Source organism: Aneurinibacillus sp. XH2, from assembly GCF_001439585.2.
Lineage (GTDB): Bacteria > Bacillota > Bacilli > Aneurinibacillales > Aneurinibacillaceae > Aneurinibacillus > Aneurinibacillus thermoaerophilus.
The window spans coordinates 2,541,401-2,598,355 of sequence record NZ_CP014140.1 but is presented as its reverse complement, the minus strand read 5'-3'; the positions used below and the strand labels follow the sequence as shown (position 1 = coordinate 2,598,355).

The 56,955-nt window shown below is 46.7% G+C and carries 60 protein-coding genes, 1 pseudogene, 2 riboswitches and 1 other annotated feature (2 of these 64 only partly in view); of the genes and pseudogenes, 49 read left to right on the top strand and 12 right to left on the bottom strand.

The window, feature by feature from the left end; genetic code table 11:
* From ACH33_RS12820 to lhgO, 4 genes are all read left to right on the top strand, one after another.
* Positions 1–590 carry the 3' end of an aldehyde dehydrogenase family protein gene (locus tag ACH33_RS12820; RefSeq protein ID WP_057899380.1) on the top strand. Its footprint begins 856 nt before the window's first position, so 590 of the gene's 1,446 nt are visible here — the last part of the coding sequence; its start codon lies beyond the left edge, outside the window; the stop codon is at positions 588–590.
* A gap of 93 nt (positions 591–683) precedes the next feature.
* Entirely contained in the window at positions 684–1,025 is a 342-nt protein-coding gene (locus tag ACH33_RS12815) for a DUF3870 domain-containing protein (protein WP_057899379.1), read from the top strand.
* Positions 1,026–1,410: 385 nt separating this feature from the next.
* Positions 1,411–2,352: a glutarate dioxygenase GlaH gene (glaH, locus tag ACH33_RS12810; protein ID WP_057899378.1), complete on the top strand. Its 942-nt coding sequence runs from the start codon at positions 1,411–1,413 to the stop codon at positions 2,350–2,352.
* Between the two features lie 120 nt (positions 2,353–2,472).
* Positions 2,473–3,705 (top strand): L-2-hydroxyglutarate oxidase, encoded by a 1,233-nt coding sequence (gene lhgO / locus ACH33_RS12805; protein WP_057899377.1) that lies wholly within the window; start codon positions 2,473–2,475, stop codon positions 3,703–3,705.
* A 196-nt stretch (positions 3,706–3,901) separates the two neighbouring features.
* Here lhgO and ACH33_RS12800 read toward each other — a convergent pair whose 3' ends face one another.
* Entirely contained in the window at positions 3,902–4,345 is a 444-nt protein-coding gene (locus ACH33_RS12800; RefSeq protein WP_057899376.1) for a peptidylprolyl isomerase, read from the bottom strand.
* Positions 4,346–4,492: 147 nt separating this feature from the next.
* Positions 4,493–4,639, top strand: a riboswitch (FMN riboswitch).
* Between the two features lie 467 nt (positions 4,640–5,106).
* On the opposite strand from ACH33_RS12800, the gene ribD reads away from it, so the two are divergent.
* The 18 genes from ribD (at position 5,107) to ACH33_RS12715 (ending at position 19,300) form a co-directional block, all read left to right on the top strand.
* Positions 5,107–6,201 (top strand): bifunctional diaminohydroxyphosphoribosylaminopyrimidine deaminase/5-amino-6-(5-phosphoribosylamino)uracil reductase RibD, encoded by a 1,095-nt coding sequence (gene ribD / locus ACH33_RS12795; protein ID WP_057899374.1) that lies wholly within the window; start codon positions 5,107–5,109, stop codon positions 6,199–6,201.
* Between the two features lie 4 nt (positions 6,202–6,205).
* Positions 6,206–6,862 carry a riboflavin synthase gene (gene ribE / locus ACH33_RS12790; protein WP_057899373.1) on the top strand — a complete coding sequence of 219 codons (657 nt, stop codon included), beginning with the start codon at positions 6,206–6,208 and terminating at the stop codon, positions 6,860–6,862.
* 26 nt (positions 6,863–6,888) lie between these two features.
* Entirely contained in the window at positions 6,889–8,082 is a 1,194-nt protein-coding gene (locus ACH33_RS12785; RefSeq protein WP_057899372.1) for a bifunctional 3,4-dihydroxy-2-butanone-4-phosphate synthase/GTP cyclohydrolase II, read from the top strand.
* A gap of 51 nt (positions 8,083–8,133) precedes the next feature.
* On the top strand, positions 8,134–8,601 hold the full coding sequence (gene ribH, locus ACH33_RS12780; protein ID WP_057899371.1) for a 6,7-dimethyl-8-ribityllumazine synthase: 468 nt from the start codon (positions 8,134–8,136) through the stop codon (positions 8,599–8,601).
* 142 nt (positions 8,602–8,743) lie between these two features.
* A complete protein-coding gene (locus ACH33_RS12775; protein WP_057899370.1) occupies positions 8,744–9,385 on the top strand; it encodes a site-2 protease family protein in 642 nt (213 codons plus the stop codon).
* A 15-nt stretch (positions 9,386–9,400) separates the two neighbouring features.
* Positions 9,401–10,156 carry a segregation and condensation protein A gene (locus tag ACH33_RS12770; protein ID WP_057899369.1) on the top strand — a complete coding sequence of 252 codons (756 nt, stop codon included), beginning with the start codon at positions 9,401–9,403 and terminating at the stop codon, positions 10,154–10,156.
* Positions 10,156–10,746, top strand: coding sequence for an SMC-Scp complex subunit ScpB (scpB, locus tag ACH33_RS12765; protein ID WP_057900377.1), 591 nt, complete (start codon positions 10,156–10,158; stop codon positions 10,744–10,746). The genes ACH33_RS12770 and scpB overlap by 1 nt, the downstream gene beginning before the upstream one ends.
* 151 nt (positions 10,747–10,897) lie before the next feature.
* On the top strand, positions 10,898–12,001 hold the full coding sequence (locus tag ACH33_RS12760) for a D-alanyl-D-alanine carboxypeptidase family protein (RefSeq protein ID WP_057899368.1): 1,104 nt from the start codon (positions 10,898–10,900) through the stop codon (positions 11,999–12,001).
* Positions 12,002–12,586: a nucleoside recognition domain-containing protein gene (locus tag ACH33_RS12755; protein ID WP_057899367.1), complete on the top strand. Its 585-nt coding sequence runs from the start codon at positions 12,002–12,004 to the stop codon at positions 12,584–12,586.
* A complete protein-coding gene (locus ACH33_RS12750) occupies positions 12,586–13,119 on the top strand; it encodes a spore maturation protein (protein WP_057899366.1) in 534 nt (177 codons plus the stop codon). Before ACH33_RS12755 ends, ACH33_RS12750 begins: the two co-directional genes overlap by 1 nt.
* Before the next feature lie 268 nt (positions 13,120–13,387).
* A complete protein-coding gene (gene nagE, locus ACH33_RS12745; protein WP_057899365.1) occupies positions 13,388–14,839 on the top strand; it encodes an N-acetylglucosamine-specific PTS transporter subunit IIBC in 1,452 nt (483 codons plus the stop codon).
* Between the two features lie 70 nt (positions 14,840–14,909).
* Complete coding sequence (gene nagA / locus ACH33_RS12740) at positions 14,910–16,034, top strand: N-acetylglucosamine-6-phosphate deacetylase (protein ID WP_062731158.1); 1,125 nt, start codon at positions 14,910–14,912, stop codon at positions 16,032–16,034.
* A 16-nt stretch (positions 16,035–16,050) separates the two neighbouring features.
* Positions 16,051–16,794 carry a glucosamine-6-phosphate deaminase gene (gene nagB / locus ACH33_RS12735; protein WP_057899363.1) on the top strand — a complete coding sequence of 248 codons (744 nt, stop codon included), beginning with the start codon at positions 16,051–16,053 and terminating at the stop codon, positions 16,792–16,794.
* A gap of 21 nt (positions 16,795–16,815) precedes the next feature.
* Positions 16,816–16,935, top strand: a complete 120-nt coding sequence (locus tag ACH33_RS20145; protein WP_236781884.1) for a CAT RNA binding domain-containing protein — start codon at positions 16,816–16,818, stop codon at positions 16,933–16,935.
* 32 nt (positions 16,936–16,967) lie between these two features.
* Positions 16,968–17,642: a BglG family transcription antiterminator gene (locus tag ACH33_RS12730; protein ID WP_236781883.1), complete on the top strand. Its 675-nt coding sequence runs from the start codon at positions 16,968–16,970 to the stop codon at positions 17,640–17,642.
* Positions 17,643–17,735: 93 nt separating this feature from the next.
* On the top strand, positions 17,736–18,227 hold the full coding sequence (locus ACH33_RS12725) for a PTS sugar transporter subunit IIA (protein WP_057899362.1): 492 nt from the start codon (positions 17,736–17,738) through the stop codon (positions 18,225–18,227).
* Positions 18,228–18,251: 24 nt separating this feature from the next.
* Positions 18,252–18,512 (top strand): HPr family phosphocarrier protein, encoded by a 261-nt coding sequence (locus ACH33_RS12720; RefSeq protein WP_057899361.1) that lies wholly within the window; start codon positions 18,252–18,254, stop codon positions 18,510–18,512.
* A gap of 74 nt (positions 18,513–18,586) precedes the next feature.
* Positions 18,587–19,300, top strand: coding sequence for a pseudouridine synthase (locus tag ACH33_RS12715; RefSeq protein ID WP_057900376.1), 714 nt, complete (start codon positions 18,587–18,589; stop codon positions 19,298–19,300).
* A gap of 19 nt (positions 19,301–19,319) precedes the next feature.
* Here the strand turns inward: ACH33_RS12715 and ACH33_RS12710 are convergent, their stop codons facing one another.
* Positions 19,320–19,511 carry a hypothetical protein gene (locus tag ACH33_RS12710; RefSeq protein WP_057899360.1) on the bottom strand — a complete coding sequence of 64 codons (192 nt, stop codon included), beginning with the start codon at positions 19,509–19,511 and terminating at the stop codon, positions 19,320–19,322.
* A gap of 362 nt (positions 19,512–19,873) precedes the next feature.
* On the opposite strand from ACH33_RS12710, the gene resA reads away from it, so the two are divergent.
* Genes resA through ccsB form a run of 3 tightly spaced genes read left to right on the top strand, consistent with a single transcriptional unit; the run spans position 19,874 to position 23,251 of the window.
* Positions 19,874–20,398 (top strand): thiol-disulfide oxidoreductase ResA, encoded by a 525-nt coding sequence (resA, locus tag ACH33_RS12705; protein WP_057899359.1) that lies wholly within the window; start codon positions 19,874–19,876, stop codon positions 20,396–20,398.
* 17 nt (positions 20,399–20,415) lie between these two features.
* On the top strand, positions 20,416–22,038 hold the full coding sequence (resB, locus tag ACH33_RS12700; protein WP_057899358.1) for a cytochrome c biogenesis protein ResB: 1,623 nt from the start codon (positions 20,416–20,418) through the stop codon (positions 22,036–22,038).
* 22 nt (positions 22,039–22,060) lie between these two features.
* A complete protein-coding gene (gene ccsB, locus ACH33_RS12695; protein WP_057900375.1) occupies positions 22,061–23,251 on the top strand; it encodes a c-type cytochrome biogenesis protein CcsB in 1,191 nt (396 codons plus the stop codon).
* A gap of 54 nt (positions 23,252–23,305) precedes the next feature.
* Here ccsB and ACH33_RS12690 read toward each other — a convergent pair whose 3' ends face one another.
* Positions 23,306–23,509 (bottom strand): hypothetical protein, encoded by a 204-nt coding sequence (locus tag ACH33_RS12690; protein ID WP_057899357.1) that lies wholly within the window; start codon positions 23,507–23,509, stop codon positions 23,306–23,308.
* 224 nt (positions 23,510–23,733) lie between these two features.
* Here ACH33_RS12690 and ACH33_RS12685 point away from each other — a divergent pair, with 224 nt between their 5' ends.
* The 3 genes from ACH33_RS12685 to ACH33_RS12675 are packed head-to-tail and all read left to right on the top strand — an operon-like array spanning position 23,734 to position 27,482.
* Entirely contained in the window at positions 23,734–24,447 is a 714-nt protein-coding gene (locus tag ACH33_RS12685) for a response regulator transcription factor (protein WP_057899356.1), read from the top strand.
* Complete coding sequence (locus ACH33_RS12680) at positions 24,448–26,268, top strand: HAMP domain-containing sensor histidine kinase (protein WP_057899355.1); 1,821 nt, start codon at positions 24,448–24,450, stop codon at positions 26,266–26,268. It begins immediately after the preceding gene.
* Positions 26,265–27,482 carry a DEAD/DEAH box helicase gene (locus ACH33_RS12675; RefSeq protein WP_057899354.1) on the top strand — a complete coding sequence of 406 codons (1,218 nt, stop codon included), beginning with the start codon at positions 26,265–26,267 and terminating at the stop codon, positions 27,480–27,482. The genes ACH33_RS12680 and ACH33_RS12675 overlap by 4 nt, the downstream gene beginning before the upstream one ends.
* Positions 27,483–27,607: 125 nt before the next feature.
* Here ACH33_RS12675 and ACH33_RS12670 read toward each other — a convergent pair whose 3' ends face one another.
* The gene (locus ACH33_RS12670) at positions 27,608–28,012 is read right to left on the bottom strand and encodes an acyl-CoA thioesterase (RefSeq protein ID WP_057899353.1); all 405 of its coding nucleotides are present in this window, start codon (positions 28,010–28,012) and stop codon (positions 27,608–27,610) included.
* A 602-nt stretch (positions 28,013–28,614) separates the two neighbouring features.
* Between ACH33_RS12670 and ACH33_RS12665 the strand changes: the two genes are divergently transcribed.
* The 3 genes from ACH33_RS12665 to ACH33_RS12655 all read left to right on the top strand — a co-directional run bounded on the left by ACH33_RS12665 (position 28,615) and on the right by ACH33_RS12655 (position 31,244).
* Complete coding sequence (locus tag ACH33_RS12665) at positions 28,615–29,328, top strand: response regulator transcription factor (protein ID WP_057899352.1); 714 nt, start codon at positions 28,615–28,617, stop codon at positions 29,326–29,328.
* Complete coding sequence (locus ACH33_RS12660) at positions 29,316–30,773, top strand: sensor histidine kinase (RefSeq protein WP_327850969.1); 1,458 nt, start codon at positions 29,316–29,318, stop codon at positions 30,771–30,773. The genes ACH33_RS12665 and ACH33_RS12660 overlap by 13 nt, the downstream gene beginning before the upstream one ends.
* An 81-nt stretch (positions 30,774–30,854) precedes the next feature.
* On the top strand, positions 30,855–31,244 hold the full coding sequence (locus ACH33_RS12655) for a hotdog fold thioesterase (protein WP_408863292.1): 390 nt from the start codon (positions 30,855–30,857) through the stop codon (positions 31,242–31,244).
* 125 nt (positions 31,245–31,369) lie between these two features.
* Here ACH33_RS12655 and ACH33_RS12650 read toward each other — a convergent pair whose 3' ends face one another.
* A complete protein-coding gene (locus ACH33_RS12650) occupies positions 31,370–32,074 on the bottom strand; it encodes a peptidylprolyl isomerase (protein ID WP_057899351.1) in 705 nt (234 codons plus the stop codon).
* Positions 32,075–32,106: 32 nt separating this feature from the next.
* Positions 32,107–32,829 (bottom strand): SDR family oxidoreductase, encoded by a 723-nt coding sequence (locus tag ACH33_RS12645; RefSeq protein WP_057899350.1) that lies wholly within the window; start codon positions 32,827–32,829, stop codon positions 32,107–32,109.
* Between the two features lie 144 nt (positions 32,830–32,973).
* Between ACH33_RS12645 and ACH33_RS12640 the strand changes: the two genes are divergently transcribed.
* The gene (locus ACH33_RS12640; RefSeq protein WP_057899349.1) at positions 32,974–34,101 is read left to right on the top strand and encodes an HAD family hydrolase; all 1,128 of its coding nucleotides are present in this window, start codon (positions 32,974–32,976) and stop codon (positions 34,099–34,101) included.
* Positions 34,102–34,299: 198 nt separating this feature from the next.
* Here the strand turns inward: ACH33_RS12640 and serA are convergent, their stop codons facing one another.
* The gene (serA, locus tag ACH33_RS12635) at positions 34,300–35,883 is read right to left on the bottom strand and encodes a phosphoglycerate dehydrogenase (RefSeq protein ID WP_057899348.1); all 1,584 of its coding nucleotides are present in this window, start codon (positions 35,881–35,883) and stop codon (positions 34,300–34,302) included.
* A gap of 90 nt (positions 35,884–35,973) precedes the next feature.
* Positions 35,974–36,216 (bottom strand) — a binding site (T-box leader).
* 306 nt (positions 36,217–36,522) lie between these two features.
* Here serA and ACH33_RS12630 point away from each other — a divergent pair.
* Positions 36,523–36,963: a DUF1284 domain-containing protein gene (locus ACH33_RS12630; RefSeq protein WP_057899347.1), complete on the top strand. Its 441-nt coding sequence runs from the start codon at positions 36,523–36,525 to the stop codon at positions 36,961–36,963.
* Between the two features lie 38 nt (positions 36,964–37,001).
* Here ACH33_RS12630 and ACH33_RS12625 read toward each other — a convergent pair whose 3' ends face one another.
* A complete protein-coding gene (locus tag ACH33_RS12625; RefSeq protein ID WP_057899346.1) occupies positions 37,002–37,499 on the bottom strand; it encodes an inorganic diphosphatase in 498 nt (165 codons plus the stop codon).
* Between the two features lie 115 nt (positions 37,500–37,614).
* Here ACH33_RS12625 and ACH33_RS12620 point away from each other — a divergent pair, with 115 nt between their 5' ends.
* Positions 37,615–38,409, top strand: a complete 795-nt coding sequence (locus ACH33_RS12620) for a DUF92 domain-containing protein (protein ID WP_057899345.1) — start codon at positions 37,615–37,617, stop codon at positions 38,407–38,409.
* Positions 38,410–38,937: 528 nt separating this feature from the next.
* Here ACH33_RS12620 and ACH33_RS12615 read toward each other — a convergent pair.
* Together ACH33_RS12615 and ACH33_RS12605 are read right to left on the bottom strand one after the other, a co-directional pair.
* Positions 38,938–39,909, bottom strand: a complete 972-nt coding sequence (locus ACH33_RS12615; protein ID WP_057899344.1) for a magnesium transporter CorA family protein — start codon at positions 39,907–39,909, stop codon at positions 38,938–38,940.
* A 137-nt stretch (positions 39,910–40,046) separates the two neighbouring features.
* Positions 40,047–40,214: riboswitch (M-box (ykoK) riboswitch) on the bottom strand.
* Between the two features lie 284 nt (positions 40,215–40,498).
* The gene (locus ACH33_RS12605; RefSeq protein ID WP_057900372.1) at positions 40,499–40,708 is read right to left on the bottom strand and encodes a ferredoxin; all 210 of its coding nucleotides are present in this window, start codon (positions 40,706–40,708) and stop codon (positions 40,499–40,501) included.
* A gap of 208 nt (positions 40,709–40,916) precedes the next feature.
* Between ACH33_RS12605 and ACH33_RS12600 the strand changes: the two genes are divergently transcribed.
* The 6 genes from ACH33_RS12600 (at position 40,917) to ACH33_RS12575 (ending at position 47,684) form a co-directional block, all read left to right on the top strand.
* Complete coding sequence (locus tag ACH33_RS12600) at positions 40,917–41,987, top strand: YpbB family protein (protein WP_057899342.1); 1,071 nt, start codon at positions 40,917–40,919, stop codon at positions 41,985–41,987.
* Between the two features lie 6 nt (positions 41,988–41,993).
* The gene (locus ACH33_RS12595; protein ID WP_057899341.1) at positions 41,994–43,601 is read left to right on the top strand and encodes a RecQ family ATP-dependent DNA helicase; all 1,608 of its coding nucleotides are present in this window, start codon (positions 41,994–41,996) and stop codon (positions 43,599–43,601) included.
* Positions 43,573–44,226, top strand: coding sequence for a CPBP family intramembrane glutamic endopeptidase (locus ACH33_RS12590; protein ID WP_057899340.1), 654 nt, complete (start codon positions 43,573–43,575; stop codon positions 44,224–44,226). The genes ACH33_RS12595 and ACH33_RS12590 overlap by 29 nt, the downstream gene beginning before the upstream one ends.
* The gene (locus ACH33_RS12585) at positions 44,213–44,938 is read left to right on the top strand and encodes a LysM peptidoglycan-binding domain-containing protein (protein WP_057899339.1); all 726 of its coding nucleotides are present in this window, start codon (positions 44,213–44,215) and stop codon (positions 44,936–44,938) included. The genes ACH33_RS12590 and ACH33_RS12585 overlap by 14 nt, the downstream gene beginning before the upstream one ends.
* A gap of 114 nt (positions 44,939–45,052) precedes the next feature.
* Positions 45,053–46,720 carry a DNA repair helicase XPB gene (locus tag ACH33_RS12580; RefSeq protein WP_057899338.1) on the top strand — a complete coding sequence of 556 codons (1,668 nt, stop codon included), beginning with the start codon at positions 45,053–45,055 and terminating at the stop codon, positions 46,718–46,720.
* Between the two features lie 61 nt (positions 46,721–46,781).
* Positions 46,782–47,684: an NAD(P)/FAD-dependent oxidoreductase gene (locus tag ACH33_RS12575; RefSeq protein ID WP_057899337.1), complete on the top strand. Its 903-nt coding sequence runs from the start codon at positions 46,782–46,784 to the stop codon at positions 47,682–47,684.
* 155 nt (positions 47,685–47,839) lie between these two features.
* Here the strand turns inward: ACH33_RS12575 and ACH33_RS12570 are convergent, their stop codons facing one another.
* Positions 47,840–48,967 (bottom strand): alpha/beta fold hydrolase, encoded by a 1,128-nt coding sequence (locus ACH33_RS12570; protein ID WP_057900371.1) that lies wholly within the window; start codon positions 48,965–48,967, stop codon positions 47,840–47,842.
* Between the two features lie 303 nt (positions 48,968–49,270).
* Here ACH33_RS12570 and ACH33_RS12565 point away from each other — a divergent pair, with 303 nt between their 5' ends.
* From ACH33_RS12565 to ACH33_RS12560, 4 genes are all read left to right on the top strand, one after another.
* Positions 49,271–50,071 (top strand): GTP diphosphokinase, encoded by an 801-nt coding sequence (locus tag ACH33_RS12565; protein WP_057899336.1) that lies wholly within the window; start codon positions 49,271–49,273, stop codon positions 50,069–50,071.
* Complete coding sequence (locus ACH33_RS20585) at positions 50,071–50,277, top strand: helix-turn-helix domain-containing protein (protein ID WP_082706048.1); 207 nt, start codon at positions 50,071–50,073, stop codon at positions 50,275–50,277. Before ACH33_RS12565 ends, ACH33_RS20585 begins: the two co-directional genes overlap by 1 nt.
* 54 nt (positions 50,278–50,331) lie before the next feature.
* Positions 50,332–50,466 carry a hypothetical protein gene (locus tag ACH33_RS20385; protein WP_257721572.1) on the top strand — a complete coding sequence of 45 codons (135 nt, stop codon included), beginning with the start codon at positions 50,332–50,334 and terminating at the stop codon, positions 50,464–50,466.
* 169 nt (positions 50,467–50,635) lie between these two features.
* Entirely contained in the window at positions 50,636–51,232 is a 597-nt protein-coding gene (locus ACH33_RS12560; protein ID WP_057899335.1) for a genetic competence negative regulator, read from the top strand.
* A 114-nt stretch (positions 51,233–51,346) separates the two neighbouring features.
* Here ACH33_RS12560 and ptsG read toward each other — a convergent pair whose 3' ends face one another.
* Complete coding sequence (gene ptsG, locus ACH33_RS12555) at positions 51,347–53,383, bottom strand: glucose-specific PTS transporter subunit IIBC (protein WP_057899334.1); 2,037 nt, start codon at positions 53,381–53,383, stop codon at positions 51,347–51,349.
* Between the two features lie 485 nt (positions 53,384–53,868).
* On the opposite strand from ptsG, the pseudogene ACH33_RS12550 reads away from it, so the two are divergent.
* The 5 genes and pseudogenes from ACH33_RS12550 to ptsP all read left to right on the top strand — a co-directional run.
* A pseudogene (locus ACH33_RS12550) lies at positions 53,869–54,135 on the top strand (6-phosphofructokinase); the annotation flags it as partial.
* A 20-nt stretch (positions 54,136–54,155) separates the two neighbouring features.
* On the top strand, positions 54,156–55,475 hold the full coding sequence (locus tag ACH33_RS12545; protein ID WP_057899332.1) for a glucose-6-phosphate isomerase: 1,320 nt from the start codon (positions 54,156–54,158) through the stop codon (positions 55,473–55,475).
* Positions 55,476–55,568: 93 nt separating this feature from the next.
* A complete protein-coding gene (gene glcT, locus ACH33_RS12540; protein WP_057899331.1) occupies positions 55,569–56,429 on the top strand; it encodes a glucose PTS transporter transcription antiterminator GlcT in 861 nt (286 codons plus the stop codon).
* Between the two features lie 216 nt (positions 56,430–56,645).
* Positions 56,646–56,906, top strand: coding sequence for an HPr family phosphocarrier protein (locus ACH33_RS12535; protein ID WP_057899330.1), 261 nt, complete (start codon positions 56,646–56,648; stop codon positions 56,904–56,906).
* A 34-nt stretch (positions 56,907–56,940) separates the two neighbouring features.
* On the top strand, positions 56,941–56,955 hold the start of the coding sequence (gene ptsP, locus ACH33_RS12530; RefSeq protein WP_057899329.1) for a phosphoenolpyruvate--protein phosphotransferase. It continues 1,722 nt past the right edge of the window; only the first 15 of its 1,737 coding nucleotides appear in the window; the start codon lies at positions 56,941–56,943; its stop codon lies off the right edge, out of view.

The following is a 56,955-nucleotide window of genomic DNA, read 5'->3' as shown; positions in this document are numbered from 1 at the left end:
GCCGTGTGATTGTGGAAGAAGGAATTTATGATGCGTTTCGTGACTTGCTTGTTGAGCGTACGAAAGCGCTCAAAGTGGGCAATCCTCTGGAAAAAGACACGTTTATGGGCCCGGCTGTTTCTAAAACACAGCGCGATGGTATTATGGCGATGATTGAGGCAGGAAAACAAGAAGCGACGCTGCTTTGCGGCGGTGAGGCGCCGGCCGATCCGGAACTTGCGAACGGCTTCTATGTGCTGCCGACGATTTTTGAAAACGTAAGCCGCGACGCCCGTATCGCGCGCGAGGAAATTTTTGGGCCGGTTATCGCGCTTTTTAAAGTAAAGAACTACGAAGAAGCAGTTGGACTGGCGAACGATACAGAATATGGCCTCAGCTCCGCGATTTGCACGAATAACCTTACCTTGGCGCAACGGTTCGTGGATGATATTGAAGCGGGCATTGTGCACGTGAATTCAGAAACAGCGGGAGCGGAGCCGCAAGTGCCGTTTGGCGGCTGCAAAAACTCCAGCACTGGATCCCGTGAACAAGGGAAAGCAGCGATTGAATTTTATACCCAAGTGAAAACGGTATACATGGATCGGATGTGACATTTTGTATTTCATCATAAAAAATTGACACCTGCAAATATGCAGGGGTATGATCAGGAGAAAGAAAATCTCCCGGAAAGTGGTGTTGTGGTTATGTTCACAGGCAAGACGTATTTTATCGCAGGCCATGCTCGTTTGCCGCAGGGAATGGCGGCACGCAGCATTTTTGATACGTTGACGATTACGGTTGAAGCGGATGCGAAATACCACGTGATTCTGGAAGCGTCCTGTACGCTTGCGACCGAACACGGCCGGGATTTTATCGGTCAATTGCTGCGCGGTTGCAGCCTGCAGGATGGCATTGAAGCGCTGAGCCGGCGCATCATAGACTTTTATCAAGGTAAAGCCCAGAATGCACTTGTCGCTGCTCTTCGTGATCTGCATAACCAGTATTTACTTTATAAAAATAGCGAAAATAGTAAAAAAAATGATTGACAAAAATTTAAGATTACGATACCATTAAAATATAAATGCAGTAGCAAATGACAGAACCTTGCAGAGAGGTTTTCCCTACTCGCATACCGGTTTCTGTCAAGCCTGTGAATGAATTGTTTTATAAGAATTGCATACATGAAACTGTCTAATTTACTGCCCTTCAAGTAATTGGAGAGGTTTCGTAAATGAGAGCCAGTTATACTTCAACCCTTGTTTTTGGGGAGAAGTGTAACTGGCTCTTTGTTTTTATGCGCAACAGGTTCACCCTTCATCTGTCGCGCATAAATAACCCCAAAGGCTGACAGGCCGGACTTGGTCGGACACCGACACGATCTTTTCAGCTGTATGACTCACATTTTTTATCAAATGGAGGAGGAACGAAACGATGACAATGGCTACCGAGACAAAAAGAGAGATGAAATTTGTGCAAAAACAACCAGGCTATGAAATTATGCCGCATCCTGACCACAAAAGGCTATATCACATTCAGTTAGATGACCGATTGCTTGAAACGTTTTTTGCCGGCTGCAAAGAGCACAGCGAACAATCCTTGCGCTATGTTCCGTATTCCCGGCAAGTGCTGGCGCACCAGTTCAGAGAATTGTTCGGTCAATCGTTCATGGATAATATCCGCGAAATTCTTCAGGATCGCGAATCAGGCGGCTTCACTATCAGTGTGCAGGGCAAAACGGAAGATGTAGAAGATTTTGTAAAATTTGGGACAGCTTTAACGCACCTGATCGGCATCCCGAACTTTGACGCGATGACCGGAACATTCTATGCGCGTTTTACAGTGAAAGATACAGACAACAGCGACTCTTATTTGCGTCAAGCGTATCGCCTGTTCACACTTCATACGGATGGCACATTCGTAGATGAGCCGACAGACTGGTTGCTCATGATGAAAATGGACGAGAAAAATGCGGTTGGCGGTGAATCTCGTTTGCTGCATCTCGATGACTGGGAAGATCTTGAAAAGTTCAGCAAGCATCCGCTCGCGAATGTGAAAATTACGTATAAAGCACCACCGAGCAAAAATGTGGAGCAAGTTGTGCATCGCGCTACTTTTTATGAAATCAATAACAAGCCTTGCATCTGCTTTATCGACCAATTCGCGTATCCGGAAACGATCGAACAGGCTCTTTATTTGAAAGAGTTATCTGAATCCCTGGAAAATTCTCCGGCAGTGCATGCGTTAAAACTTCCGGTAGGCGATTTGGTGATTCTGAACAATAGCTTCTGGATGCATGGTCGTGCCCCGTTTGAAAAACATCCGGAATTGTACCGTGAGCTGATGCGCCAGCGCGGGTATTTTGCCCGTGTATAAAAGGATTACAGGCAGGCCTCTCTTCTTGCAGGCCTGCCTTATATGGCATATAAATATAAATAATAAAAATAGACAAATACTAGCAGCATCCCATAAATGGGGATAGAGGAGGAACATAGCATGTATGATTTTGCGATTGTCGGCGGAGGGATCGTAGGCTTATCGACAGGGATGGCGCTCATGAAGCGGTTTCCGGGTGCAAAGATCGTCATGATTGAAAAAGAAGCCGATTGGGCCCGGCACCAGACGGGACACAATAGCGGTGTTATTCATTCCGGGATTTATTATAAGCCTGGCAGTTTTAAAGCGCGTTTTGCACGGGAAGGGAATGCAGCGATGGTGAAGTTCTGTGAAGAACACGGCATTGCATATGAAGTGTGCGGCAAGGTGATTGTAGCAACAGAGCCGGAAGAGTTGCCGCTGATGGACAATTTATATAAGCGCGGTTTGCAGAATCAATTGAACGTAACGAAAATTGGCCCGGAAGAATTGAAAGAGATTGAACCGCATGTGCGCGGCCTTGGCGCGATTCGTGTGCCGAGTTGCGGGATCGCGGACTATAAAGGAGTTGCTCGCACGTTTGCGCGAATGATTGAAGAGGGTGGCGGTGACTTGCGCCTGTCCACCAAAGTGGAGAATATTGCCGAGGAAAAAGGCGGCGTCACAGTTGAAACAAATCGCGGCACGATTAAAGCACGCTTCCTGATTAACTGTGCCGGCTTGCACAGTGACCGGGTAGCCAAAATGGCCGATATGCACACCGGGATGAAAATCGTGCCATTCCGTGGTGAATACTATGAATTGATTCCTGAAAAACGCCATCTCGTAAAACATTTAATTTATCCGGTGCCTAACCCGAACTTTCCCTTCCTCGGTGTTCATTTTACTCGTATGATTAATGGGGAAGTTCACGCTGGGCCGAACGCAGTATTAGCCTTCAAGCGTGAAGGTTACACCAAAAAGGATATCAGTTTGAAGGATCTGTTTGAGGTGTTAACCTATTCAGGCTTCTGGAAAATGGCAATGCCAAATATGAAGGAAGGTATCAACGAAATGGTTCGCTCTTTCAGCAAACAGGCGTTTCTGCGCAGTTTGCAACGTCTGATTCCAGAATTGACTGAGAAAGATATTGTCCCGACCCATGCCGGGGTGCGGGCACAGGCGATCATGCACGATGGAAGCATGGTGGACGATTTCGCCATTTTTTCAGGTAAACGCTCGATGCATGTATGCAATGCCCCTTCACCAGCAGCCACAGCCTCTATCAAAATCGGTGAAGAGATCGCAAATCGTGTGCCGGATCATATGATAGACAATATAAAGAAAACGATAGCCCCGGCCGTTCTGGTATAGTTCGATGAATACGGCCACGATGTCAATTCATTGCCACTGTACCTGTCCTCTCGTATCGCGCCCGAATCTGAGATTTTATCGTCCCTGCGGGAGTAATGGTACATTTGATAAAAATATCTACATATAAACCCGAAAGGCAAAAAGCCGGAAATCGGGCGCGCAGGAAGTTTATCCTTTGCGCCCGCTGGTGCATACATTATTCTTCATCCCATACTTTTACCGCAACCATTTTATCACCGTTGCGTAGATTTTTTGCGTGCTCAAGCCCTTCGATAACTTGCCCGAATACAGTATGCACGCCGTCGAGGTGCGGCTGTGCTTCATGCACGATGAAGAACTGGCTGCCGCCGGTGTCTCGTCCTGCGTGTGCCATGGAAACAGCGCCTGGGATGTGTTTATGTGGATTCCCTTCTGTTTCGCATTTGATCGTATAGCCCGGGCCGCCTGTTCCTGTGCCGTACGGGCATCCTCCCTGGCTTACGAAGCCTGGAATGACACGGTGGAACGTAAGTCCGTTATAGAAGCCGGAATTGGCGAGCTTTTCAAAGTTTGCAACCGTACCCGGAGCGGCTTCAGGAAAAAATTCGATCGTAATTTTGTTGCCGTTTTCAAGTTCAATGCTACCTTTTTTCTTTGCCATGTTTGTTCCTCCTTATTGGTTCGTTCGCTCTATTCTATCATAGGACGTTTTAAAGCCTCAATGTGCGTATGCTTGTTTCACATTATAAAATTTTCGTGTGGACAGCGGAATATCAATTGGCTATACTAAAAATACAACTGAATTATACAAATCCTTCGGGGCAGGGTGAAATTCCCGACCGGCGGTGATAGAGGCTACGAGCCTCTTCAGTCCGTGAGCTGCGGCTTTTTTGGCCAATGCTGACCCGGTGCAAGTCCGGGACCGACAGTATAGTCTGGATGGGAGAAGGATGGATCAGAGCACGCCAGGTGTTGCTTTCTTGTAGTTTTTTGTATGCATTTTATTTGCTGCTGTATTGCCTTTGCTTCGTGGAGCAAGGCGAAGATGCTGCGGTACAAATGTCAAAGTATTCAAGGTGATGTATACAGCTTTCCTTTTACAAGTTTGCTGTATCTGACTAAAGAAAACAAAGATTGTTCCTGGCCTAGACTAGATCTACCTTTTTGTGAAAAAGCCCTGAAAACGGTTGAACCGTCTTTCAGGGCTTTCTATATGTATGGCTTTTTCGAGGAAAAAGGACGAGGCATAAGTACGCGAGTTGCTCACAGTATGGCAACGGGAGAATTCAGATAAGTCAAAACGCTTTTGTTGCATAGATAAGGCAAGCAGAGCGCGCAATCCATCTCTCTTTTCTTACCCCAGGGAAATTCCGTGAAAAGAGATGGTATTGTGCGTTTTTGTTTTTGATGGAAGGAGAAGCGATGATGGAACACAGAGAGTACATGGAGCTTGCGCTTAAACTTGCGGCGGCGGCACGCGGGCAGACAAGCCCGAATCCCATGGTCGGTTGTGTGCTTGTAAAAAACGGGGAAGTCGTTGGTATGGGTGCCCATTTAAGGGCTGGGGAAGCGCACGCGGAAGTGCAGGCGCTGCGCATGGCGGGCACGAAAGCGAAAGGCGCCACTGCCTACGTAACGCTGGAACCGTGCAGCCATTATGGACGAACCCCTCCCTGCGCGGATGCGCTTATTGAACATGGTGTGCAGACGGTGGTTGTCGCCATGCTGGACCCGAACCCGCTGGTGGCGGGCAGAGGAGTAGCCAAACTTAAGGAAGCAGGAGTAAACGTCCTGACGGGTATATGTGAAGCGGAAGCGAAACGGCTGAACGAAGTGTTTATTACCTTTATTACAACAGGCCGGCCGTTTGTTACCGTGAAAACTGCGATGACGCTTGACGGAAAGGTGGCGACATATTCCGGAAGCAGCCGCTGGATTACAGGTGAGGAAGCGCGTCGGGAAGTGCACCGTATGCGACACGAGCACGACGCAATTCTTGTAGGAGTTAATACGGTGCTAGCCGATAACCCGCAGCTTACAACCCGGCTTTCACCTGGCGGCAAAAATCCGATTCGTGTCATCGTTGACACGACGCTGCGCATTCCGATGGATGCAAACGTGTTAACGGACGGACAGGCTCCGACCTGGATTTTTACGACGGAACACGCGGACAGGACGAAGCGGGCGCAGCTTGAAGAGAAGAGGATCCGCGTTTTCTCCACCGGGGACGGCCCGAAAGTCGACATTGACTGCTTGCTTGCGACCCTCGGCGAACAGCAGGTTTCTTCGTTGCTGGTTGAAGGCGGCAGCCAGATAAACAGCGCGTTCTTACACGCGCGGGCGATCAATAAAGTCGTTGCCTACGTCGCGCCGAAGCTGGTAGCGGGCCAGAATGCTCCCACGCCGTTCGGCGGCCTGGGAATTGAAGAAATGGCGGATGCCATTTCACTTATGGATGTCTCGTTCGAAAAAGTGGGGAACGATATGAAAATTTCTGGATATCCGGTCTGGAGGTAAGCGTATGTTTACTGGGATTATTGAAGAAATTGGAACCATTCGCCGCATTCAAAGAGGGAACCGTTCCGCCGTCCTGGAAATTGCGGCTGAAAAAGTGCTGACAGATGTGAAATTGGGTGACAGCATTGCTGTGAATGGTATTTGCTTAACGGTTGTTGAGTTTTCTGGCCGCCATTTTACGGTGGATGTAATGCCGGAGACGCTTGACAGGACAAGCTTATCCGCTCTTGGCCCGGGTTCTCCGGTCAATCTAGAACGGGCGCTGGCCGTAGGGGATAGACTTGGCGGCCATTTCGTCTCCGGTCATGTTGACGGGACAGGCGTTATTGTCGACAAGCGTCCATACGATAATGCCATGTTGTTTGAGGTGCGGACTGGAGAGGAGCTTTTGTGGTATATTATTCCAAAAGGTTCCATTGCTATTGACGGGATTAGTTTAACCGTCGTTGATGTAGCGGGAGATGGCTTTACGGTATCCATTATTCCGCACACGCTGGAGGAAACGATCTTGCAATACAAAGGAAAGGGCGACCTCGTCAATTTGGAATGTGATATGCTTGGCAAATACATTGAACGGTTCATCGCTCGGCGCGACTTGCGTGATCGGGAAAAACAACCGACGCTTACGAAGGATTTTCTCGTCGAACATGGGTTTTGTTGATTGAGCGCTGGAAAGGAGTGGGGAATATGTTTCATTCAATTGAAGAAGCGATTCAAGATTTGAAAAACGGCAAACCGGTAATCGTCGTGGATGACGAAGATCGCGAGAATGAAGGCGACTTTATTGCGCTGGCGGAAAAAACAGACGCCGCGATGATTAATTTCATGGTTACGTACGGTCGCGGTCTTGTGTGCGTGCCGATTACAGAAGAGCGCGCCGCTGAGTTGAAACTTGAGCTGATGGTAGACAGGAATACGGATGCGTACGGGACCGCGTTTACCGTCTCCATCGATGAGAAAACAACCACTACTGGCATTTCCGCGCATGAGCGGGCACAGACGGTGCAGGCGCTGCTTGACCCGGCCAGCAAACCGGAAGATTTTCGCCGTCCCGGCCACATTTTCCCGCTTATTGCAAGAAAAGGCGGCGTATTGCGTCGGGCCGGCCACACGGAAGCGGCTGTTGATTTGGCGCGTTTATGCGGCGCGTATCCGGCCGGTGTTATCTGCGAGATTATGAACGAGGACGGAACGATGGCGCGGGTGCCTGATCTGGTGCGGATCGCTGCAAAGCACGGACTCAAAATGATTACGATTGAAGAATTAATCCGTTATCGCATGCGTTTCGACAAGCTCGTAAGGCGTGAAGTCGAAGTGGAGCTGCCCTCTGAATACGGACATTTTCGCATGGTAGCATATACGAACGATACAGATGATAAAGAACATGTGGCACTGGTTAAAGGAGACATCCATCCAGATATACCGACGCTTGTAAGGGTGCATTCCGAATGTCTCACTGGCGATGTGTTCGGTTCGTTCCGTTGCGATTGCGGTCCACAACTTCATGCGGCGCTCAGACAGATCGAAGAAGAAGGGCGCGGCGTGCTGTTATATATGCGCCAGGAAGGGCGCGGCATTGGCCTTATTAACAAACTGAAGGCGTATAAACTGCAGGAGCAAGGGCTTGACACGGTGGAAGCAAACGAAAAGCTGGGTTTTCCCGCCGACTTGCGGGAGTACGGCATTGGCGCGCAGATTCTTGCCGATTTGGGGCTGGGACAAATCCGCCTTCTGACTAATAATCCCCGCAAAATTAAAGGCATTGAAGGCTATGGCCTGTGTGTAGTGGAGCGCGTGCCGCTGCAGATGGAGGTGGTGGAAGCGAACGAACGGTATTTGCGCACGAAGAAAAGCAAGCTCGGCCATTTATTGAATTTATAATCGCTTTGCATTTGAACCATAAAGATATAGTAGAAAAATGGAGGAATGATGATGGCAAAAGTATACGAAGGAAATCTTGTGGGAACAGGGCTTAAAATTGGCATTGTCGTTGGACGCTTTAACGAGTTTATTACAAGCAAGCTTTTGACCGGCGCATTGGATGCGCTGAAGCGTCATGGTGTGGCTGAAGACGATGTGGAAGTTGCTTGGGTACCGGGAGCTTTTGAAATTCCGCTCATTGTCAAAAAAATGGCAGAATCCAGCAGGTATGATGCTGTCATTGCGCTTGGCACGGTGATTCGCGGCGCTACACCACACTTTGATTATGTATGCAACGAAGCAGCGAAAGGCATTGCGTCCATCGGACTGACCACTGGCGTACCTGCGATTTTTGGTGTGCTGACGACCGATACGATTGAGCAGGCGATCGAGCGCGCTGGCACAAAAGCAGGCAACAAAGGTTGGGAGGCGGCGGCCACAGCGATTGAGATGGCCAACCTGACAAAAGCTTTTGCATAATGCGGATAGCTAAATAATGTGCCCCTGTTTTCGCAACGGAAAGCAGGGGTTTTTTCACGAAAACGGGAAAACGGCAGAATTGTGCAGATGACAGGCATATGGTAGAATGAGTTGCAGCTTGATACGGTAAGGGGGAGCGGCATTGTTTTATTTTGACTGGGATTCGTTGCTTTATCGAGTGATTGCGTTTGTGATCGCGTTTTCTGTTCATGAGTGGGCGCACGCGTATGTTGCTTATAAATTGGGAGATCGTACGGCAAAAAACGAAGGACGTCTGACGCTCAATCCAATTAGCCATGTTGATCCGTTCGGGATGCTGCTGATTCTATTCGGGCCGTTTGGTTGGGCGCGTCCGGTGCCGGTAAACATGTTTCATTTCCGCGGCAACCGCCGTTTAGGCATGGTATATGTAGCGGTCGCGGGACCGTTGACCAACTTGATTTTAGCGTTTTTGTTTTTGCAGCTACATGTATATTTGCTTACGAGTGGTGTGATGAATACGTGGCCGACATGGGCTGAAACGCTTGCGGTAAACACGGTCGCTTGGAGCTTTACTATTAATGTAGCTTTGTTTGTGTTTAATATGCTCCCGTTTGCTCCGTTGGACGGTTCGAAATTTTTGCGTTATATTATGCCGCGTCGCTATGATGCTTTCTTTGAGCGAATGGAGCCGTACGGCATGTTTGTTCTGCTCCTGCTTATTTTTATTCCTGGTCTTGGCTCGATCATTTTGTACACACCATTTGAATGGGTGCGAAACATGCTGGTTTCCTTTGTACAGTAGAAAGGTGGACGATCGGTGGGAGTCGATATCAAACTTGATACGTTTGAAGGGCCGCTGGATTTGCTGCTTCATTTAATTGAACGGGCGGAAGTCGATATTTACGATATTCCGGTTGTAGAAATTACCGATCAGTATATGGAGCATTTATATATTATGCAGGAGTTGCAGCTTGATATCGCGAGTGAATTTCTTGTTATGGCGGCGACGCTGCTCGCGATTAAAAGCAAAATGCTTTTGCCGCGTCGCGAAGAACCGGTGTTTGATGAATGGGGCGCGGAGGTTTATGAAGAGGAAGGCGACCCACGGGAAGAGTTGGTGCAGCGCCTTTTGGAGTATAAAAAATACAAAAAAATCGCGGAAACATTCCGTGATCGGGAAAAAGAGCGGAGCCGTGTGTATACGCGACCGGCGGAAGATTTATCTCGATTCATTCCGGAAGATGAGAACCCGATCGCCAACGTGACGATTTACGATCTGGTAGATGCGCTTCAGAAAGCGCTAAAGCGAGTGAGCCGCAAGGAGCGTGCGGTGAAAGTGCAACGCGACGAGATTTCGTTGCGCGATCGCATAGAGGAAATCGAGCGGTTGCTTGCGGTAGCTGGCGGAAAAATATACTTCTCTCAACTTTTAGAAAAAGGAAACTCCAAAATCGAGATCGTAACGACATTTCTTGCGATCTTGGAAATGATGAAGAAGCGAATCGTTGTTTGCGAGCAGGACGGATTATTTGAAGATATTACAGTATCGCGGATGCAGGAGGATGCGGTATGATTGACATAGAACGGTTGAAGGCGATTGTGGAAGGGCTCCTGTTCGTAGCCGGGGACGAAGGAATTGAAGCAAAGCAGCTTGCTTCGATTCTCGATCTGGAAATCCATGAAGTAGTTGCCCTTATGGATGAAATGAAAAAAGACTATAAAGAACAGAATCGCGGTTTGCAAATTGTCGAGATTGCACAGGCGTACCAGTTTACGACGCGTCCGGAATTCGCGGAGTATTTTGAGAAACTGGCGCATACGCCGTCACACGCAACGCTTTCGCAAGCGGCGCTTGAGACGCTGGCGATCATCGCGTACAAGCAGCCGATTACGCGTCTGGAGCTGGAGGAAATCCGGGGGGTAAAATGCGAGAGCGCAATTAATCGCCTAACGAGTAAAAATTTAATTAAAGAAGTGGGCCGGGCTGATACAATAGGCCGTCCGATTTTGTACGGTACAACCAAAGAGTTTCTTGAATATTTTGGCCTGCGCAGTCTGGATGAACTGCCGCCTCCACCCGAATTCCCTGCGGAAGGCTCCGAAGTCGAAGAAGAAGAAGCGTATCTTTTCTATCAGAAAAATAAAGCAGAACCTACACCCTAAGCGGATACAGAGCGCTTAGGGTTTTATTATTAGTGGTTGCGGGTGATAAGAAGCTAAAATTTGTTTGAACGCTCATAATCTCCTGGATGAGCCATATACATGTACATAGATGGGACAGGACAAACTGTGCAAATGGCAAAGGGGGATCGGAGTGAAAAAGCTCGTTTTTATACTCATTGCTTTTCTGATGATGCTGCCGCAACCGACGATCGCTGCCGGGCCCGCGCTTCCGCCCGTGTCTGCGGAAACCGCCGCACTTATTGACGTCGCCACCGGACGCATTCTCGCGGAAAAGCAAGCGGACAGACGAATGCGTATTGCCAGCCTGACAAAAATTATGACAGCTATTGTTGCGCTTGAAGAAGGGAATAGTCAGGATATTGTCACAACGCCGAATAGCGCATACGGCAAAGAGGGCTCCTCCATTTATTTGAAGCGTGGCGAAAAAATGAAAATGGAAGATATGTTGTACGGCTTGATGCTGCGTTCGGGTAATGACGCTGCCGTGGCGATTGCCGAACATGTGGGGGGCTCTATCGAAGGCTTTGCTCGTCTTATGAACGAAAAAGCGGAATATATTGGCATGCACTCCAGCCATTTTACGAATCCACATGGACTTGATGATAGCGACAATCACTATTCTACAGCGCGGGATATGGCGTTGTTGACCGCGTATGCCCTGCGCAACCCGGAATTCCGCAAAATCGTTTCCACACAAGTAAAATACATTCCGTGGGAAGAAGAGCAATGGGATCGCAAGCTGGTGAACAAAAATAAAATGCTCCGCCTGTATAAAGGAGCAGACGGGGTAAAAACGGGATACACAAAACTGGCGAAACGGTGCCTATCTTCTTCCGCTACCCGGAACGGACAACAGCTTGCTGTCGTAGTATTAAATGCGCCGCAGGATTGGGAAGACTCCATGAAATGGTTGGATTACGGATTCAGCCAGTTTCCGCGCACGGAGGTTATACGCGCGGGCGAACGGGTAGGCGAAGATAAGCGGGAAGATGGCGTACTTGCCTATTATACCAAGCAAGCATTCTCCTATCCGCTGTCGCAAGAGGAGAAATCGCGGATAGAAAAGCAATTGGTTCGCAATATTCGAGGGCCGTTCCTTGAGATTAGGCTTGATGGTAAACTCATTGGGCGGGTAGCGCTTACGATCGAACAGGAAACAGTGGCACAGGCGATCGGGAACCGCTTTACATCGAATCTGGAATCGTTCTTCAGGACGATGCTGGAGGGGATGTAGATGGTAAATTATATTTGGGCGGGTATGATTTTTATCGGAATTGTGACCGCGTTTGTAACAGGAAATGTGGACGCGGTCAACAAGGCGGTGTTCGAAGGAGCCAAAACCGGCGTGACTGTTACGTTTGGGTTAATCAGTATTCTTATTTTCTGGATGGGTGTGATGAAAGTGGCGGAAGAAGCGGGCCTGCTGGACAAAATGGCTCGCCTGCTTGGGCCGCTCGCCCGCTGGTTATTTCCTACCGTACCGAAAGATCATCCTGCTTTTGGCTACATTCTTTCAAATATGACGGCCAATCTCTTTGGTCTTGGAAATGCGGCGACGCCGATGGGGATAAAAGCGATGCAGGAGCTGCAAAAGCTAAATCCTGATCCGAAGACCGCCACCCCAGCGATGTGTACGTTGCTTGCTTTAAATACCGCTAGTATGACGCTGATTCCCACTACGATTATCGCGATCCGCATGAATTACAATTCGGCCAATCCGGCGGAAATCGTCGGAACGACCCTTCTTGCCACGTTTATCGCTACTACAGGTGCTATTCTGATCGATCGCTGGTACCAGAGAAAGGAGTGGAAGCGGTAATGTATGCCCTTGTTACACAATTGTCCGTCTGGGCGATTCCGTTCCTTCTTTCATACGTACTTGTATACGCGCTCTATAAAAAGGTACCGGTCTATGACACGTTCATCTTCGGCGCGAAGTCCGGTTTTGGAACTGCCATACGCATTATGCCCCACCTGGTTGGAATGATGGTAGCAATTACGATTTTTCGTGAATCGGGTGCGCTTGATGTGCTGCTTAGGCTGCTCCGTCCTGTGCTTGATCTTGTACATTTTCCAGCGGAGGTTCTGCCGCTCTCGCTTCTGCGTCCCATTACCGGTTCGGGATCGCTTGCGATTACAACTGATCTGATCGCGCAGTATGGTCCAGATTCATATATTGGTCGCCTGGCGAGTACGATTCAGGGAAGCACAGATACGACATTGTACGTGCTTACGGTGTACTTCGGCGCGGTGGCGGTGCGTAACACAAAGTATGCGCTGAAAGTCGGACTCATGTCCGATTTTATTGGCGTGATCGCTTCGCTTCTTGTCGTTTGGTTTGTGTTTGGATAAGTTTTATATCTTTTCCGGAGCGGGGGTAGTGTAAAGAGATAGCGCTACCCCGCTCCAAAATATACGGGTATAAGAAAGCGCATTCATCACATGCTTGACAAAAGGCCCCCTTATTCATTATATTTTACTTAAGTTATATTTTGCTTAAATCTTCCATCAAGCATGTTACCTTAAGTGGGCATAAGCTTGAGAAGCTAATTTTTTGCTTCTTAAGCTTATGCCCACTTTTATTTTTTTTTGAATTTTAAAAATAAAGGGAGGAAATAGGATGATGAATGTATTAAGTGCATTACAAAAAATCGGTCGCTTACTTATGATGCCGATTGCGGTCTTGCCGGCAGCCGCAATTCTTTTGGGAATCGGTGCCATGAAATTTCAAAATCCATTCATGGCACACCTGGCCAAAATTTTTTCGGCAGGCGGAGGGGCGATACTTGGAAATCTGCCGATGTTGTTTGCCATTGGCGTTGCCATCGGTTTGACGGATGGAGCCGGTGTTGCCGGGCTGGCTGCGACGCTTGGTTATTTTGTTCTAACCAATGTGTTGAATGTTTTTGATGTTATTGGGCCGAATGGAGAAAAGATTGTTCATTTAGATATGGGGGTAATAGGGGGGATTATTACTGGTGCTGTGACAGCTTTTTTGTATAGACGATACAAAGACATTCGACTGCCGCAAGCGCTTGGCTTTTTTAGCGGAAGCCGATTTGTTCCGATTGTTACTGCGCTGGTGATGGTTGTTTTTGGTGTGGTGATGGGCTATGTATGGTTGCCGGTGCAAAATGGTATTCATGCACTGGGAATGTGGATTGTTTCGGCAGGTGGAATCGGCATGTTTTTATACGGCTTGTTAAATCGCTTGCTAATCCCATTTGGCTTGCATCATATTTTGAATTCAATTACATGGTTTCAAATCGGGGAATTTACCAATGTAGCAGGGGATGTTTTTCATGGCGATTTATCCAGATATTTTGCGGGCGATAAGACGGCAGGGATGTTTATGACAGGGTTTTTCCCGATCATGATGTTTGGGCTTCCGGCCGCTTGCATAGCTATGGTCAAGGAAGCCAAACCGGAAAAAAGAGCTTTCGTTTCATCCGTATTGCTATCGGCCGCTTTCGCTTCGTTTTTGACAGGGGTTACGGAGCCGATTGAATTTTCGTTTATGTTTTTAGCGCCGCTATTATTTATCATACACGCGATTTTAACGGGTCTTTTTATGGCTTTCACGTATTTGTCAGGGATGCATTTGGGGTTTGGTTTTTCGGCAGGTTTCATCGACTATGTTCTTAACTGGCATTTGGCTACCAAACCGTGGTTGCTGATACCGTTTGGAGCCGCTTGCTTTATCGTGTATTATTTTGTATTCCGGTTTTTCATTCGCATGTTTGATTTGAAGACGCCGGGACGGGATGAGGTTCCGACTGAATCGGGAACAACGTTCAAAGAAGAGGGCAATGCTTTAGAAATGAAGGAAAGGGCGATGTCTATTCTTCCGTTGATTGGCGGAGTCGAGAACATCAGGAATATTGATGCGTGCATTACCCGTTTGCGGCTAATCGTAGGTGATGATTCCCTTGTGAAAGACGAGGAGTTAAAAAAGTTGGGCGCAGCCGGCGTTATGCGTTTAGGAAAAGGAAATGTACAAATTGTATTTGGAACAGAATCGGAACTTATTAAAGAAGAGATAAAATCACTACTGAATCAAAGCGCAAGCTAAAAATTTTTTATGAAATTTATACCATAAACTTTTGAAGTTAAGCATGAAATGGATAGGGGAGGTTGTTGTGGTGAAGACAGTAGTATCCGGAATTCTAAACCAAGAACGCCAGCAGATTTTAATTGAGGATGGAATAATTACAGCAACCGGGCAACTTTCGAAGACAGATTTGGAAGGCGCTACATTGATTGAGACAAATGGAGAGTTGTATCCGGGTTTTATCGATATTCATGTGCATGGCGGCGGGGGAGCAGATACGATGGATGCCTCGCCTGAGGCATTCCAAACGATTGCCAAAACGCATGCGGCACATGGTACAACAGGTCTCTATTTAACGACTATGACCGAAAGTCCGGAGCGTATTCAGCGAGTGATGGAAACATTGGAGCCTACCTTTCAATCTGAAGGAGCTCAGGTGTTAGGGTTTCATCTGGAAGGCCCGTTTATTAATCCCGATTATCCGGGAGCGCATGCACAGCAACATATTATAGAGCCGAATATTGAACTTCTTGCAGAATGGATCGAACGATCGCGACATCAAGTGAAGATTATAACAGTTGCTCCGGAGCTTCCGGGGGCGGAGGCATTGATTCGCTTTGCCACTGAACAGGGAATCGTAGTATCGATGGGCCACAGTGCCGCTGACCTTTCTGATGCGCAGCAAGGAAAAGCATGGGGGGCACAGAGTGTTACTCATCTTTTTAATGCAATGAGTAGATTTCACCATCGCGAACCGGGGCTTGCTGGATTTGGTTTATCGGATGAGGAGATTTATGTTGAGTTGATTGTCGATTATCGGCATGTCCATCCGTTTGTAGTCAAAGCGATGATGCGAGCTATGGGAGAAGAACGGCTGCTTTTGATTACTGATGCGATGCGGGCGGCGTGCATGAAGGACGGGATATATGAATTGGGTGGACAAATGGTTTTTGTTCGGCAAGGAGTGGCGACTCTTTCCAACGGAACGATCGCGGGTAGTACATTGACCATGGATCAGGCAGTCAGAAATTTGCTCGATGCAGGAACACTGGGAAAACAGGAAATATCCAGGGTCACTTCCCAAAATCAGTCCCGCCTTCTTAAACTTCGCAAAGGGGTGATTGCACCTTCATTTGATGGAGATATCATCGCATTCGATGAACGGTTACAGGTGACGCATACCATTGTCCGCGGAAACTTAGTATTTAGAAAGTAAATTAGGAGGATAGGGAATGGATATTCGGATTTTTTCGGCAGCCAGAGAAGGCGCTATTTATAGTGCAACTGTTATTGAACAGATTATCAAGAACCGTGCGTATCCGGTTCTTGGATTGGCCACAGGTTCGACGCCGATTCCTCTTTATTACGAGTTGATTCGAATGCATCAGTGGGGGCTTGATTTCTCCCGCGTGACAACGATTAATCTGGATGAATATGTGGGGATTTCTGCTGATCATCCGCAGAGCTATCGTTATTTTATGAAACGCTATTTATTTGATCATGTGAATATCGATCAATCAAGAACATATATTCCAAGGGGAGACGCGGAAGATCTTGAACAGGAATGCCAACGGTATGATCAGATTATTCAATTGAATCCTATTGATATTCAAATCTTAGGAATCGGCATTAACGGGCATATTGGATTTAATGAGCCGGATGTTTCTCTAAAATCGAAAACGCATATTGTTAAGCTTGCCCATGTGACCATTCAGGCAAATGCCAGATTTTTCGAAAGTCCAGGTGAAGTGCCTGAACATGCCATCACGATGGGGTTGCAGTCGATTCTATTATCCAAACAAATTTTGCTGTTGGCATTTGGGGAAGAAAAGGCGCAAGCTGTGGTAGAAGCTGTGTATGGGGATGTGCGGACAAGTTTGCCCGCCAGTATTCTGCAACTTCATCCTAACGTTACCTTTGTACTTGATGAGGCCGCTGCCGCCTTACTTTTGAAAAGAGAGAAAAACAGGGGATAAACATGCGTGAGGGGATTGATTATGGAACGAAAGATTGTGCAAGTTTTATCTCATAATGTAGTGCTTGCCAAACTCTTATCCGGAAATAATTCCATAGTATTTGGAAAAGGTATCGGATTTAAAAAAAAAACGGGGATTTAATCGATCCGGCCGCTATCTCGCAGGAGTTTCTCTTGCATACGGCAGAAGCGATTGAACATTATCAGCAAGTGATTAAGATGGTAAACTTTCCGATTATTGCAGCAACAGAAGAGGTGATTGCGCTGGCGATTCAAAAATTGTCGGGCCCTTTCTCTGATACAATTCATGCAGCCTTGATTGATCATATTAACTTTGCCATTGAGCGAATTAAAAGAGGGATTTATTTAAGCAATCCGTTCGTTTTTGAAATTAAGTATCTATATCCCGAAGAATATAAAATCGCGGAAGAAGCGGTTGCGTACTTGAATAAGAAGCTTGATGTTACTCTCCCGGAAGAAGAGATCGCATTTTTGGCTACACACTTTCATTCAGCCCGATCTTTTTCTGATAAAAAAGTAGCTTTGGGGATTGCACGGATTGTTTCCAAAATCTTAGATCAGCTAAAAGCCGAAGGGTATAAGATGGACGATTCGTTTTCTATGATTCGTTTTGTATCGCATTTAAAAGCCTTGATTGATCGTGTAAAGTCCGGCAAAACCATAGATAATCCACTTATTGAGAGTATTCGTGAGCGGTATTCGGACGGATTTGCAAAAGCGCGAAAATTAGCCGACATCATTGCTGAAGAGTTAGGCAAGGATGTACCGGATAAGGAGATCGGTTTTTTAACGTTACATTTGGAACGTTTGCCTTATGAATTTCAATAGGTAAAAGATGATTCGTTATCATTCATCGTAGAAAACCGCATGTTCACATAAGAATGGCAGGAGCGGTTTTGCTTTATAGAAAGGAGACAAATCATGTTTAAAAGGTGGTTTGGAGAGAAAGACACAAGAGAAGTCATTATGGCTCCCTTACATGGTGAAGTGGTCAGAATAGAAGAAGTGCCTGATCCCACCTTTTCAAAAAAAATGGTAGGGGAAGGAGTTGCGATTATACCAAAAGAAGGGAAAGTTGTCTCCCCTGTAAAAGGGGAAGTTGTTCAGGTATTTCCGACGAAACATGCTGTTGGCTTGCGTTCAGAAAAAGGAGTGGAACTATTGATTCATATTGGCTTAGAAACCGTCTTTATGCAGGGAGAAGGGTTTGTCGCTTATGTAAGAGCCGGGGATAAAGTAAAAGTTGGGGACCCGCTTCTTGAGTTTTCCATAGATTTGGTAAAAGAAAAAGCGAAAAGTGCGATAACACCGATTGTCATTATAAATCCAGATCGAATGGACCAAATCGAAATGGAATGGCCTAAAGAAGCGAAAATGGGAGAAACGTCCATTATGAAAATGAAAGTGAAATGATGAGAAAAGGAGTTCATTTTACTTATGATCGAAAAGAAAATAATCGTTAATCTTCAACAAGGTCTTCATGCTCGCCCAGCTGCTCAACTTGTAAGTAGAGTAACTTTATTTAATAGCGATATTTCCATTGGTAAAAATGGTAAATTTGTAAATGCGAAGAGCATAATGGGGGTTATGTCGTTGGTGATTGCCAAAGGGGAAGAAGTCACATTGACCGCAAATGGAATCGACGAACAAGAAGCGATTGCTTTTTTGGAGCAATTTTTGCTAGAAGAAAGAGGATGAGCCCAGCTTTTTTTGTTTGCGCGTTGTATCCGGGCGACGGGAAGGGTATGATGGGAAAGGAGGGTGATACATACATGGAACGATTGCAGAAAATTATGGCCCGGGCAGGGGTTGCTTCCCGCAGAAAGTGCGAGGAACTTATTGCGGCTGGTCGCGTGAAGGTCAACGGAGAAGTAATTCGGACGCTCGGTTTCAAAGCCGATCCAGAGCGGGATGAAATTGAAGTGGATGGACAAAAAATCGTGCTTGAAAAACATGTGTATTTTCTGTTAAATAAACCGGTCGGCTATATTACATCGGTCACTGATCCGCAAGGAAGAAAAACGGTGCTGGATTTGATGGAGCATGTTAAAGAACGGATTTATCCGGTGGGAAGGTTGGATTACGATACGTCCGGCCTGCTGCTTCTCACGAACGACGGCGCGTTCGCCAACCGTATCATGCATCCGCGTCATGAACTGGATAAAGTCTATGAAGCAGTCGTGAAGGGAAGAATAGGAGAAGAAGCGCTTATGCGGCTGTGCAAAGGTGTGATGCTGGAAGACGGAATGACAGCGCCCGCGCAGGCGGAGCGGCTTTCCTACGATGAAAGAAACAGAAGAAGTGCCATCCGGTTAACCATCCACGAGGGACGCAACCGGCAGGTGCGCCGGATGTGCGAAGCGGTGGGGCATCCTGTGTTGAAGTTAAAGCGGGTTCGGCTCGGGTTTCTGACGCTGGATGGTGTGCCAGAAGGAAAATACCGCCCGCTAACAAAAGAAGAAGTGGATGGGCTTTTGTCTCTTTAACATAGGCAGATGCAGTGCGCTACCAGTTGATTTCGTCGATATCCGCGCGCGCAATGACTTCAAACAAGTCTTGTTTATTCGGCACGATTAAAATCACCTGTTCATCGGTCACATTATATAAGTCGCCCGTAATCTTTTGTCCTTTTACAATTACGGTCACGGTCGCATGACGCTGCAACAAAGCGTTCCATTGCATTTCTGTCGGAATCATCTTATGTCCACTCCTTTTTCTTTGTGAAACATACAGGTAAGATAAATTCAATTCTACAACGAATAAATACATATGTAAATAAATATTTATGCATCATTTTTGTAGTCTTTAATGGAATTGTGTGTCAGTATTATAGACGTATTTGCATCTGACATAAATCAAGGTAAGTTAATTTATGAAGGAAAAGCCGCAGGCATATTTTTGTCCGGGTGTCACATAATGTTCAAAAAATGCGCAACGCAAAGGAGTAAATGTTATAAATGTTATGATGAATGCTAGGATGAATGTTATAATTTGTGTATAGTGATCCCTGATTTGACAATGGAACCAGTAGTTATTGCAGAGTGTAGAGGAGGTTACCTATGGAATCGAGAAAGGTAACGAGACTGCTCGTGCTTGCCGTCATTGTGCTTGCCGTTGGCTGGACATTTTACAGCGCTTATTTTAAAGACGAATCGACTGTGAAGGTAGGACAACCTGTTCCCGATTTCGTAGCTCAGCAGGTCGACGGGGATAAAGTGCGATTGAGCGATTTGAAGGGAAAAGCGGTTGTGTTGAATTTCTGGGGTTCTTGGTGTGAGCCTTGCCGTGATGAGATGCCGGCTTTAAACCGGGCGGCGAAAGAATTTGTAGATAAAAATGTCGTTATTCTTGCAATTAATGTTGGGGAGTCGGAAGTTCCTGTAAAATCTTTTGCGCGTCAGTATCAATTGGATGCGCTACCGCTTTTGATGGACCCGTCCAGAGCTATTACGCGTAAATACCAAATTGGAGAGATGCCGTCTACATTTTTTGTAAAGGCGGATGGAACGCTTTACAAGCATATTGTAGGAGGGCCGATGTCATATCAGACAATTCGGAACAATATGCAGCAGATTGCTCCGTGAAAATTTGAGGTGAAGCCATGTTAGAGAAAGTCAAATGCGAATGTGGACACGCAAACCCGGTGGGCACGATGCTTTGTGAATCCTGTGGCGCGCCGCTTGTTAGCGAAAGCAAGGGGCGAAAGCTTGATATGCGTTATGAAGGGGCAGCTCGACGTTCCCAAACATTTCAAAGAACATTCGTGGATCGCATCTGGAATTTTTTCTCCTCTGTGCGCAATGCGGTCATTATGATTGTGATTACGCTAATCGCTTCAGCTATCGGTACGATTTTTCCGCAGGAGCGCTACATTCCGGTGCCGAAACCGGCGGAGCAGTTTTATCCAGAAGCATATGGATGGTTTGGGCTTATTTACTACAAGCTTGGACTTCATAATTTGTATTCTTCCTGGTGGTATATTGCGCTTTTGCTCGGCATAGGTATTTCGCTTGTCGTATGTAGCCTGGATCGCGTGGTGCCGTTATATCGGGCGCTGAAAAAGCAGCGTGTTAAGCGAGATAGAAAGTTCTTGCAAATTCAAAAAGTAAGCGCTGAGCTGGAACTGAACGGAAGGGACGGAGACGGGCTTCTTGAAGTGCTGGGACGGTCGCTGGAGAAAAAACGCTACCATGTACGCCGCGAACAAAACGCTCTGCTGGGGGAGAAGGGGCGCTTTAGCCGCTGGGGGCCGTACATCAACCACGTTGGCCTTATTATTTTTTTAATCGGATGTTTGATGCGTCTTATTCCCGGCTTTTATCTCGATCAATACGTGTGGGTGCGCGAAGGGCAGACCGTGCCCGTACCAGAGACGAATTATTACATAAAAAATGAATCTTTTATTAAAGAGTATTATCAAGATAATGAATTTCCAGAAAAATTGGATTTAGATGGTCTTGTCGTCAAAGAGTACAAAACGAAAGCGGTGCTTTATAAAAACGAGAACGCTGAAATTCCGGGTGCCGAGCCGAAGCTTACGGAAGTTGCGCGGCACGATATCGAAGTGAACCATCCTTTGGAGTATGAAGGATTGCGGCTAATCCAGTCAGGGGAAGAAGAAAACAAGCTTCAGGCATTAAATTTAAGATTGATTGATACTGCAACCGGACAACATCTGGGCGATATAAAATTGGACTTGCTGTCGCCGCCGACGGAAATTAAAGTAAACGATCAGGTGAAAGTGCAAGTGTTGCAGTATTTTCCTGACTTTGCGCTGGATGAGAGAAAGAAGCCAATTACAAAAACGACGGAACCGAACAATCCAGCGTTTATCGTCAATACGATTTCGCCTAAAACACCGAATGGAGAGAAGCAATGGGTTTTCCTCGGCAGCACGCTGACGGCGGACGGTAAACCCCCGGTTGTAACGTATGAGTTTGAAAAGCCTGATCTTGTGGATGTAAGCGGACTCATGGTGCGTAAAGACAAGAGTCTGCCCGTCGTTTTCTTTGGATCTGGTGTCTGCATGATCGGACTGATCATGGGTTTTTACTGGCAGCACCGCCGCATCTGGTTCCAAATTGATGGGGACAAGCTGCTAGTGGCGGCGCATACAAACAAGAATTGGTTTGGCATAAAGAGAGAAATCGTGAAGGTGCTTGAGGAGAACGGATACCAAATATCGGCCGCGCAATTGGAAAAGGAGGATAAAAAACGTGAGTAATCTTATCGGGCTTAGCTACACGATGTTGACTATCGCTTTCATTTTTTATTGCGTTGCAACGATTTTTTTCTTTGTTGCTGTAACCGGGCGTAGCTTTCGCAACCGCACGCCGGAACAGCACGCGCGCCGGTTCGGACGTCTTGGGTACGCGGCAGTGGTCATCGGTTTTCTTTTGCACGCGGTCTTTATCGGTGTCCGTTGGTATGTAGGCGGACACATTCCGACTAGCAATATGTTTGAGTTTATGCAGTTTCTTGGCTTTGCGATGACGCTTGCGTTTCTTGTTATTTATCTTATATATCGCATTCCGCTCATCGGTATGTTTGTAATGCCCATAAGCGTCATCATTATCGCATACGCAGCAGTATTTCCACGCGAAGTGACACCTTTGATTCCGGCGTTGCAAAGCTATTGGCTGCAAATACACGTAACAACCGCGGCTTTGGGTGAGGGCGCATTTGCTATCGGTTTTGCGGGCGGACTGATGTATTTGCTGCGTACGGTGAATGCCTCCGAGAAGTCTGCGTCTGCCGCATGGCTGGAATTCGTAATGTGGGTAGTATTCTCATTGATCGCTTTTATTGTGCTCGTGTTTTACTTTCAGTTCATCGGTTATCAGGCTGTGTTTAAAGCACCATTTCAGACGCCAACAGGCCAGGTTGTCGAATCGGAAATTAAATATCATATGCCGCCGATCGCTGGTCCGAAAGGTGGCCAATTGTTGACGGTGGACAAAATGAAACCTTGGTTTGAGGCGCCTGGTTTTATGAAAGGAAATCAGGCAGCACGTAAATTTAACACGTTTATCTGGTCCGTGGTAGGTGGTACGTTGTTATACGTGGTTACGCGTCTTGCCTTGCGTCGCCGCGTTTCATCATTGGCTGGACGCCTGGTGCGCCATTTGGATCCGGATCTTGCAGACGAAATCAGCTATCGGGCTGTGGCGATTGGTTTTCCTATTTTTACGCTTGGCGCGCTCATTTTTGCGATGATTTGGGCGCATGAGGCGTGGGGTCGCTTCTGGGGATGGGACCCGAAAGAAGTATGGGCGCTAATTACGTGGCTATTCTACAGCGCGTATTTGCATCTCCGCTTGTCTCGAGGCTGGCACGGCAAAAAATCGGCGTGGATGGTCGTAATCGGATTTATTATCGTGATGTTCAATCTTGTTTTTGTCAATCTTGTCATTTCCGGTCTTCATACTTATGCATAGGAAAAATAAGAAAAAATTCGCCTTGCCCAGACATTGTCCGGGTAAGGCGGATTTTTATTCTTCAAAGTCATCCGGGCTCTTATCTTCGAACATCTCTTCCTGTGCTGCATTTTCGGTATGGTGCCACGGGTTATCGCCCATTTCTGAATAATCCCAACCGTCTTCGATGACGCCGCTTTGATAGGCGTTCATAACATTCTGCTGCACAATTTTTTCGCCTTCTGCGTCATAGCCAAATTTTTGTTCCGGCTTTTTCATAAAATCCCCCCCTTCCTCTCCTATAGTGTGTCCATGAAGTTGAAGTATGAAACAAAAACGGATGAGCATGCATAGCCTGTGAGTTTTTCTTATTTTGGGAACGATATAATTTGTACGATTATCGCCATGAATTTGTAAGGTTATGGTCACAATTCACTGCTAAAAATGGTAAAATAAGCAGAAAAGAAAGCTTTGCATGAAAATGCCAACCGAGGTGAGAGTAAATGGAACATCAAGCAAAAGTGCTCGTAGTAGATGATGAAGAACGCATCCGACGTCTGCTGCGCATGTATCTAGAGAGAGAAAACTTCATTATCGAGGAAGCGGAGGACGGGGAAAAAGCCTTGGAAATGGCGCTTGCCAACGACTATGATATTATTTTGCTTGACTTGATGCTTCCGGGAATTGACGGCATCGAGGTATGTACACGACTCAGAGAAAAAAAAGCAACGCCGGTCATTATGCTCACCGCTAAGGGAGAGGAAGCAAACCGGGTGCAAGGTTTTGAATCGGGCACGGACGATTATGTTGTCAAACCGTTTAGCCCGCGTGAAGTTGTCTACCGGGTGAAAGCGCTGTTGCGACGTTCTTCGGCGACCGCGTTTTTAACGACACAGAACAGTTCACACAATGTTATCGTATTCCCTGAATTGTCTATAGATCACGATGCACACCGGGTGACAGTGGCGGGAGAGGAGGTTAGCCTGACGCCGAAAGAATACGAATTGCTGTATTATTTGGCGCGCCACCCCGACCGCGTATTCTCCCGGGAAGATTTGCTTAAGGATGTGTGGCACTATGAGTTTTTCGGAGATTTGCGCACTGTTGACACTCATATCAAGCGCTTGCGTGAAAAGTTGAACAAGGTATCTCCCACGGCTGCCAATATGATCGCAACCGTATGGGGAATCGGTTATAAGCTTGAGGTGCCAAAATAAGTGTTGAACCGTGTTGTTGTCAAACTCTGGTTTACGATTATTGGGCTTGTCGCGGTTGTGTTGACCGTGCTCAGTCTTACGTTGATGTCATTTTTAGACGGTTTTTATGAAAAACAGCGCACGGAAGATTTAAAACAACTGGCGCAAAATATCGCGCACGTTATTCTGGTTTATAAGGATAGGGAAAAAACGCTCAGCATTGCGCGAGAGCTGGTGGATGTATATGATACCCGTATGGTGATTACCGGTTCGCTTGGCAAATACATCAATCAGGATGTAGATCGGCGCGATAAAACGATCCCGGAAGTGAAAGCGGAAGAGTTTTTGAAGCATCCAGTGCTGAGACAGGCACGCAATGACCGGATCGCTGTGACGCGTGACTTTTTTCAAGTGGTGCCGGATAAAGGCAGGGTTCCGCGTTATGAGGAATTCGTGGCTGTAGCGGTGCCTTTGCATTCGCCCGATTTGAACAATGAATTGATTTTATACCAGACGATGGATGAACTGCGTGAAACGACCAATAAGACGACATGGCTCATTTTCTATGCCGCAGTCATAGGCATTATTTTGACTACCTTTTTCGCTTTTTTCTTGTCTACGCGTATTACCCAGCCATTGCATTCAATGAAAAAGGCGGCCGATTTATATGCACAAGGGGATTTTTCAGCACAAATCTCCATTCGTACCAACGATGAAATCGGAGATTTGGCCAGTACGTTTAATCATATGGCCTCACGTTTGAACGATTTAATCGTAGCCCTATCCAGAGAAAAAGAGCAGTTGTCCAGTGTGCTTAAAAGCATGGTGGATGCTGTGATGACGTTCGATCACCACGGACGGATTATTGTTACGAATCCTCCGGCAGAGGCGCTTTTGAAAGCATGGGAGTACGAACAGGGAATGGAGGAAGATAATGATGTAGAAAAGGGCATCAAATTTCTCCCGGATTCCATGCGCTCCATTCTGGAACAAGCCGTGCGCAACGCGGAAGAAGTCGTAACGGATGTCGTTGTGCAAGGTCGCATATACGCCGTTGTGATGGCGCCGTTGTACGACGATGATCAAATTCGTGGCGCTGTTGCGGTGTTGCGCGATATGACACAAGAGCGGAGGCTGGATAAGCTGCGCCAGGATTTCGTCGCCAATGTGTCGCATGAATTGCGCACACCGCTTATGATGCTGCAAGGATACAGCGAAGCGATTATTGACGATATCGCCCAGACGGCGGAAGAAAAGAAGGAACTTGCGCAAATTATTTATGATGAGTCGTTGCGCATGTCTCGTCTGGTCAACGAATTGCTCGACATAGCCCGCATGGAGGCCGGTTATACTCAGCTTGATATCCGGCCGGGTAACTTGCTTCAGCTTGAAGACAAAGTGATTCGTAAATTTAATGGTGTGGCGAAAGAGCAGGGGATTTGTTTACAGATGGATTGGCAGGCGCCGGACAGTATGTTTTATTTTGACGCCGATCGCTTGGAGCAAGTGTTGACGAATCTGATTGACAATGCGATACGGCATACCGGCCAGGGAGGTAGAGTAACGTTAAGAACGTTTATGCAGGATGAGATGTACATCATTGAGGTAGCGGATACTGGAAGCGGAATCCCGGCCGATGATTTGCCGTTTGTGTTTGAGCGCTTTTACAAAGCCGACAAGGCCCGAACGCGTGGTCGTGCCGGTACAGGACTTGGGCTTTCCATCGTAAAAAATATCGTAGAAGGCCACCATGGCACGATTACCGTGCGCAGCAAGCTGGGAGAAGGGACGACATTCTCTATCCAGCTTCCGATTCAGCCTGAGGAAGGAAGAAACAGATGAAGACATTTGCTGAAAGCTCACTGGCCCCTTTCTTAATCCAGGGACTTGAAAGAATGAACATTAAGACGCCGACACCGATCCAGCAGCGCACCATACCGCTGTTGCTTGCTGGGCAAAGCGTGGTCGGTGAATCACAGACTGGAACGGGGAAGACGCTTGCGTATTTGCTGCCGATTTTGCAGCGAATTGATAGCACGTCCGTAGCTGTTCAGGCGCTCATTCTTGTTCCAACGCGCGAGCTAACAGTACAAATTCGCGATGTTTTGGACGAGTTGTGTGCCGGTACGGACATTCGCTTTCAGATTATTATGGGCGGGGTGGATAGTAAGCGGCAGATAGAGAAATTGAAGCAGAAGCCGCATGTGATTGTCGGCTCTCCAGGGCGTATGTATGACTTAATCGAGAAAAAGAAGCTCAAGGTTCACGAAGTGAAAATGGTCGTGATTGATGAGGCAGATCAGATGCTGGAAGCGAACATCATGCCGGAAGTGGAGGCGGTAATAAAGCGCACGCCGCGGGATCGTCAACTGTTTGTTTTCTCTGCGACGATTTCTTCTTTGGTGGAAGAATGGGGAAAGAAATGGTCAGAAGAAGAACCACAGGTGATTAAGATGAAAGGAAAGTCCCGCTTACCGGAAACGATTGAGCATTATTTTATTGTGACTTCGGAGCGGGAAAAGTTTGATATGTTGCGTCGCCTGCTGCATGCACTAAAACCTGATCGTGCTCTTATTTTCGTAAAGAAGCAGCATCAAGTTGGGGAGATTGTCAGCTGGCTTTCCAAAAAAGGAGTAAATGTCGCCGGTATTCATAGTGAAGCAAACAAGCAGGAACGTGAGCAGGCGATGAATGGTATCCGGGGCGGTCGCATCCAATATCTGGTCACCACTGATTTGCTGGCGCGCGGGCTTGATGTCGAAGGCGTCACACATGTGGTTAATTTTGATCTGCCGTTGGATACGGACGGTTACATTCACCGTGTTGGGCGTACCGGTCGTGCCGGAAAGTGCGGTATGGCGATATCGTTGCTTGCGCCGAAGGAGAAGTTCATGGCCGGTAAGCTAGCCAGACAGCTTCGTATCGAGATCCCGGAGCGTGTACTATTTCAGGGACAACTCATTTCCCCGGAAGAGCACCGTGGCCACCCGATGTTTACAAAGAAAAAAAACGTCCAAACGAAAAAAATGCATACGAAAAACGGGGACAATGGCTGAATAGCCGATCTTGTTAGGTCGGCTGTTTTGGATTAACAGCTGCATATGAAGTATGTAGATTTTACCTTTCTTCATCTGGAAAAAGGACTTGCGAGCATCAGCCCGCAAGTTTTTCTTATGCGCACTCAGGAAGCGGAGCGGTCGAACAGGCGGGCCAGTTTTGTTGGAACCGGACGGCTTTTGCGGGTCTTGCTGTCCATGGTTACGCTTGTGACCAATGCATCCGCGACGAGCTCGCCGCGCTGGTTATGTATTTCCTGTTTCAGGACATAACTGGTTCGGCCGAGCCGTTCCGGCTTGGTCGTAATCGTTAGGCGATCGTTTTGCAGGCACTCTTTGCGGTAGTTAATATTAATATTAACCGTTACGGTCTGGATTCCCATCTCAAGAAACGTATCATAGGGCAGTTCGGCTTGTTCATACCATTCTTCCCGTCCCCATTCCAGATACTCAAGATATTTGGCATTGTTAACGTGGCCATTCACATCGATTTCGGTTGAACGTACTACAATTTCAAGCGAAGCTTCCATCCATTTTCCTCCCATTTGTAAACGTTTTTTCTTCTATCTTACCTTTTCTCAAAAGCTGTGCCAACCTGGGTTTTGTATATGGGTTAGATGATAAGAACATAAATTGATCATATTTTTATCAAAAAAAGTTCTTATCTGCTTCACGAGCTTGTTACATTTTTCTTGTAAAGTAAAAAGCGTTGGGAGGTGAGAAACGGAGCATCAACGGACGGTATGCTGCTTCATTAACGATCAATCGTGGGAAATGACATCAAAAGACCAATAAACGAGCAAAACGCCTGTACAATACCACAGCAAATAAATGCCGTCTATTTATAATACGAAAGTTTATAATCATTACTTTAAAGTTTCCATAAAAAATAAAATATAAGCTTCACGCTTCTTCTTCCTAAAATAACCGGTACAAATGTACCGGTTATTTTAATTTTAGAAATCGCTTCCTTTATCCTGGACACTCGGTACATGTTGCATGCGAATTTTATAAACAAACGCTGCGAACTTACAAACAGAAAGCGAAAAATATGGTATACTAATAAAATAGCAACGATTGCGGAGCCGGATTCCGCCTGATTTTTTGCATGCGGAATGGAGGGGAAGAGATAATGAACGGAACAAAAGTACTTGTTGCTGATGATGATACGAATGTGCTGGAGATTATTCGCCTCTACTTCTCACAGCAGCAAATTGATTTGATAGAAGCGCATGATGGAAGCGAGGCGGTTGCGCTTGCGGAGCGCGAGAAACCGGACGCTATTATCCTGGACGTAATGATGCCGAAGATGGATGGGTATCAGGCGTGCCGTGAAATTCGCAAGACTATGGACACGCCGATTATTATGCTTTCTGCTAAAGGAGAAGAATTCGACCGGGTGCTTGGACTGGAATTGGGAGCGGATGATTATGTAACCAAGCCGTTTAGCCCGCGTGAACTTGTAGCACGGATTAAAGCAATTTTTCGCCGGATGCAGCCACGGACAAATGAGGAGAAAGAAGCGGAGTCAGCAAACGTGCTTCAGTTTCAGGATCTTCACATTGACTTGCAGGGGCGCCAGGTGACCGTATCGGGCGAAAAAGTAGCTTTTCGTCCGAAAGAGTTTGATTTGCTGGTGTTTCTGGCACGTTCACCGGGAAGCGTGTTTACTCGGGAACAGTTGCTTGAGCGAATCTGGGGCTATGACTTTTTTGGAGATATCCGGACTGTGGACGTACACGTTAAAAAAATTCGCCAGCATTTGGCGAAGTTGCCGTATGAGTGCATTCATACGGTATGGGGGGTCGGTTACAAATTTGAGGTGGAAGCTTCGTGCTCAGCATAGTGAGAGAATGGTTCGGAATTAATAAAAGTATTTTTCGCAAACTCTTGTTCAGCTACATGATTACGATGTTGCTAGGGCTGGGCGCTCTTGGCCTTTCCATGTCAGTGCTGGCCAAAAATTACATATATGATGGAACAAAAGAAGAATTGCTGCGCAAAGCGAAAAAGGTAAACCTTGCCATTCAAAACGATCCGATGCCGTCCGATCAGACGACGGCGATGCTCGCTTTTTTAGATCAGACATTCGATACGCGTATTTGGGTGTTTGACCGCCACGGGCGAATTATTTCCACTTCGACGCAGGATGAGGTGTTTATTGGTAAATCGGTAGCCCGTTCGATTGTTGAGCAGGTCATGCAGGGTAAGGACGTGGTTCAGGATTTGAAATTTGAAGGGCTCAGCAAGCCGATGCTGTCCGTCGTCGTGCCATGGGGACAGAAGAATGAAGTGTTTGGGGGCATTGTGCTGCATGCGCCGGTAGAAGGCATTGATGAGACAGTCGGCAACATGCGGGAAATGATTGTATGGGCAACGCTTTTCGGTATTTTGCTATCGACGGCGATGGTTTCTTATCTTTCCTGGACAATTTCCCGCCCGTTGAAGCGGATTGACGAAGTAGCGCTGGAGATTGAACGCGGGAACTACAAACAGCGGGTAGCGGTAACGACCGAGGATGAAATCGGTGATTTGGCGCGGACGATCAATCGGATGGCCAGTACGCTGGAACAAGTGGAAGTGGAGAGAGTAGACTTCGAACAGACACGTCAGGATTTCTTGGCGAATGTTTCACACGAATTGAGGACACCGCTGACCGCGATGCAAGGCTTTCTGGAAGCGTTGCAGGATGGTCTTGTCACCGACGAAACGTCACGGCAGAAGTATTATGATGTCATGTATAAAGAAACGATGCACATGAGCCGATTGGTCAATGATTTGCTGGAACTTGTACGCCTGGAAAAACAGGAGGTCAACCTTGTGAAGCGGCCGATTGATATGAATTCGTTTTTGAATCGGCTCGTATTTGCTTTTAAAGAAGAAGCGGCCAAACGCAACCTCGATTTACGACTGGAAGTGGTTGATCCGCTGCCGACGATCATTGCTGATCCGTACCGTGTTGAGCAGATTTTTACGAATTTAATCGGCAACGCTTTAAAATTTACGGAGCAGGGACATATCAAGCTTGCGGCACGGGAAAAGGCCGACGGCATTGAAGTGACGGTGGAAGATACGGGCATCGGCATTTCTCAACATGATCTTGATTTTATATGGGAGCGTTTTTTCAAGGTGGATCGGGTACGTTCCCGCAGAGAAGCGGGGACAGGGCTTGGTCTTGCGATTGTCAAAGAACTGGTTGAACTTCATCATGGAAATATTCGCGTAGAAAGTAAGATAGGGGAAGGGACACGCTTTGTCGTATGGCTCCCTTCGGAGAAAAAAGTAGGATAGGCTGCGTTGCTAAAGGAGATGTTGGTGCCTCGGAATAATGGAGCGCGCAAACGTGAAAAAATGAGGGAGGGTATGGAAGGCATGGATATACAGGGTACGCTTGTAGAAGTGCTGGGAATTGAGATAAAAGAAATGACACCAGAACGTGTGGTGGCAACGATGCCGGTGAACAAAACGGTGCATCAGCCGTTTGGACTGTTGCACGGAGGCGCTTCAGTTGTCCTTGCGGAAACGGTGGCCAGCATGGGCACATGGAGTGCAATCGACCAAGAGAATGAAATGGCGGTCGGACTTGAGATTAATGCCAACCACGTGCGCCCGAAGCGGGACGGGCTCGTTACGGCAGTAGCTACGCCGCTCCATAAGGGACGGACAACGATGGTATGGGATATTAAGATTACTGACGAAGAGGATAAACTCATTTGCGTTTCCCGCTGTACTGTAGCGATTGTGAAGAAGAAAAAGGTGTAAGCAAATTAAAAAAATGCGCCTCTTTTTCCGTGCGTTTTGTTGACTGGCTGCCAAGAGGGAGTAGCCAGAAGCGCGCGGCAAGAAGAGGCGCATGTATTGTCATGTGCTGTTACAATAGCGAGAAGTTATTTTTCTTCAATCGTAATGGTCTTGATAAATACATTTTCTTTCGGAAAGCTAGGTGTAGGTTCCTTGTGTATGCCTTGCTCAACAGGTGTATTAGCGATCGCTTCCACAACATCTATACCTGCAATCACTTTTCCGAAAATCGTGTAATAAGGTTGCGTATTTAATGTTTCTACTCCAGCACCGCTCCCGATGAAGAATTGGCTTCCATTCGTATTCGGTCTGGAATTTGCCATCGCCACAATCCCTTTTTCATATTTATGCTTGGAAGATAATTCATCTTCGAACTGATAGCCTGGACCCCCGGCCCCGATTTGAGGATTATTTTTTAGATTTTGGACATTCCCTTTTGCTTGCGGATCGCCAACCTGGATAACAAAATCTTTGACGATCCTATGAAAGATAATGCCATCATAAAATTTTTCGCGCGCCAGAAATACGAAGTTGTTCACTGTTTTTGGCGCATCTTTGGCGAATAGTTCAATAGAGAATGAGCCTTTGTTCGTGTCCACATGTGCGATGTATGTTTTGTTCGGGTCAATTTGCATTGCTGGCGGCTTGTCCCACTGTTGGAATGCTCGTTTGTCTGCCTTCTGCGCAGGGGCGGCGTTTTGCTGGTCGTTGCTTTGCTGCTGTGAGCAGGCAGTTATGCTCAAGCCGGCGGCAAGCATAAGTGCAAGCAGAAAAACTCCTTTTTTCTTCATGTTTTTCCCTCAGCCTTTTTTGTTGTATTCCCTTATTTTTGGTATTCTTTCGGCACAACCGGACGCATAATCACCTGGTTCATAATAACGCCTTCCGGTGCGGCTGCCATCTGGTACGCGATATATGCTACTTCTTCCGGTTTGAGCGCATAGGATTTGGGGTCGCTCTGCCCGAAGTATGTTTGCACCGAACCCGGACAGATGACAGATACTTTAATATTGTGCGGCTTTAGCTCTTGCGTTAAAACGTCCGTGAACGCCATCAGACCGAATTTGGACGTGCAGTAACCGCCGCCGCCCGGGAACGTAACCGTGCCGGCCACGCTGGAAATATTGATAATGTGGCCGCTTTGCTGCTTAAGCAGGTGGGGCACTACATACTTGGTACAGAGGAACACGCCTTTCAGGTTCACATTCATCATTTCATCCCACTGCGTTTCTGTCAATTCGTGAATCGGGCCGAAATGGCCAAGTCCGGCGTTATTGATCAATACATCGATCCGTTCTTTTTCACGGACAATTTGGCTAATAAGCCGTTGCACCGCTTCGCTGTCGGTTACGTCGCACGGTGAAGGGATGATGTTGCCACCTTTCGTCTTAGCTTTTTCCGCCAGTTTGTGCAGTAACTCTTCGCTGCGCGCAATGGCATATACGGTGGCGCCTTTTTCCGCGAACAGCAGGCACATAGCCTGGCCAATGCCCTTGCTTGCGCCGGTAATGAGTACAACTTTGTTATGTAAGGATTGAAATTCCATAAGCTCAGCCTCCTTTTTTTTCATTTTATCATACTTTACTTTATCACCGGAAAATTTGCGGAAAAAGGCGATTATTTTGCTTAAAATATGTTAAAATGTTCGTGTTGGGTCGATTACAATGTTAGAGGAGCTGGAGAAGAAGAAATGTTTCGTACCATTTTATTTGATGTTGACGGTGTTTTACTAAGCGAGGAGCGCTACTTCGACGCTTCCGCGCTGACGGTATGGGAGATGCTGTATAGCCCGAAATATTTGGGGCTTTCCGGTGACACGTTTGAGCCGGCGCCGGAGGAGGGTACGATCCGCCGCGTGCGCAAGGAAGTGTTTGATGATGATAAAGTGTTAAATTTCATAAAAACAAGAGGTATTAACGCCAACTGGGATATGGTCTATCTTGTGTTCTCCTACGAGTTGGTGCGTTTGCTGGCGGAGTTGCATAAGACGAAGTCCGCAGAAGTGGAGACGATCTTAACATCGCAAATTCATCGTGAAGCGATCGCCAAAGTGCAAGAGATGGCGAAAGGCGTAGAATTTAAAGTGGACTACGCGTCCTTCGTTGCAGACTTCGAAAAAAGCACGGCAGAAAAACAGGCGCTGCTTCTTTATTTGAACGATTTGGTTCGTGAGAAAACAGGGATTGAGACGGACATTTTCTCGCGCAATAGTGAATTGTGGGATCTTTGTCAAGAGACGTTCCAGGAATGGTATCTCGGTGACCGCCTGGTAGCCCAATCGATCGGTCGTCCAGCGTATCAAGAAGGCAAACGCGGATTTCTTGATGACGAGATTCCGATTGTAGAACCAAAGAAAATGGCGAAAGTGCTAGCCGAATTGAAAAACCGCGGCTATGTGCTCGGCATCGGCACCGGTCGTCCGCGCATCGAAACGGTGGAACCGCTCAAAACGATGGGATTGCTTCAATATTTTGATGAAAACCGTGTGGTGACCGCAAGTGATGTACTGGAGGCAGAGAAGCGTTATCCGGAGCGCGCGCCGCTCGCCAAGCCACAACCGTATTGCTACATTAAGGGCATGCTTGGCATGGATGCGCATGATGAGGAATGCTTCAACCTTGCGCTGCCGATTGAAAACGGGGAAGAAATTTTAGTTGTGGGCGATTCGGTCGCTGACTATATGGCTGCCCGCAGCATCGGCTGTAAGTTTGCCGCCACGCTGACCGGCCTGACGGGACAGGAAGCTCGCGCCAAATTTGAAGAATTGAAAGCTGATTATATTCTGGATGATATGACGCACATTTTAACGATTTTATAATTATGGTGAAGTGAAAGGCGGGCGCACGGGGCGGAGTGCCCGCTTTTTTTGGTGGATAAGAAAGCATATGTTGTTGTAAAGTAAGAAAGCGGCTGTCCTGCTTCCACAAGGAAGCGGGACAGCCGCCTTTGTATCACTGCGGGCACATCTTATAACTTTCAAGACAGGCCGAGAGAAACCAGCCTGTCTTGAAACGGCTTATAGTTCGAGTTGCGTTACGCTTGTAATCTCATTTAGTTCACCTAGCGTGTCCAGTACGTTCGGACTTACTTCCTTGTCGACAGTTAGAAGCATGATGGCTTGGCCGCCTACATCGCGACGTCCTACCTGCATGGTTGCGATGTTCACATCGTTGTCGCCAAGGATGGTACCTACGCGGCCAATGGCACCCGGACGGTCATTGTGATGGACAAGCAGCAGGTGTCCTTGCGGAACGAGGTCGATGGAATAGCCGTCAATTTTAACGATGCGCGGACCGTAGCCATTCAGCAGTGTACCGGACACGGTTCGTTCTTCCTGGCTCGTTTTCAGCGTAACTGTAATCAGGTTGCTGAATCCACTGCTGTATGTTGATTTTTGCTCAGTTACATGAATGTCACGGTTTTTCGCAAGAATCGGTGCGTTTACATAGTTTGCGGCCGAGCCGAGATGATAGGACAGAATGCCTTTCAGCGTCGTGCGCGTCAGAGCCGCCGTATCAATATCATTCAGCTCGCCGGAATAAGTAATGATTACTTCTTTCAAGCCGCCGACCGCAATCTGTGCGATAAAGGAACCGAGTTTTTCGTTCAGTTCAAAGTACGGCTTTACTTTTTCCATGACATTGGCCGGAATAGACGGTAGGTTCACCGCGTTTTTAAATGGCTCGTCATGTAGAATATGCAGAATTTCTTCAGATACGTCGATGGCAACGTTCTCCTGCGCTTCGACGGTAGACGCCCCAAGGTGCGGCGTCACAATGACTTGTGGCAATTTCAACAGCGGATTGTCCACGGGCGGTTCTTGTTCGAATACGTCGATGGCGGCGCCGGCAACCTTGCCCCTTACAATCGCTTCATACAGCGCTTTTTCGCTGATAATTCCGCCGCGGGCACAGTTAATGATGCGTACGCCGTCCTTCATTTTTTCAAATTGTTTCGTATTAATGAGATATTTTGTATCTTTTGTCAATGGAGTGTGGACTGTAATGAAATCGGCTTGCGTAATCACATCATCGAGCGTGCCGAATTTAACGCCCAATTTGTCGGCACGTTCTTGAGTCAGGAACGGATCGTATGCGATCACGCTCATATTAAACGCTTTAGCACGTTTTGCTACTTCAGCGCCAATTCGTCCCAGACCGATGATGCCCAGCACTTTTTTGTTCAATTCTACGCCCGTGAACGACTTGCGATCCCATTCGCCTTCTACCAGTTTTTTGTATGCTGGTGGAATACGGCGAGCCAAAGCCATAATCATTGCAAAAGTATGTTCTGCCGTAGAAATCGTATTTCCGTCCGGCGCATTGATGACAACGATCCCCGCATTTGTTGCAGCTGTCAGGTCGATGTTATCCACTCCAACCCCTGCACGGCCGATTGCTTTTAGTTTTTTACCTGCTTCAATAACAGCGGCCGTTACTTTTGTTTGACTGCGCACAAGCAGCGCGTCATATTCTCCGATAATATCGATCAGTTCCGCTTCGGAGAGTCCTGTCTTGCGGTCAACCTGAACGTCTTCCGCCTCCAGCAATTTTTGAATGCCAAATTCACTTAATGGGTCGCTTACTAATACTTTAAACATGTAATTTACACCTCCGCGGCGCTTGACGCCTTTTCCCCCTAGATATATTTTTGTACTAAAAAAACCTTTCGTGCTCACTACATTCCTGTAGTGAGGGACGAAAGGCTTTGTTTCGCGGTACCACCCTCATTCGCTACTGTCTCGCAACAGCAGCCTCGACCGGTTCTATACACGAGAACCGCAGCTTGTAACGGAGCATCCGTTCAGACCTACTTCTTTCGGTTCAGCCTGACAACTCAGGAGCGCTCAAACGGCAGGGGATTCACCGGTTCGCAGCGACCACCGGCTCTCTGAAGAATCACGTCTGCAGTTCCTCTCCGTCATTGTTGTTTTACGATATTGTTTGTTGTCTGAAAACAATTTATCACGAAAAAAGGATGGAGTCAAGTGTTTTTGGATTAAAAACTTAACATTCTTTATTAAAAAATTATTAATGTTCGGTTTTAGCCCGAATCTTTATTTTTATTCTACCAAGTTGTCGCTAGGATGTAAAGCTGTTTTATATCTCAAGAGTTTAAAAATGTAGAAAGCAAGTTTTATGATATTATTTGTTTCAGACGTGCGAAAATGGTGCCTGCATGATAAAGTTAAAGATAACTCGCAAGCTTTTCTTATTCATCAAAAAAAGGAGAAAGCACAATGGAGATTCGCAAATTGCGCGGCCATCATTTGTTGTGTGTGCACGGGTTTCAAGGCATGGGGTATAGCCCTTCTTTTATCAAGACGATGCGCGAAATGGTAGAATGTATTCGCGACCCGGAATGTGACATCCGGCTGGAAGTAACTATCGGATTTGATGAAGTATGTGGTGCTTGTCCCCATAAAGGACAAACGAAGTGTGAAGCGGGGGAAGATTCCGACCTTCATGTCAGACGGATGGATGCCAAAGTTATCCGCCATCTACATATTGAGCCGGAAAGAACATACAGTAAAAAATGGCTGGTACAGCGTACCGCGCAAATGGTGAAGCCGGATGATCTTGACTTCTTGTGCCTCGGTTGCTCATGGTTGTCTTACGGAGTCTGCAAGGAAGGCATTCGCCGACTCAAGGAAAGATATGGAGACACAGAAAAAGAATAAACTCCCGCTTAGCGGGAGTTTTCGTATGTACATATCGTTTATTTGTTTTCCGTGTAGCGGGCAAGGCATTCGTCAATAAGCTGAGCCGCTTTCTCTGGACCTTCCCAGCCTTCGATTTTCGTTTCTTTGTTTTCTAGGTCTTTATAGCGCTCGAAGAAGTGTGCGATTTCTTTCAATACATGACCTGGAACGTCGTCAAGCGATTTTACGCCATCCCAGCGTGGATCGTCAACAGGTACGCCTAACAGTTTTTCATCTTGGCCTTTGTCATCGGACATAACAAGCACGCCGATGATGCGGGTGGAGATGACACAACCTGGGAATGTCGGGAATGTGGTTAACACAAGCGCATCCAGCGGGTCTCCATCAAGCGCCAGCGTATTTTCTAGATATCCATACTCGGTAGGATAGTGCATTGGGGAGTATAGTACACGATCCAAGCGGAATACGCCTGCTTCTTTATCGTACTCATATTTGTTCTGGCTGCCAGCTGGAATTTCGACGAACACATCAACGACTTTGTTTTCGAATGCCATGAAAATTCCTCCTTTTTGTTCTGGGTTAGCTAGGTTAGTCCAACAAGGGATTCTGCTTCATTATAACAAGTTCTATGTTACAAGAAAAGCGTGTTGTAAGGAGAGAGAAGTAGGAATGAAACTTTTTATTGGATTTGTGGGAAGCCTGTTGATTGCCATAGTAGCATACCGGAAACGTTCGCTGTCGGCGAGCGGAGCTGTGGCTGTAGTAATTATAGGAACACTGATATACGCATTGAGCGATATCAAATGGTATGGTGTGTTGCTTGCATTTTTCATCTCTTCCAGTTTGTTATCGCATCGAAAGAAGGAAGCGAAGCAGGAGGTGGAGAGTTTATTTGCCAAAACTGGCACAAGGGATTTTATGCAAGTGTTTGCAAATGGTGGAGCAGGACTTGTGGCTATCCTTGGTGCATTTATTGCGGCGATGGAAGAAGGGTGGTATGCGTTTTATATCGGTTCGATCGCGGCGGTAACGGCGGATACGTGGGCAACGGAAATTGGTGTGCTGGCGAAAGGAAAGCCGCGCCATATTTTTACATGGCGCAAGGTAGACCCGGGAACGTCCGGTGGGGTGAGCGGGGCGGGACTTGCCGCTTCGTTTGCAGGCGGGACGTTTATTGGAGGCTGTGCCTGTCTGTTTTCCTTGCTTGCGCAAGAAGGGGTGAATGTCCATTATGTAGTGGCGGGAGCTGTAGGAGGTATGATCGGCAGTCTGATTGACAGCGCGGTCGGCGCGGCTTGGCAGCGGATGTACCGCTGTCAGATATGTGGCAAAGAAACGGAACGCAAGCTTCATTGCGGACGGGATACGATTGCAGTGAAAGGATACGCCTGGTGCACGAACGATGCGGTGAACGCGCTGGCGTCTATAGCCGGGGGGCTGACGGCGCTCATCATAACAGGATAAAAAAGAGACCTGCTCTTCGGAGAGAGCAGGTCTGCCGATTTTTCGATGGTTCGTTATTACAAATAAATTAGAAAAAGAACCATCGAAAAAAATGTCCAATCCCTTGAGAGAGGAGATTGGACAATCCTCTCTGTGATGAAGCATGTTGCTCCGCTTGTCATTGCCCTGTTAGTGGCGGCGTTTTATCATTTGTTCCTGTTCTTCTTGTGATAGAATACCTACCAAATACAAAAGCTTCACTACTTTTTCGATGCGTCCGGTTTTGCGTGTTTTTTTCATGAAGTACGCCTCCCGGCTGAACCATTTTATTAATTTTATTATACTCAATAGTTTTGACTGCGTGCAACATTTAGTTTTTACTCTATTGTGTTTAACCTTTACCATTCAGTCATTATGCGTTTTACAACATCCTTGATATATCAGTATTTTTTGTCTGTCAGGAAAAACTCTCGGGCGAAAAACGGTATGCCTCACCCAGAGGGTATGCCCTGTGAAGAAGCCCATTTTCAGTTTATGACCATGAGCTTTTTATGACATAAATTTTTTGCGCAAAAACCACCACATCCACCAAGAAAGCATGGACAGAAGTACGAAAATAACCAGTGTGGTATAGGGCGAATCTTGAAACGGGAGCGGTACGTTCATGCCGAAAAATCCTGTTATGAAGGTAAGCGGCAGCATAATGGTAGAAATCATGGTCAGGATGTTTAAGTTTTCCGTCGTCTTAGCGCTTACGATAGAATAATACGTATCAAGCGCGCTGTTTACTAAGTCTTTGAACGTTTCGGTCGAGTCGGCGATCCGTTCCAGGTGGTCTTTTAAGTCAATATAGAATGGAATATTCTCTTCTTGAATCGGAAATTGCCAATGACCGTTTATTGTAGCGAATACTCGTTTTTGCGGTAGAATGACGCGGCGGATCAAAATGAGTGTACGCTTAAGCGCGAGGAACTCTTCGGTGACAAGTTCCATATCGTATTCGTACATCTCGTCTTCGATTTCATCAATACGGATGCTTAGCCGGTCAAGAATCGGGAAGTATTCGTCCGTAATGCCGTCAATGATGGAATACAGCAAGTAATCTGCTCCACGGTTCATGTACTCTTTGCTTTTTAAACAGGCGGCCGCAATTCGACCGATGGAAGGCATGGGTCGTTTATGGATGGTTACGATGTAGTTCGGCCCCATAAATACGTTTAGCTCAAGGGTTGTAATCTCTGTGTCGCTTTCCTCATGGTAGCGCAGCGCATGGAATACGAAAAAATAGTAATCTTCGTAATTATCCACTTTTGCGCGCGGACTGTGTTGAAGGCAGTCCTCAATTGCCAGCGGGTGAAAGTTAAACAAATTGGCGATATATTGCAATTCCTGGTTGCTTGTATTAAACAGATCAATCCAGAGCAAGTCTTCGTTGGAATGCAGGAATTCGTTGATTTTATCCAAATCGACATCATGAATCATTTCCTGCTTGGAGTGGTTGTAAAAATACGTTTTAATCAAGAAAATCCCCTCCTTTGCCCTTTAATATATTGATATCATTGAAAGAACAAAAGAAGCCTCTCCCGCGCAAGATGACGCCAGGAGAGGCTTTTGTGCCCACAACAAATAGATGCATGCGAAAAAGCTTCGTATGCTTCCAGTATTCTCCTGGTTGAGCTTCGGCACAGAACAACGTAGAGTCACATGACTCAGCCACCTTAAGTAGAGCCTTAATCCGGCAATACCTGTTCTACCCATTGGCGTCTCTCGACGTTTCCGGGCAGTGGCCTATGTTTGAACTGGAGCCTCGCCTAACGAGAATGCATATGAATCTTTATGACATACTTAGGATATAGACAATTATTGCACTTGTCAATAATCTTTTTAACATCTCCATTTTACATATCTGTTGCAAAACTGGCTGGAGGAAAAGGAGAGAAAGTTTGCTCGTTCAAGAAAATAGCGGGATGAAGCGAGGGATTGAAGAGTTGAGAAGGGATATTAATTAAGATGGTGATAATATGCTGTCCATGAAACCGTGAGAGCCTAACCGGGAAATTGGTCAGGCTCGGATTTACGTTATGAGAGCTTGTTCGATGCAAAAAGCATTTTACTCTTCAACTTTGATTGAATCAGTCGGGCAACCTTCAGCTGCATCGCGAACGTCGTCTTGCAGAATGTCCGGGATTTCAGCTGTATTGGAGTTGTCATCCAATTTGTTGAAAGCCAAGCCTTCATCATCGTAATCGAATACATCAGGAGCGGTTGCGCCACAAGCTCCACAAGCGATACAAGTGTCTTTATCAACCCAAGTTGTCATTCTCTTCTCACCTCCAGAAATTCTGAGAAAAGACGTTGTCCATTTCTCATACCTCATTGTAAACATTGTATTCGTGAATATCAAGATGGTTGAAAAAAAATCGTGAAAGGGCACCAAAAACATCTTTTCTGCTCCACATGGCAGAATGATGGACTATAATTAGATTACAGTAATTACTTACCCGAAATCGGGGGATGAAATTATAACAATGAACATTCAATTTATGGAAGGGCTTTTTCTCCTTGCAGCGTCAAAGTTCCAGGGCGAAAGAACGCCGCAGGCAATCGTACATTTACTGAAAGGGCGGAAAAATAACCAGGTGATTGCAGACGCTGCTTTGTTCGGCGTATCCATGTTGTATGGAGCATTACACGCGTTTTCTGTGGAAGAAGTGAGGAGAATGCTGGACGATTTGATCGCGCGCGGCTGGCTCGGAGTGCGGCCGGGAAAGAAAGCGGGCGTCTTCTGTTTGCCGGCCGGCGAAGCCGCACTAATGAAAAGGGAGGCACGCTTCAGATATGAAGCCTGTTGCAGGTCCGTTTCGTCTGTTCATGAAAAAGTGCGTGCCGCACGCTTCTGGAAAAAACTCTCTCTTTTGATTCAGACGTTTTCATATTGGATTGCGGGAGAGACACTGTTTTATCCGGTGGTGGAACAGCGGGAACTTCAGTACGAAGTCAAGCGTGTAATAAAAACGTACCCGGACAAACTTGAGGCGGCACGCCGTATGAAAGAAGAAATGGTACGCTGGATGGAAGGATTGGCAGAAGAAGAGAGGATGCTTCTTTTGCGTCGTTTGAGCGGAAAGGCAAGAGCGGGACTAACGTATCGTCAGCTGGCCAGTATGCTTGATACGGCGGAAGGAGCGGTTGAGATGCACGTGCTTCGCTTGGCTGCCGAACAGTTGCGCCGCCTTAGTTCCGGAGCCTATCCGATGCTTGCAAAGGTAGCTGGAAGCCGTTCCGACGATGCCGCGCTTACGCAAACAGCCCGCTGGACGAAAGCGTTGCTTGCAGCGGGGTTCTCGCTGGAAGAAATTGTTCGTCAGCGTGGTTTGAAGCCCGGTACGATCGAAGATCACATTGTTGAAATTGCCATTGCCGATCCCGCTTTTGATATCCACCCATTTGTTTCTCCAGAGAAAGTGGAACGCATTCATGCGATTGTACGCGAAAAGGGTACAAAAAAAGTTGGGACGATTAAGCGTGAAGCGGGCGATTCTTACAATTATCTTGAAATTCGTCTTGCTTTGGTACGCGCTTCCCAAGGAGGAAGGTGAAACATCGTGAATGCGGCGGTAGACGAAGCATTGCGCACGGCCTTGAAGCGTTATTTTGGGTATGAAGAATTCAGGCCGGGCCAGTTGGAAGTTATGCGTTATCCGTTTGCGGGCGCGAACGCGCTTGGCATTTTAGCGACCGGAGGCGGGAAATCATTGTGTTACCAGCTTCCTGCGCTGGTGCTTCCCGGAATGACGGTCGTTGTTTCGCCGTTAATTTCACTGATGGCGGATCAGGTGCGGAATTTGCGTTGCCGGGGGATTCGGCACGCTGAATATATTAACAGCGCACTTTCTGCGCGAGAACAACGCTGGAAGCTGGCGCAAGTTATCGAGGGAAAAGTGAAAATCCTGTATGTTTCTCCAGAAAAATTGCAGCAAAACGATTTCATGGAGCAACTGGAACGCGTGCCTGTATCGCTGTTTGTAGTCGATGAGGCCCATTGTATTTCACAGTGGGGACACGATTTCCGCACGGATTACCAGCGTTTGCATTCATGTATCTGCAGGTTGGGCGCACCGCCGGTGCTAGCGCTGACGGCAACCGCTACAAGGGCCGTGCAGCAGGATATTTGCCGTGCGCTTTCGATTCCACATGAACATATCGTGCTTACATCGATTAATCGGGAGAATATTTGCTATGATGTTGCATTTTTGGGCGATGAACGGGAGAAGGAAGCAGCGATGTTGGACAAGTTGAGGACGCTTAAAGGACCTGGACTTGTCTATTTCCGCTCCCGAAGCGCGACAGAACGCGCGCACAAGCTGGCGCAGGAGCAGGGGATTGAGCGCTGTGCTGTTTATCATGGCGGTATGGGAGCAGAAGAAAGGTTGTTGATCCAGCAACAATTCCTTGGAAATGAACTGAATGTAATATTTGCGACGAACGCGTTCGGGATGGGCATTGACAAGCCCGATATCCGGTTTGTACTGCATTATCATATGCCTCCTGACATAGAGTCATATTTGCAAGAGGTCGGGCGCGCCGGAAGGGACGGACAATTAAGCTATGCCTGTCTTCTTTTTACACCGGATGACCATATTTTACCCGGCCAGTTGATTGCCGAGGAATATCCAAACGAGGTACAGATTCGAAATTTCTACGATGCTTTGTTCTCTGCTGATAGGCGGATGAAGGGGGTGTCTGAACAAGAGGCGCTTGCGGCATGGGGGCTGGAAGCGCAACAGCTTTCCATTTTGCTGTATCATATGGAACGTCTTGGATTGTTCAGAAGGTTGCGCCGAACAACGAATGGCTGGGAATGGGAAGGCGCAGATTCGCAACCGAAAAGCTTTCAGTCCCTGGCACAGATCGTTTTCCAGCGGCGTGCGGAGAGATACGAAAAGCTAGCAGAAATGCGACGTTGGGTGTCCAGTTCAGAATGTCGACGGCTTACGATTGGACGCTATTTTGCACAGGAGCATCGCGCGGCTTCGGGCAGTTGCTGCGACCGCTGCGGAATCGATATGACCCTTTATCAAGACGGGGAAGAGAGAGACAATATGTTAGAAGAAGCATGGGACTGGAGACAAGAGTTAGATAGTTTGCTTCCGGTTTCTCATGCGAATGGAAGTGACGAAAGATATGGATTCAAGATATACAAATTTAGATAGCCGGACATTGGCTTTAAATGTGTACATATCCCAGGCGATTTTATTTGCGCTCGGTCTTGCCGGGCTGTATTTTTTCTATATTCGCACCGGGGTGGACTGGACGCGTCCTTTTGCTTTGCAGGACGCAGCGGATGTATTCATATACGGCACATTGGCTGCGGTTTTGGTGATCGTCATAGAGGTTATTCTTATTTTGTTTTTGCCGCGTGATATGTTTGATGACGGCGGGCTTAACGAACTGTTGTTCCGTGATTTGTCTGTTGGGCATATTGCCATCGTATGCGCAGTGGTAGCGATAACGGAAGAGTTCTTGTTTCGTGCCGTTATTCAGCCTGGATTAGGAGTTTGGTGGACGAGCGTTTTATTTACACTCGTTCACGTACGCTATATGAAAAAATGGGTAATGATGACAGTGGTATTTGTCATCAGCGTACTGTTCGGCGTACTATTTGAGAAGACGGGAACCGTTTGGACGGTGGTATGGGCTCATTTTTTAGTAGATTTTGTTTTAGGATGCTTTGTGAGAAAAGGATGGTTTCTTGAGCGAAAGGAAGGAATTGGGACCGAAGGGTCGAATACGGAAGACAAGAATACAAACGGGGAGAATGAAGATGTCGATGAATAGGGAAAGACAAACCTCTACTGATCAGGCGGATTCGCTGCGGAAAATAGTGGCACAACAGCAAGGGGCACAGCTGGAAAAAGTGCCGACAGGAACGCTGCCGCCGCGCAGTACGATTCACAAGAAGCCCCCGTTGAATCTTACTCCTTACTATATCGGGGGAACTGTTCTTTTGTTGCTTGTAGCAGTGCTTTGTTTCTGGTGGTATGCGACAAGGAGTGTGCCGTCCGTCGCGCAACCGCGCCCGGAGGTAGGAAGTCAAACGCCTGCAAAGAAGGAATTGACATCTGTATCCGGAACAGCGGTATCCAAGCTGGAACCATCTCAGCAGGCCTCTCAATTTTCAGAGAAGCTTTCCGGTATGCAATCGTCGAAACCGCTGCCGGCTGCGCCGCCGAACGCGAACCAGGCGCCTAAATCCCCTTCTTCAGCGAAGGCGACTCCCGTCAATCCAAGCCAAACGCCGCCGAAAGCCAAGCCTGTGCAAGCAAAGGCAAAAGTGGAAACAGTCCATGCTTCAAAGAGTGCGCCGCCCTACAAAAAAAGACGGCTCCTGAGGCATAGGGTACAGCCGGGCGATACGTTGTACAAAATTTCCGTCATGTATTACGGAACAGGAAAATACCAGTTTTATTTGGCACGGTACAATGGTATCCGCAATACGAACAACGTATATGCGGGTTCAGTGATTAAAGTGCCGCTGCCTCCCCGTTAAAAAACAGACGCTTTTAGGCGCCTGTTTTTTCATTGAGTGGACAATGCCAGCGAGTTTTTCTCATTTTTGGATACACTACAGCGAAGAGGGAACTTTTATATAAGGAGGGACAATATGCCGCATATACGCAATCCGTTGATCGTACAGGCGGATCGTACACTGCTTCTCGAAGTGCGTCATCCGATGTACAGCGAAGTGCGGGATGCGCTTACTCCGTTTGCTGAACTGGTCAAAAGCCCTGATTATATTCACACGTATCGCTTGACGTCGCTTTCACTCTGGAATGCGGCCGCGCTTGGTTTAAGGGCGGAGACAGTACTCAGCGTGCTGAACAAGTACGCGAAATTTCCGGTTCCACCTTCTATCCGGGAAGAAATTACGCGGACGATGGGGCGTTTTGGGCAATTGCAATTGTTCGTGAGGGGCGGCGAGCTTGTGCTTGCGGCCGCCGAGCCGCGGATTATGGAAGAGATTATGAGCTATGTATCCATCGCTACTCTTGTCGGGCGACAGGTAAACGAATGTGAGGTTATAGTCCCGATCGCACAGCGCGGAATGATTAAGCAAACGCTGTTAAAGCTTGGATTTCCGGTGCAGGATATGGCAGGCTACACCGACGGAGAGCGGGTTACAATGGCCTTATGCGAGAAGAGAGGTTTTCAATTGCGGGACTATCAGAGAGCGGCGGTGGACGCGTTTTATGCCGGGGGAAGTGCCTCCGGCGGGAATGGTGTGGTTGTGCTTCCATGCGGTGCCGGCAAAACGTTGGTCGGTATCGATACAATGGTGCGCTTTGGCATGGCGACGCTTGTGCTGACAAGTAGTACTACTTCGGTTAGGCAATGGAAGAACGAAATTTTAGCTCGTACCACGCTTGCAGAAGAACAGGTCGGAACATACACGAGCCAGGAAAAACAGGTGCGCCCGGTTACGATTAGCACATACCAGATGATTACACATCGGGAGCCGGGCTCGGACGATTTTCCGCACTTGTCGCTGTTTCATAAACGCGACTGGGGATTGATTATATATGATGAAGTCCATTTGCTGCCCGCTCCTGTTTTCCGAATGACGGCTGACATTCAGGCTAAGCGCCGCTTGGGATTAACTGCCACGCTGGTGCGCGAAGACGGGCGGGCGGATGATGTATTTAGTTTGATCGGACCGAAAAAGTACGAATTGCCTTGGCGTCAATTGGAGGAACGGGGATTTATTGCGAGCGCAGTATGCATGGAAATTCGGGTGCCCCTTTCCGCTTCGCTGCGCGCAAAGTATACGGATTCTGGTGAGCGGCAGAAATTCCGGATCGCGGCGGAAAATCCGAGTAAAGTACCGGTCGTTAAAGAGGTGCTTAAGCAGCATCAGGGAGAACAGATTTTAGTCATCGGTCATTATGTTTCACAACTGGAAATGGTCGCGCGTGAAATTCAGGCTCCGCTTATTACTGGAAAGACACCGCAGGAAGAACGGGAGAAGCTGTACCGAAGGTTTAGGTGTGGCGATATCCCTACACTTGTTGTGTCGCGCGTCGCCAATTTTGCCGTCGATTTGCCGGATGCGAGCGTAGCGGTGCAAATTTCCGGCACTTTTGGCTCGCGTCAGGAGGAAGCGCAGCGCTTGGGGCGGATTTTGCGTCCGAAAAAGGATGGCCGGATTGCGCATTTTTATTCGCTCGTTTCCGCGAATTCGAAAGAAGAATATTATGCGCATAGAAGACAGATGTTCCTTATCGAACAAGGCTACCAGTATAACTTAAGGATATTAGAATCTTTGCCTTCATAAACCTTCTAAAAATCGCTCGAAATGGGAAGATGTTATGAATGCGAGAAGGAGAGATGGATGTATGTATGATTGCGCGATCATTGGCGGAGGGATTGCCGGGTTGCAGGCAGCCATTCAACTTGGGCGCTATATGCACCGGGTAGTGGTTATCGACGCGAAAGGTGGACGCTCAACTTTGGCAAGGCGATACGGCAACATTCTCGGGTTTCCCAATGGTGTAAGTGGCAGGGAATTGCGGGAGGCCGGACGGGCGCAGGCGCGGGAGATAGGCGTTGAGTTCATTGAAGGAAGGGTAAGCAGTGCACATAGGAGAGGCAAAAAGTTTGAACTTGTCATCGGCAATAATGAAAAAACTGTATCGGCGAAGCGGCTGCTTATTAGCACGGGGCTTACAGACCGGATTCCGGAAGATATCGAAGGTTTAAAGGAAGCGCTCGGTTTGGCTGTTTACGTTTGTCCGGATTGCGACGGTTACGAAATCCGCGGCTTGCGCACAGCTGTGCTAGGCGCGGGGAATACTGGCGCAGCCATGGCTTGCGTGCTGCGTTACTGGACAGATGATGTGACGTATATTAATCATGAACCGGAGAAAAGCCCCGTTTCGGAGCGCTGGAAAGAAAAATGCACAGAAGCGGGCGTGCGAATGGTGAACGGACCTATTCTTGAGGTGCGAAGCGAGACGGAGGACAAACTATCGGGCGTCCGACTGGCGGACGATCGGATGATTGAAGTAGAAAAAGGATTTATCGCTTTTGGTCATAAAGCTGAGTCTGATATCGCCACTATGCTTGGCGTAGAACGGTTGGAAAACGGACATATTCCGGTGGACGGCAGAACGAAAGTAACAAATATCAAGCATGTATGGGCAGCTGGTGATGTGGCGGCTCATTCCCAAATGCTCTCAGTGGCGATTGGCGACGGTGCCCAGGCGGCGATCTGGATTCATAAGAGCCTGCAGGAATGAGAACAGTTTCTGGATGTATACAAAATTTGGATGCTGATTCTGGCTCGGACTTTAGATTACAAATAAACTCCCTCCACTGCCAATGGCAACGAGGGAGTTTGTTTGCAATCTAAAACGGGACATAAGGTACTCACTTTATATTTCGTTTTTTTATTTTATCCTATTATCCCGCCTTCTTTTCCTTCTAAAAATGCTGCGAGCGGTTCGGCGAATAAATGCGTATCCAGTACTCCCGCCATATGACCGTGCGGACTGTCGATTTCATAGTACGACGCACACCCTCCTTGCCGATTCATGATTTCTACCACATGACGGCTATACTGCGGCGGGAATAACAAATCCGATGTGCACGGAATCATTAATACGCGCGCCTGAATTCGCCCCAGCGCCTCTTCAAGGGAAGCGAACCCACGGGCAATATCATGCATCATTGCGGCACGTGCGGTGTAAATATAATGATTGGCATCATATAAAGCCATACGTTCAGATACCGCTTTTTTAAACTTTTCTGTAAAAGGAGGGGCTTTGTCATAAGTAGAAATAACATCATGTTTCGCGTGGCGTGGAAAAGTTTCATCATACCATTCATAGTGGAAAGCAGCCAGGTGCATTAACTGGAGTCCCAAGCGCAGCCCATCCTCCGGCTCTTCTCCCGTTGCATACTGCCCGTTTTTCCACTTTGGATCAAGCGTAATCGCGTCGATTGCTGACTGCAAATAAGCGAGCGATGTAAGCACAGGTGTCTGCGCACCGCTGATGACCGCGATGCAGGCATCCATCATTTCCGGATAATGAACCGCCCAATTGAGCGCCTGCATTCCACCAGCGGATGGACCAAGCACCGCCACCAGCCGTTCAATGCCAAGCGAACGGATTAGTTCGCGCTGAATGCCTGCCATATCCCGGTAAGTAAAGCTTGGAAACGAAAGGCCATATTTTTCTCCTGTTTTTGGGTTAACTGTACTTGGCCCGGTTGTAATGACATGCGGATTTTTTAACTGGATATTACATAATGTGTCAGAACATATAACAAAGTATTCATTCGTATCGATCGCTTTATCAGGGCCAATGAGTCCATCCCACCAACCTGGTTCTGTATCTTCCGGACTGTATTTTCCAGCCGCATGGCTTGTCGCACTGAAAAAATGACAGACAAGAACCGCGTTGCTTTTTTCAGCGTTTAATTTACCGTATGTTTCAAATCCGATCGTTACCGGAATACTTTCCCCGCATTCTAAGCGGTAACTTTCCAATGAAAATGCCTGCTTTTTTATGTGTTCCATTGTCATGACGCGCAGCTCCTCCTTTTTTTGGCCTGTTCGCCGGTATAATTTTGTCGTCATTTCTATTATTATACAAGAGATGAAAAATAAGGGGACGCATTATAGAACATTTGCTATCCAAGCCGATGTTGCGGAGAAGTTTGGTGTTTTTTCTTATCTCTTATCTTGTTTATATGTAATATTTTGGTTTTTCCTCTTGTATAGTAGGGTATAGAAAAATACAGGCAAATTCACGATTTCATTTTGAGAAGAGTATGGTAAAATACAGAAGGATAGCGGCAGTTGAAGGGGGAAGACAATCTGGTGGATGACAGAAGCTGGGAAGAGTTCCTCATTCCTTACGAACAGGCAGTTGAGGAATTGAAAGTAAAATTTAGAGGTATTCGCAAAGAATTAAAAAAGAAAAATGAATATTCACCGATTGAATTCGTAACAGGTCGTATCAAAAAAATCTCAAGCATTCTAGAAAAGGCGCAAAAGCTTGGAATTCCGATGGACCGTCTGGAAGAAGTAGAGGATATTACAGGTATCCGGATCATGTGCCAATTTGTACAGGATATTGATCGTGTGGTAGAGCTTGTTCGCCAACGTAACGGCAAAGATATGACCATCGTCTACGAAAAAGACTATATAAAAAACCAGAAGCCGAGCGGCTATCGCAGCTATCATATTATCATTAAGTATCCTGTGCATACATCACAGGGTGAAAAAGAAATATTGGCCGAAATCCAAATACGAACGCTGGCGATGAATTTCTGGGCAACCATAGAGCATTCGTTAAACTATAAGTACGAAGGTAATATTCCCGAAGATATCAAAGAAAGGTTGCGAACAACAGCCGAAGCGGCGTATTTACTTGATACGGAGATGTCGGAAATCCGTGACGAAATCCGAGATGCTCAGCAAATGTTCGAATACAAATCAAATATCGTCTCTCGCATTTTGCAGGGGATTCAAAGTTTGTATCAGCGCGGGTTTGTGGTGGAAGCGACAGAGTTTCAAAACCAGTTCCGCCGGATGCGGGCGCGGGGTGATGTGGTAGAGCTCAGGCAGCTTTCCCGCACCATTCAGGCAAAGTTGCAAGAAGTCGAAACACTCGACTGATGTCGGGTGTTTTTTATCGTATTATCGGATGTTCCCGATTCGTGTTCAACCATTTCCTCGCTTTGTGGAATGATGCCTTGGCCGATGTATCATGGTCGGAATTTCGCCGGATGCTGGAATACAAAGTGGAATGGTACGGACGTACAATCAACAGTGGTGGGAGTGTTCAATTTTTGATAAAAGAATATAGAAAAGAGGGGAGATGATCATACTAAAAAGAAATACATTTTTATGCATACATATAGGAAGGTGGGTAGGCAATGAACCGCGATGAAAGGAAAGAGTATTGTGAAGACGAACCGAATTCGTACGGCGCGGGCATGCTTGTTTCGTTTATCATCGGAGCGCTTATTGCTATCGCAATGGTGTGGGGGATTTCGCGGCTAGAATTATGAAATTCTAGCCTTGCGTTTATGTCTCTGTCTCATATTTTTTCTTCTCCCACCTTGTACCTTGCTTTCACTCCATGTTATCATTAAAAAAGTCGCATAATATTTTTGAACAAAAGAGGATCATGCAACGTATTGTAATACTACCACCGAATTTGCGGAGGGAGGGGTCATAATGCGCGTTGAACGTCTGAATCAGGATAAAATAAGAATCTTTTTAACATTCGATGACCTGATGGAACGAGGAATTGAAAAGGATGATATGTGGCGTGACATTCCAAAAGTGCACGAACTTTTCAATGATATGATGAATCAGGCTCAAGACGAAGTGGGGTTTACGGTTAATGGACCCGTGGCAGTCGAAGTATTCTCCCTGCCGGCCCAGGGTATGGTTGTTATTGTAACGCGCGGCAAGACCGAGGTACATGATGACATGGATGATATGGACTACGATGACATATATGAAATGCAGGTCACATTGGAAGAAAGTGAAGATATTGTGTATGTATTTCAGGACTTCGAGCATTTGATTGCGCTTGCGCATCGCGTTAACGCCAAATTGATTGACGGCGGCAGCGCGTACGCGTACAACGGGCGCTATTACCTTGTGTTCGAAGAAATCGATCTACCTCGAGATGAATACAATGATTTCATAGCTTTGCTATCGGAGTACGGCGAAGCTTCCACCCTAACTAAGCACGTCTTACAAGAATACGGAAAAGTAATTGTAGATGGAGATGCGGTGAAAGTTTTCTGCCGATATTTCAGCTGATTGTGCATAAAAAGCGAAGCGCATGGCATGTTTCCATGCGCTTTTCTTATCTTTATAAAAATAATGAAGGCTGGCACTATTTGTAGGTGCCAGCCAAGTTTTTATACAGTAAGATTATTTTGTAAGTTTAACGGCATTTTTCTCGCCGCGTTTTACGTGCGAGCCAGGTGTCACGATAACTTTTTCACCGGAAAGGTTTGTGAAAATAATCGGTGTAATCGTTGACGGTACTTTGCCTTTGATTTCATTTAAGTTTACACGAAGCAAAGGTTGTCCGGCTTTGACTTTCGCACCCTGTTCCACAAGCGCTTCAAAGCCTTCTCCTTGCAATTTGACCGTGTCGATTCCGAAGTGAATCAGAACTTCGCGACCATTGTCAGCCAGAAGGCCGACCGCATGCTTCGTCGGGAATAGCGTAGTAACCGTTCCGTCTATCGGTGATACGACTTCTCCGTTATCCGGCTCAATCGCGAAACCATCGCCCATCATTTTTTGTGAGAAGACTTGATCAGGTACATCTTTCAGGTCTACCACTTTCCCATCGATTGGCATAATAAATGCAGCTTCTGTGTTTTCGCCCGATAGTGACGCATCTACAGGAAGTGGCGCTACTTCTTCTACATAAACAGGTTCTGTTGGGATTTTACCTGCCATTATATCCTTAATTTGTTCTTTCAACTGGTCGGACTTTGGACCGAAGATGGCTTGAATGTTATTGCCAACTTCGAGTACGCCAGCCGCACCAAGTTGCTTTAGTTTTTCCTTGTCCACTTTTTTAATGTCATTCACAGATACGCGTAAGCGTGTAATGCATGCATCTAAATGCTTGATGTTTTCTTTTCCACCAAGTCCTGCCAATACGCCAGTCGCAAAACGATTTGCGGATGCGTTCTCTTGCTTGGTTGTTTCTTCTCCTTCACGTCCGGGTGTTTTTAAATTCCATTTGCGAATGGCAATACGGAACCCGAAGTAGTAAATGACAGAGAATACAAGACCTACCGGAATGACTAACCACCAGTCAGTGCGATTTTGGATAATCCCAAGCAGGATATAGTCAATGACACCTCCGGAGAATGTTAGCCCGATTTTTACATTCAGGAGATGCATAACCATGAATGAAAGACCGGCAAACACTGCATGTATCGCAAACAAAACAGGGGCAACAAATAAGAATGTAAACTCGATTGGCTCTGTAATCCCTGTTAGAAATGACGTTAGTGCCGCAGAACTTAAAATACCGCCAACGAGTGCGCGTTTCTCAGGACGCGCTTCATGGTACATTGCCAGTGCGGCGGCCGGAAGTCCGAACATCATGAAGGGGAATTTTCCTGTCATGAATGTACCGGCTGTAAGTTCTACACCGTCTTTCAATTGAGCGAAGAAGATTTTTTGATCCCCATGAACGACCTGGCCCGCTTTGTCCACATATTCACCGAATTCGAACCAGAACGGTGCATAGAAAATATGATGGAGTCCGAATGGAATTAAAGAACGCTCAATTAGACCGAAAACAAAGGCTGCGAGTGTTCGATTCGAATCGATCATGCTGTGCGAGAATGTGTTCAGTGCATTTTGAATCGGCGGCCATACAAAAATCATGATAATGCCCAGCACAAGAGCGGAAGCAGCTGTCACAATTGGTACAAAGCGTTTTCCGGCAAAGAATCCTAAAAATTGGGGGAGTTCAATGTTGGAGTATTTTTTATACATAAAGGCAGCCAACAGACCGATGATAATTCCACCGAATACGCCAGTTTGTAAGGTAGGAATACCCATCACCATGGCATACCCTTTGCTTTGTGTTATTGTTTCAGGCGTTACATTCAGGAGAACCCCCATTGTCTTGTTCATGACTAGAAAACCGATAATGGCAGCGATTCCGGCTACGCCTTCACCGCCTGCCAGGCCAACGGCAACACCAACGGCAAAAAGCAGGGCCAAATTGCCGAAGATAACATCTCCAGCTTGCTCCATCACCTTGAAAACCATCTGGAAGGCTGGTGATGCTAAGAATGTAAGCCTTTCCAATAATGACGGATTTTGCAGTGCGTTACCGAGACCTAGCAAAATACCGGCAGCAGGCAAAATGGCAACAGGAAGCATGAGTGATTTACCAACTTGTTGCAATACGCCAAAAGCCTTCTTAAACATGCTTATGTTCCTCCTTTTCCTTTACACGGATGCCACCACGCAAAAAAGGGCATGAGCAATAGAAAGTAGGTAGAATATACAGATACTGTTCCATAAAAAAACAGTGATATATTCTACATGCTTTCCATTACTCATGCCTGGTCGAACACAGTAACACGTCATGGATCGTGTAAATGATTTTTAGTGTGAAGTTTTTGAATCCGTTTTCAAAAGCGAACTCGGGCGCTTTATGAAAAATAATATAGTACAGGCTTTCTTTTTTTGCAATTACTTTTTAATGTAATTGACGTAATTGACAGATTTTACGTATAAACTTTATAGTAAACATGTATTATCATTTATAGGAAATTTATCCATGAACGTGGGGTGAAAAACATATAAGAGGGATAAAGTAAGTCTCGTTATAATTGTGGGAGACAGGAAAAAGAAAAGCTGAATACGGGCACATGCTGCTATGAAGATGGATTTTTTAGCTACTTCAATATATGAAAAGTAAGGGTGAGCGTGATGCGAAAAATAGCGGAGGAACCATTCTGTACAGCAGCCGTTGTGAAGCATTCAAAACGGATGAAGGACAGCAGCAAGGAATTGAACAGCTTCGTGCAAAAGGCATTGAAGGGCTTGTTGTTATCGGGGGAGATGGTTCTTTTCGAGGTGCACAAAAACTTTCCGAAAAAGGGTTACCGACAATCGGAATTCCGGGTACCATTGACAACGACATTCCGGGAACAGAGACGACGCTTGGATTTGACAGACAGAAGGAGGCTATTTGGTGAATAAACAAATTACGTTTGACTACAGTAAAGCGCGGGAGTTTTTCACACGGCATGAACTGGAATATATGGAACCGGACGTGCGCCGGGCGCATGACATGCTTCATGGGAAAACGGGGGTAGGCCATGAATATACAGGCTGGGTAGATTGGCCGCACTCCTACGATCGAGAAGAATATAAGCGCCTAAAACAAGCGAGTGCAAATATTCGCGAGAAGGCAGATATGCTGATTGTTATCGGTATCGGTGGTTCCTATCTGGGGGCGAGGGCCGCTTTGGAAATGTTACGCCCAGCTTTCTATAACCAGCTGCCAAAAGAACAGCGGAAAGGACCGAAAATTTATTTTGTCGGCAACCATATGAGTGCGGCGTATACGGCTCAGCTTTTGCAGATGGTACAGGACAAGGAAGTATACGTAAACGTGATTTCGAAGTCCGGTACGACGCTGGAACCGGCCATTGCGTTTCGTTTGTTCCGCAACTTACTAGAGAAGCGCTATGGTAAAGAAGGAGCAAGACAACGGATTATTGCGACGACGGATAAAGCAAAGGGTGCGCTGAAACAACTGGCGGAGCAAGAAGGATACGAAACATTCGTCGTACCGGATGAGATTGGCGGGCGTTATTCCGTGTTAACATCGGTAGGTCTATTGCCAATCGCGGTAGCCGGAATTGACACTGACGACATGCTGAGAGGAGCCGCTGACGCAGTTAAGCTGTACAGCCAGCTAGATATGAACGTCAACGCTGCATACCAGTACGCGGCCATTCGTAATATTTTTTACAGCAAAGGAAAAAGCATTGAGCTGCTCGTAAACTATGAGCCTTCTTTGCAGTATGTTGCGGAATGGTGGAAGCAATTATTCGGGGAAAGTGAAGGAAAAGATGGGAAGGGGTTATTTCCGGTCAGCATGAATTTTACTACCGATCTACACTCGCTCGGACAGTACGTGCAGGATGGACGACGTGATATGTTTGCAACAACCCTCTGGATAGAGACACCGCATACGCAGCTTGCGATTCCGGAATCAAGCGATGATCTTGATGGGCTGAATTACCTTGTGGATAAAACAATGCATGAGGTAAACGAAAAAGCGTGTGAGGGTACAATGCTTGCCCATACGGAGGGCGGCGTACCGAATTTGAAGATTAACATTCCGGAAGCAACACCTTACTATTTTGGTCAACTTGTTTATTTCTTTGAAAAAGCATGTAGCATTAGCGGTTATGTGCTTGGGGTCAATCCGTTTGATCAACCGGGTGTAGACGCATATAAAAAAAATATGTTTGCTTTGCTTGGAAAGCCGGGCGCAAAGTAAGCGGAAGAAAGCAAAATCATTGCGTTCTCTGTGGGCCATGTTTTACAATGCATTCATCAGAATGAGGAGACGAGGAGACAAGGATGAAGTGGTATGGGCAATGGAAAACGTTATGAGATTAAACGTGTATTAAACAATAACTCGCTAGTTGCCCGTGATGAGCAAAAACGGGAAGTAGTTCTGTTAGGCAAAGGCATCGGCTTTCAGAAAGCCAAAGGGGAAATCATTACTAGCCAAGCAGCTATTGAGAAAGTTTTCGTTCTTTCTACAGAAGAAAATAAAGAGCGAGTAATATGCATGTTTTCAGAAGCGGACGAAGATGTAATTCGAGTGGTGAATGAATATGTTCAATATCTAGAAAAAAAGCTGGATAAGAAAATGAGCGATTGGTTTATGTTGGCATTGATGGATCATATTTCATTTGCGGTGAAGCGGTTGCGGCAGGGAATCCAGATTCATAATCCGTTTTTACATGAAGTACGCAGCCTGTATGCCTACGAATATGAACTGGCTCGCGAAGGAGTATGTATGCTGGAAGAAGGGTTGAATATGACCATTCCTGATGATGAAATCGGTTTCATTGCTCTGCATCTACACAGTGTTCGCGAAAATCAGAGTTTAAGCAGAATCAATCGTTCCTCTATGTTAATTTCCCGTCTGGTTCAGACTATTGAATCTGAACTGGAGATTGAAATCGATAAAACGTCTTTTGATTATGCCCGTTTGCTTACGCATTTACGGTTTGCCATTCAACGGGCGGAAGAAGGAATTGGCCTCGGTGAGAACCATCCATTGAGCGAATTGTTGCGTAAAGAATATCCGATATGTTATAGTTTAAGTTATAAGTTGGTAAAAATTATGCAGAATGAGCTACAATTAACCGTTCCAGAAGCTGAAGCAAGTTATTTAACCTTACACATTCAGCGAATGATTAATCATGTTACAACTCCATAAAATATCGGTACGTGTGACTGGTTCGACCAGGCATGAGTAAGTTTCCTGCAATTGCGATCCGTTAATCGTAAAGCAGGTGATTTTCTCGTGCTTTTTTATTTTTGTGGGAGAAGAAAGCGGTATCATATTCCGTATTTTTTAGGAGGTTAGTAGCGTTGCATTAAAAACTGTTCGCTCTCGTTTTTATGCAACGCTAGTGTATAGGAGGTATATAAAATGGCAGAAAAAGTATTTACAATAAAAAATCCTTCCGGTCTTCATGCAAGACCTGCAATGATGCTGGTGCAAAAAGCAAGCGCGTTTCCATGTGAAGTCACAATTATTAAAGACGATAAAAAAGTGAACGCAAAAAGCATTATGGGTATTATGTCGCTGGGGATTCGTCAGGGAGAAACTCTTACAGTTGTAACGGAAGGTGAACAAGAACAGGAAGCATTGCAAGCAGTAGGTGAAATCATTGAGTCCGTCTTAGAGTAAAGAAAAGACAGGCGGGAGAGGAAGATATACAGTGATGAAATGGACAGGA

Bases quoted from the DNA above. Each gene is read 5' to 3' on its own strand.
- ACH33_RS12815 (WP_057899379.1), top strand. From the start codon at position 684: ATGTTCACAGGCAAGACGTATTTTATCGCAGGCCATGCTCGTTTGCCG.
- glaH (WP_057899378.1), top strand. From the start codon at position 1,411: ATGACAATGGCTACCGAGACAAAAAGAGAGATGAAATTTGTGCAAAAA.
- lhgO (WP_057899377.1), top strand. From the start codon at position 2,473: ATGTATGATTTTGCGATTGTCGGCGGAGGGATCGTAGGCTTATCGACA.
- ACH33_RS12800 (WP_057899376.1), bottom strand. From the start codon at position 4,345: ATGGCAAAGAAAAAAGGTAGCATTGAACTTGAAAACGGCAACAAAATT.
- ribD (WP_057899374.1), top strand. From the start codon at position 5,107: ATGATGGAACACAGAGAGTACATGGAGCTTGCGCTTAAACTTGCGGCG.
- ribE (WP_057899373.1), top strand. From the start codon at position 6,206: ATGTTTACTGGGATTATTGAAGAAATTGGAACCATTCGCCGCATTCAA.
- ACH33_RS12785 (WP_057899372.1), top strand. From the start codon at position 6,889: ATGTTTCATTCAATTGAAGAAGCGATTCAAGATTTGAAAAACGGCAAA.
- ribH (WP_057899371.1), top strand. From the start codon at position 8,134: ATGGCAAAAGTATACGAAGGAAATCTTGTGGGAACAGGGCTTAAAATT.
- ACH33_RS12755 (WP_057899367.1), top strand. From the start codon at position 12,002: ATGGTAAATTATATTTGGGCGGGTATGATTTTTATCGGAATTGTGACC.
- ACH33_RS12750 (WP_057899366.1), top strand. From the start codon at position 12,586: ATGTATGCCCTTGTTACACAATTGTCCGTCTGGGCGATTCCGTTCCTT.
- nagE (WP_057899365.1), top strand. From the start codon at position 13,388: ATGATGAATGTATTAAGTGCATTACAAAAAATCGGTCGCTTACTTATG.
- nagB (WP_057899363.1), top strand. From the start codon at position 16,051: ATGGATATTCGGATTTTTTCGGCAGCCAGAGAAGGCGCTATTTATAGT.
- ACH33_RS20145 (WP_236781884.1), top strand. From the start codon at position 16,816: ATGGAACGAAAGATTGTGCAAGTTTTATCTCATAATGTAGTGCTTGCC.
- ACH33_RS12725 (WP_057899362.1), top strand. From the start codon at position 17,736: ATGTTTAAAAGGTGGTTTGGAGAGAAAGACACAAGAGAAGTCATTATG.
- ACH33_RS12720 (WP_057899361.1), top strand. From the start codon at position 18,252: ATGATCGAAAAGAAAATAATCGTTAATCTTCAACAAGGTCTTCATGCT.
- ACH33_RS12715 (WP_057900376.1), top strand. From the start codon at position 18,587: ATGGAACGATTGCAGAAAATTATGGCCCGGGCAGGGGTTGCTTCCCGC.
- ACH33_RS12710 (WP_057899360.1), bottom strand. From the start codon at position 19,511: ATGATTCCGACAGAAATGCAATGGAACGCTTTGTTGCAGCGTCATGCG.
- resA (WP_057899359.1), top strand. From the start codon at position 19,874: ATGGAATCGAGAAAGGTAACGAGACTGCTCGTGCTTGCCGTCATTGTG.
- resB (WP_057899358.1), top strand. From the start codon at position 20,416: ATGTTAGAGAAAGTCAAATGCGAATGTGGACACGCAAACCCGGTGGGC.
- ccsB (WP_057900375.1), top strand. From the start codon at position 22,061: ATGTTGACTATCGCTTTCATTTTTTATTGCGTTGCAACGATTTTTTTC.
- ACH33_RS12690 (WP_057899357.1), bottom strand. From the start codon at position 23,509: ATGAAAAAGCCGGAACAAAAATTTGGCTATGACGCAGAAGGCGAAAAA.
- ACH33_RS12685 (WP_057899356.1), top strand. From the start codon at position 23,734: ATGGAACATCAAGCAAAAGTGCTCGTAGTAGATGATGAAGAACGCATC.
- ACH33_RS12675 (WP_057899354.1), top strand. From the start codon at position 26,265: ATGAAGACATTTGCTGAAAGCTCACTGGCCCCTTTCTTAATCCAGGGA.
- ACH33_RS12670 (WP_057899353.1), bottom strand. From the start codon at position 28,012: ATGGAAGCTTCGCTTGAAATTGTAGTACGTTCAACCGAAATCGATGTG.
- ACH33_RS12665 (WP_057899352.1), top strand. From the start codon at position 28,615: ATGAACGGAACAAAAGTACTTGTTGCTGATGATGATACGAATGTGCTG.
- ACH33_RS12655 (WP_408863292.1), top strand. From the start codon at position 30,855: ATGGATATACAGGGTACGCTTGTAGAAGTGCTGGGAATTGAGATAAAA.
- ACH33_RS12650 (WP_057899351.1), bottom strand. From the start codon at position 32,074: ATGAAGAAAAAAGGAGTTTTTCTGCTTGCACTTATGCTTGCCGCCGGC.
- ACH33_RS12645 (WP_057899350.1), bottom strand. From the start codon at position 32,829: ATGGAATTTCAATCCTTACATAACAAAGTTGTACTCATTACCGGCGCA.
- ACH33_RS12640 (WP_057899349.1), top strand. From the start codon at position 32,974: ATGTTTCGTACCATTTTATTTGATGTTGACGGTGTTTTACTAAGCGAG.
- serA (WP_057899348.1), bottom strand. From the start codon at position 35,883: ATGTTTAAAGTATTAGTAAGCGACCCATTAAGTGAATTTGGCATTCAA.
- ACH33_RS12630 (WP_057899347.1), top strand. From the start codon at position 36,523: ATGGAGATTCGCAAATTGCGCGGCCATCATTTGTTGTGTGTGCACGGG.
- ACH33_RS12625 (WP_057899346.1), bottom strand. From the start codon at position 37,499: ATGGCATTCGAAAACAAAGTCGTTGATGTGTTCGTCGAAATTCCAGCT.
- ACH33_RS12620 (WP_057899345.1), top strand. From the start codon at position 37,615: ATGAAACTTTTTATTGGATTTGTGGGAAGCCTGTTGATTGCCATAGTA.
- ACH33_RS12605 (WP_057900372.1), bottom strand. From the start codon at position 40,708: ATGACAACTTGGGTTGATAAAGACACTTGTATCGCTTGTGGAGCTTGT.
- ACH33_RS12600 (WP_057899342.1), top strand. From the start codon at position 40,917: ATGAACATTCAATTTATGGAAGGGCTTTTTCTCCTTGCAGCGTCAAAG.
- ACH33_RS12590 (WP_057899340.1), top strand. From the start codon at position 43,573: ATGGATTCAAGATATACAAATTTAGATAGCCGGACATTGGCTTTAAAT.
- ACH33_RS12585 (WP_057899339.1), top strand. From the start codon at position 44,213: ATGTCGATGAATAGGGAAAGACAAACCTCTACTGATCAGGCGGATTCG.
- ACH33_RS12580 (WP_057899338.1), top strand. From the start codon at position 45,053: ATGCCGCATATACGCAATCCGTTGATCGTACAGGCGGATCGTACACTG.
- ACH33_RS12575 (WP_057899337.1), top strand. From the start codon at position 46,782: ATGTATGATTGCGCGATCATTGGCGGAGGGATTGCCGGGTTGCAGGCA.
- ACH33_RS12570 (WP_057900371.1), bottom strand. From the start codon at position 48,967: ATGGAACACATAAAAAAGCAGGCATTTTCATTGGAAAGTTACCGCTTA.
- ACH33_RS20585 (WP_082706048.1), top strand. From the start codon at position 50,071: ATGTCGGGTGTTTTTTATCGTATTATCGGATGTTCCCGATTCGTGTTC.
- ACH33_RS20385 (WP_257721572.1), top strand. From the start codon at position 50,332: ATGAACCGCGATGAAAGGAAAGAGTATTGTGAAGACGAACCGAATTCG.
- ACH33_RS12560 (WP_057899335.1), top strand. From the start codon at position 50,636: ATGCGCGTTGAACGTCTGAATCAGGATAAAATAAGAATCTTTTTAACA.
- ptsG (WP_057899334.1), bottom strand. From the start codon at position 53,383: ATGTTTAAGAAGGCTTTTGGCGTATTGCAACAAGTTGGTAAATCACTC.
- glcT (WP_057899331.1), top strand. From the start codon at position 55,569: ATGGGCAATGGAAAACGTTATGAGATTAAACGTGTATTAAACAATAAC.
- ACH33_RS12535 (WP_057899330.1), top strand. From the start codon at position 56,646: ATGGCAGAAAAAGTATTTACAATAAAAAATCCTTCCGGTCTTCATGCA.